Annotated in this window: 51 protein-coding genes and 1 pseudogene (1 of these 52 only partly in view); 24 read left to right on the top strand and 28 right to left on the bottom strand. The window is 64.2% G+C overall.

Going from position 1 to position 56919, the window contains the following annotated elements; translation table 11 throughout:
- The 5 genes from nifJ to VHB27_RS02605 all read right to left on the bottom strand — a co-directional run.
- A protein-coding gene (nifJ, locus tag VHB27_RS02625) for a pyruvate:ferredoxin (flavodoxin) oxidoreductase (RefSeq protein WP_408903961.1) crosses the window boundary here: on the bottom strand, positions 1-3047 show its 5' portion. It extends 556 nt beyond the left edge of the window; 3047 of the gene's 3603 nt are visible here — the first part of the coding sequence; its start codon is at positions 3045-3047; its stop codon lies beyond the left edge, outside the window.
- On the bottom strand, positions 3040-4677 hold the full coding sequence (locus VHB27_RS02620; RefSeq protein WP_325597368.1) for an NAD(P)-binding protein: 1638 nt from the start codon (positions 4675-4677) through the stop codon (positions 3040-3042). Before VHB27_RS02620 ends, nifJ begins: the two co-directional genes overlap by 8 nt.
- Positions 4678-4740: 63 nt before the next feature.
- Complete coding sequence (locus VHB27_RS02615) at positions 4741-4947, bottom strand: YbdD/YjiX family protein (RefSeq protein ID WP_325597367.1); 207 nt, start codon at positions 4945-4947, stop codon at positions 4741-4743.
- On the bottom strand, positions 4940-7033 hold the full coding sequence (locus VHB27_RS02610) for a carbon starvation CstA family protein (protein ID WP_325597366.1): 2094 nt from the start codon (positions 7031-7033) through the stop codon (positions 4940-4942). Before VHB27_RS02610 ends, VHB27_RS02615 begins: the two co-directional genes overlap by 8 nt.
- Before the next feature lie 548 nt (positions 7034-7581).
- On the bottom strand, positions 7582-9345 hold the full coding sequence (locus VHB27_RS02605; protein WP_325597365.1) for a thiamine pyrophosphate-dependent enzyme: 1764 nt from the start codon (positions 9343-9345) through the stop codon (positions 7582-7584).
- A gap of 142 nt (positions 9346-9487) precedes the next feature.
- Here VHB27_RS02605 and VHB27_RS02600 point away from each other — a divergent pair, with 142 nt between their 5' ends.
- Positions 9488-9745: an Lrp/AsnC ligand binding domain-containing protein gene (locus tag VHB27_RS02600; RefSeq protein WP_325597364.1), complete on the top strand. Its 258-nt coding sequence runs from the start codon at positions 9488-9490 to the stop codon at positions 9743-9745.
- Between the two features lie 6 nt (positions 9746-9751).
- Here VHB27_RS02600 and VHB27_RS02595 read toward each other — a convergent pair whose 3' ends face one another.
- Entirely contained in the window at positions 9752-10792 is a 1041-nt protein-coding gene (locus VHB27_RS02595; protein WP_325597363.1) for a 5-methyltetrahydropteroyltriglutamate--homocysteine methyltransferase, read from the bottom strand.
- Positions 10793-10849: 57 nt separating this feature from the next.
- The gene (locus VHB27_RS02590) at positions 10850-11290 is read right to left on the bottom strand and encodes a GNAT family N-acetyltransferase (RefSeq protein WP_325597362.1); all 441 of its coding nucleotides are present in this window, start codon (positions 11288-11290) and stop codon (positions 10850-10852) included.
- 160 nt (positions 11291-11450) lie between these two features.
- Between VHB27_RS02590 and parA the strand changes: the two genes are divergently transcribed.
- The 7 genes from parA (at position 11451) to VHB27_RS02555 (ending at position 20350) form a co-directional block, all read left to right on the top strand.
- Positions 11451-12071 (top strand): ParA family partition ATPase, encoded by a 621-nt coding sequence (gene parA, locus VHB27_RS02585; RefSeq protein WP_325597361.1) that lies wholly within the window; start codon positions 11451-11453, stop codon positions 12069-12071.
- Positions 12068-12523 (top strand): CopD family protein, encoded by a 456-nt coding sequence (locus VHB27_RS02580; protein ID WP_325597360.1) that lies wholly within the window; start codon positions 12068-12070, stop codon positions 12521-12523. Before parA ends, VHB27_RS02580 begins: the two co-directional genes overlap by 4 nt.
- Before the next feature lie 66 nt (positions 12524-12589).
- Complete coding sequence (locus VHB27_RS02575) at positions 12590-14638, top strand: hydantoinase/oxoprolinase family protein (protein ID WP_325597359.1); 2049 nt, start codon at positions 12590-12592, stop codon at positions 14636-14638.
- Positions 14635-16254: a hydantoinase B/oxoprolinase family protein gene (locus VHB27_RS02570; RefSeq protein ID WP_325597358.1), complete on the top strand. Its 1620-nt coding sequence runs from the start codon at positions 14635-14637 to the stop codon at positions 16252-16254. The genes VHB27_RS02575 and VHB27_RS02570 overlap by 4 nt, the downstream gene beginning before the upstream one ends.
- Before the next feature lie 141 nt (positions 16255-16395).
- Positions 16396-16878, top strand: coding sequence for a DUF1499 domain-containing protein (locus VHB27_RS02565; protein WP_325597357.1), 483 nt, complete (start codon positions 16396-16398; stop codon positions 16876-16878).
- Positions 16879-16884: 6 nt separating this feature from the next.
- A complete protein-coding gene (locus VHB27_RS02560) occupies positions 16885-18660 on the top strand; it encodes an ABC transporter ATP-binding protein/permease (RefSeq protein WP_325597356.1) in 1776 nt (591 codons plus the stop codon).
- Position 18661: 1 nt separating this feature from the next.
- Positions 18662-20350, top strand: a complete 1689-nt coding sequence (locus VHB27_RS02555) for a M3 family oligoendopeptidase (RefSeq protein WP_325597355.1) — start codon at positions 18662-18664, stop codon at positions 20348-20350.
- Positions 20351-20355: 5 nt separating this feature from the next.
- Here the strand turns inward: VHB27_RS02555 and VHB27_RS02550 are convergent, their stop codons facing one another.
- A complete protein-coding gene (locus VHB27_RS02550) occupies positions 20356-20913 on the bottom strand; it encodes a VOC family protein (RefSeq protein WP_325597354.1) in 558 nt (185 codons plus the stop codon).
- A 62-nt stretch (positions 20914-20975) separates the two neighbouring features.
- Positions 20976-22595, bottom strand: a complete 1620-nt coding sequence (locus VHB27_RS02545) for a GMC family oxidoreductase (protein ID WP_325597353.1) — start codon at positions 22593-22595, stop codon at positions 20976-20978.
- A 143-nt stretch (positions 22596-22738) separates the two neighbouring features.
- On the opposite strand from VHB27_RS02545, the gene VHB27_RS02540 reads away from it, so the two are divergent.
- Positions 22739-23827 carry an amidohydrolase family protein gene (locus VHB27_RS02540; protein WP_325597352.1) on the top strand — a complete coding sequence of 363 codons (1089 nt, stop codon included), beginning with the start codon at positions 22739-22741 and terminating at the stop codon, positions 23825-23827.
- A 38-nt stretch (positions 23828-23865) separates the two neighbouring features.
- Here the strand turns inward: VHB27_RS02540 and VHB27_RS02535 are convergent, their stop codons facing one another.
- The 12 genes from VHB27_RS02535 to VHB27_RS02480 form a co-directional block, all read right to left on the bottom strand.
- A complete protein-coding gene (locus tag VHB27_RS02535; protein ID WP_325597351.1) occupies positions 23866-24597 on the bottom strand; it encodes an ABC transporter ATP-binding protein in 732 nt (243 codons plus the stop codon).
- On the bottom strand, positions 24587-25309 hold the full coding sequence (locus VHB27_RS02530; RefSeq protein WP_325597350.1) for an ABC transporter ATP-binding protein: 723 nt from the start codon (positions 25307-25309) through the stop codon (positions 24587-24589). Before VHB27_RS02530 ends, VHB27_RS02535 begins: the two co-directional genes overlap by 11 nt.
- Positions 25306-26232 (bottom strand): branched-chain amino acid ABC transporter permease, encoded by a 927-nt coding sequence (locus VHB27_RS02525; protein ID WP_325597349.1) that lies wholly within the window; start codon positions 26230-26232, stop codon positions 25306-25308. Before VHB27_RS02525 ends, VHB27_RS02530 begins: the two co-directional genes overlap by 4 nt.
- Positions 26232-27110 (bottom strand): branched-chain amino acid ABC transporter permease, encoded by an 879-nt coding sequence (locus VHB27_RS02520; RefSeq protein ID WP_325597348.1) that lies wholly within the window; start codon positions 27108-27110, stop codon positions 26232-26234. Before VHB27_RS02520 ends, VHB27_RS02525 begins: the two co-directional genes overlap by 1 nt.
- A gap of 71 nt (positions 27111-27181) precedes the next feature.
- Positions 27182-28510, bottom strand: coding sequence for an aspartate aminotransferase family protein (locus tag VHB27_RS02515; protein WP_325597347.1), 1329 nt, complete (start codon positions 28508-28510; stop codon positions 27182-27184).
- A gap of 52 nt (positions 28511-28562) precedes the next feature.
- Positions 28563-29171 carry a CDP-diacylglycerol--glycerol-3-phosphate 3-phosphatidyltransferase gene (pgsA, locus tag VHB27_RS02510; RefSeq protein WP_325597346.1) on the bottom strand — a complete coding sequence of 203 codons (609 nt, stop codon included), beginning with the start codon at positions 29169-29171 and terminating at the stop codon, positions 28563-28565.
- Positions 29172-29424: 253 nt separating this feature from the next.
- Positions 29425-30507, bottom strand: a complete 1083-nt coding sequence (locus tag VHB27_RS02505; RefSeq protein ID WP_325597345.1) for an LLM class flavin-dependent oxidoreductase — start codon at positions 30505-30507, stop codon at positions 29425-29427.
- A gap of 161 nt (positions 30508-30668) precedes the next feature.
- The gene (locus VHB27_RS02500) at positions 30669-32180 is read right to left on the bottom strand and encodes an ABC transporter ATP-binding protein (protein WP_325597344.1); all 1512 of its coding nucleotides are present in this window, start codon (positions 32178-32180) and stop codon (positions 30669-30671) included.
- Positions 32177-32854, bottom strand: a complete 678-nt coding sequence (locus VHB27_RS02495) for a cysteine hydrolase family protein (protein ID WP_325597343.1) — start codon at positions 32852-32854, stop codon at positions 32177-32179. Before VHB27_RS02495 ends, VHB27_RS02500 begins: the two co-directional genes overlap by 4 nt.
- A gap of 2 nt (positions 32855-32856) precedes the next feature.
- Positions 32857-33771 (bottom strand): ABC transporter permease, encoded by a 915-nt coding sequence (locus VHB27_RS02490; RefSeq protein ID WP_325597342.1) that lies wholly within the window; start codon positions 33769-33771, stop codon positions 32857-32859.
- Positions 33771-34883, bottom strand: coding sequence for an ABC transporter permease (locus tag VHB27_RS02485; protein WP_325597341.1), 1113 nt, complete (start codon positions 34881-34883; stop codon positions 33771-33773). Before VHB27_RS02485 ends, VHB27_RS02490 begins: the two co-directional genes overlap by 1 nt.
- Before the next feature lie 5 nt (positions 34884-34888).
- A complete protein-coding gene (locus VHB27_RS02480) occupies positions 34889-36016 on the bottom strand; it encodes a BMP family ABC transporter substrate-binding protein (RefSeq protein WP_325597340.1) in 1128 nt (375 codons plus the stop codon).
- 451 nt (positions 36017-36467) lie between these two features.
- Between VHB27_RS02480 and VHB27_RS02475 the strand changes: the two genes are divergently transcribed.
- From VHB27_RS02475 to VHB27_RS02465, 3 genes are all read left to right on the top strand, one after another.
- Positions 36468-37289, top strand: coding sequence for a hypothetical protein (locus tag VHB27_RS02475; RefSeq protein WP_325597339.1), 822 nt, complete (start codon positions 36468-36470; stop codon positions 37287-37289).
- A 64-nt stretch (positions 37290-37353) separates the two neighbouring features.
- Positions 37354-38553 carry a urate hydroxylase PuuD gene (locus VHB27_RS02470; protein ID WP_325597338.1) on the top strand — a complete coding sequence of 400 codons (1200 nt, stop codon included), beginning with the start codon at positions 37354-37356 and terminating at the stop codon, positions 38551-38553.
- 105 nt (positions 38554-38658) lie between these two features.
- Complete coding sequence (locus VHB27_RS02465) at positions 38659-39129, top strand: nucleoside deaminase (RefSeq protein WP_325597337.1); 471 nt, start codon at positions 38659-38661, stop codon at positions 39127-39129.
- Between the two features lie 66 nt (positions 39130-39195).
- Here the strand turns inward: VHB27_RS02465 and VHB27_RS02460 are convergent, their stop codons facing one another.
- On the bottom strand, positions 39196-39618 hold the full coding sequence (locus VHB27_RS02460; protein ID WP_325597336.1) for a MaoC/PaaZ C-terminal domain-containing protein: 423 nt from the start codon (positions 39616-39618) through the stop codon (positions 39196-39198).
- 13 nt (positions 39619-39631) lie between these two features.
- Positions 39632-40114: an FAS1-like dehydratase domain-containing protein gene (locus tag VHB27_RS02455; RefSeq protein WP_325597335.1), complete on the bottom strand. Its 483-nt coding sequence runs from the start codon at positions 40112-40114 to the stop codon at positions 39632-39634.
- A gap of 87 nt (positions 40115-40201) precedes the next feature.
- On the opposite strand from VHB27_RS02455, the gene VHB27_RS02450 reads away from it, so the two are divergent.
- Entirely contained in the window at positions 40202-41011 is an 810-nt protein-coding gene (locus tag VHB27_RS02450; RefSeq protein WP_325597334.1) for a metallophosphoesterase, read from the top strand.
- Between the two features lie 187 nt (positions 41012-41198).
- The gene (gene aqpZ, locus VHB27_RS02445; protein ID WP_325597333.1) at positions 41199-41996 is read left to right on the top strand and encodes an aquaporin Z; all 798 of its coding nucleotides are present in this window, start codon (positions 41199-41201) and stop codon (positions 41994-41996) included.
- A gap of 124 nt (positions 41997-42120) precedes the next feature.
- On the opposite strand, the gene VHB27_RS02440 is transcribed toward aqpZ, so the two are convergent.
- Positions 42121-42654, bottom strand: a complete 534-nt coding sequence (locus tag VHB27_RS02440; protein WP_325597332.1) for an ester cyclase — start codon at positions 42652-42654, stop codon at positions 42121-42123.
- A gap of 22 nt (positions 42655-42676) precedes the next feature.
- The gene (locus tag VHB27_RS02435; protein ID WP_325597331.1) at positions 42677-43402 is read right to left on the bottom strand and encodes a maleate cis-trans isomerase family protein; all 726 of its coding nucleotides are present in this window, start codon (positions 43400-43402) and stop codon (positions 42677-42679) included.
- 124 nt (positions 43403-43526) lie between these two features.
- Here VHB27_RS02435 and VHB27_RS02430 point away from each other — a divergent pair, with 124 nt between their 5' ends.
- Complete coding sequence (locus tag VHB27_RS02430; protein WP_408903959.1) at positions 43527-45116, top strand: ABC transporter substrate-binding protein; 1590 nt, start codon at positions 43527-43529, stop codon at positions 45114-45116.
- Positions 45117-45127: 11 nt separating this feature from the next.
- Here the strand turns inward: VHB27_RS02430 and VHB27_RS02425 are convergent, their stop codons facing one another.
- A complete protein-coding gene (locus tag VHB27_RS02425) occupies positions 45128-45769 on the bottom strand; it encodes a 4'-phosphopantetheinyl transferase family protein (protein WP_325597329.1) in 642 nt (213 codons plus the stop codon).
- 321 nt (positions 45770-46090) lie between these two features.
- On the opposite strand from VHB27_RS02425, the gene VHB27_RS02420 reads away from it, so the two are divergent.
- From VHB27_RS02420 to VHB27_RS02405, 4 genes are read left to right on the top strand one after another with little or no spacing between them, the layout of a single operon-like run.
- Complete coding sequence (locus VHB27_RS02420; RefSeq protein WP_325597328.1) at positions 46091-46810, top strand: lysoplasmalogenase; 720 nt, start codon at positions 46091-46093, stop codon at positions 46808-46810.
- Between the two features lie 24 nt (positions 46811-46834).
- Entirely contained in the window at positions 46835-47899 is a 1065-nt protein-coding gene (locus VHB27_RS02415) for a mandelate racemase/muconate lactonizing enzyme family protein (RefSeq protein ID WP_325597327.1), read from the top strand.
- Positions 47796-48761 carry an alpha/beta fold hydrolase gene (locus VHB27_RS02410; RefSeq protein WP_325597326.1) on the top strand — a complete coding sequence of 322 codons (966 nt, stop codon included), beginning with the start codon at positions 47796-47798 and terminating at the stop codon, positions 48759-48761. Before VHB27_RS02415 ends, VHB27_RS02410 begins: the two co-directional genes overlap by 104 nt.
- A 35-nt stretch (positions 48762-48796) precedes the next feature.
- Positions 48797-49150: a nuclear transport factor 2 family protein gene (locus VHB27_RS02405; RefSeq protein ID WP_325597325.1), complete on the top strand. Its 354-nt coding sequence runs from the start codon at positions 48797-48799 to the stop codon at positions 49148-49150.
- 44 nt (positions 49151-49194) lie between these two features.
- On the opposite strand, the gene VHB27_RS02400 is transcribed toward VHB27_RS02405, so the two are convergent.
- Positions 49195-50349, bottom strand: coding sequence for an alpha/beta fold hydrolase (locus VHB27_RS02400; protein ID WP_325597324.1), 1155 nt, complete (start codon positions 50347-50349; stop codon positions 49195-49197).
- Between the two features lie 198 nt (positions 50350-50547).
- On the opposite strand from VHB27_RS02400, the gene VHB27_RS02395 reads away from it, so the two are divergent.
- Positions 50548-50709 carry a hypothetical protein gene (locus tag VHB27_RS02395; RefSeq protein ID WP_325597323.1) on the top strand — a complete coding sequence of 54 codons (162 nt, stop codon included), beginning with the start codon at positions 50548-50550 and terminating at the stop codon, positions 50707-50709.
- 6 nt (positions 50710-50715) lie between these two features.
- Here VHB27_RS02395 and VHB27_RS02390 read toward each other — a convergent pair whose 3' ends face one another.
- Entirely contained in the window at positions 50716-52317 is a 1602-nt protein-coding gene (locus VHB27_RS02390; protein WP_325597322.1) for a GMC family oxidoreductase, read from the bottom strand.
- A gap of 141 nt (positions 52318-52458) precedes the next feature.
- On the opposite strand from VHB27_RS02390, the gene VHB27_RS02385 reads away from it, so the two are divergent.
- The 4 genes and pseudogenes from VHB27_RS02385 to VHB27_RS02370 form a co-directional block, all read left to right on the top strand.
- Complete coding sequence (locus VHB27_RS02385; protein ID WP_325597321.1) at positions 52459-53988, top strand: benzoate-CoA ligase family protein; 1530 nt, start codon at positions 52459-52461, stop codon at positions 53986-53988.
- Positions 53988-54887 (top strand): alpha/beta fold hydrolase, encoded by a 900-nt coding sequence (locus VHB27_RS02380; RefSeq protein ID WP_325597320.1) that lies wholly within the window; start codon positions 53988-53990, stop codon positions 54885-54887. The genes VHB27_RS02385 and VHB27_RS02380 overlap by 1 nt, the downstream gene beginning before the upstream one ends.
- A complete protein-coding gene (boxC, locus tag VHB27_RS02375; protein WP_325597319.1) occupies positions 54884-56527 on the top strand; it encodes a 2,3-epoxybenzoyl-CoA dihydrolase in 1644 nt (547 codons plus the stop codon). The genes VHB27_RS02380 and boxC overlap by 4 nt, the downstream gene beginning before the upstream one ends.
- A 13-nt stretch (positions 56528-56540) precedes the next feature.
- A pseudogene (locus VHB27_RS02370) lies at positions 56541-56919 on the top strand (benzoyl-CoA 2,3-epoxidase subunit BoxB); the annotation flags it as partial.

Below are 56919 nucleotides of genomic sequence, written 5' to 3'. Positions count from 1 at the left end.
CCGGTGTTGGAATAGACCTCCGTGTCGAGCACCAGCACATTCACGTCCCGGCTGCTCGCGAGCACATGGTCAAGCCCGCCGTAACCGATATCGTAGGCCCAGCCGTCGCCGCCCACGATCCAAATGCTCCGCCGCACGAGGTGATCGATGACGGAAAGCAGACTACGGGCCGTCTCGCTGCTCTTGGCCAGTTCCAGCAGTCTCGCCTTGAGATCGGCCACACGGATCCGTTGGGCACGGATCTCGGATTCCTGGATCTGCGGTGCAGTCAGGATCGTCGAGACCAGATCCTCGCCCAGGTCGGACACGAGTGATTTGAGATGCATGGTCGCAAGTTCGAATTGCTTGTCAGCCGCAAGGCGGAATCCGAGCCCGAACTCCGCATCGTCCTCGAACAGCGAATTCGACCAGGCTGGCCCACGGCCTTCGCCATTCTTGCTCCACGGCGTAACGGGAAGATTGGCACCGTAGATCGAAGAGCAGCCAGTCGCGTTGGCGACCATCATCCGATCGCCGAAAAGCTGAGAAAGGAGCCTCAGGTAAGGCGTTTCGCCGCAGCCGGCGCAAGCCCCGGAGAACTCGAACAAAGGCTCCAGGAACTGCACCCCGCGCACATTGGCGAAATCGACGCGCGCGCGATCGTTCACCGGAAGGGTCTCGAAGAAGGCGATATTCGCCCGTTCCGTCTCGATCAGCGGCGCTTTCGCTTCGAGGTTGATCGCCTTGATGCCCGGTTCGGTCGGGCTGTGTGCCGGGCATGCCTCGATGCAAACCCCGCATCCGGTGCAGTCCTCGACATAGAATTGCAGGCTGAAGCGGACATCCGGATAGCCGCGTGCGTTCACTGCCGCGGATTTGAAACTCTCGGGTGCCGTGCCGAGTTGGGCTTCGTCGTAGTACTTCGCGCGTATTACAGCATGCGGGCAGACGAAGCCGCACTGACCACACTGCACGCAGAGATCGGGCCGCCAGACCGGGACCTCGTCGGCGATGTTCCGCTTCTCCCAGGCCGCAGTTCCGGAGGGAAAGGTACCATCCACCGGCATCAGGCTCACCGGAATCGTATCCCCTTCGTCCTCGAACATCCGCGCCGTCACCTGCTGGACGAAATCCGGCGCGCTTGCAGGTACTGGGGGCGGCCGATCGAACATGCTAGTCACTTCGGCCGGAATCCGCACTTCGTGGAGCCTGGCGAGCGTATCTTCGACCGCCTGAAAGTTCCGGCGCACCACCTCCTCGCCCTTCGACCCATAGGTCTTGCGGATAGACGCCTTGATCTGCGCGATCGCCGTATCGCGTGGCAGCACGCCGGAGATTGCAAAGAAGCATGTCTGCAGCACCGTATTGGTGCGGGTCCTGAGACCAACCTCCTCGGCGACCTTGTTCGCGTCCACGACGAAGAACCGAAGCTTCTTGTCGATGATCTGCCTCTGGACAGAACGCGGCAGGTGCTCCCAGACTTCGTCAGGCCCGTAAGGGCTGTTCAGCAGGAAGGTCGCCTCGGGGGCTGCGGTCCGCAGTACGTCCACGCGGCGGAGGAACTGGAACTGATGGCAGCCAAGGAAATTGGCAGAGCCGATCAGATAGGGCGAGCGGATCGGGCGCGGACCGAAGCGCAGATGTGAGACGGTCTGGGCGCCGGACTTGTGCGAATCGTAAACGAAATAGGCTTGGGCATAGAGGCCCGCGTCTTCGGCGATTATCTTGGCACTGTTCTTGTTCGCGCCCACTGTGCCGTCCGCGCCGAGACCGTAGAACACGGCGCGGACAACATCCTCCGGCTCGATCGAATAGCCGGGATCGACCTCGAGATTCGTATGCGAGACATCGTCGATGATGCCGACGGTGAAGCCGTTCCGCGGCGCGGACTTCTTCATCTCGTCGAACACCGCCTTGGCCATCGCCGGGTTGAAATCCTTGGAGGAAAGTCCGTAGCGGCCGCCGATCACCTTCGGCATCGCGGATCGCCGGCCGTCCGAGAACGCCTGGGCGAGGGCCTCGACGACGTCAAGATACAGTGGCTCGCCAGGGGATCCCGGCTCCTTCGTGCGGTCAAGAACTGCGACCGCCCGGCACGTCCCAGGCAACGCCTCCAGCAAATGCGCAGCCGAGAATGGACGGAACAGGCGCACCTGCAGCACGCCGACTTTCTCGCCGCCCCGCCGCAAGGCCGCCGCAGTCTCACGCGCGACCTCAGCGCCCGAACCCATCAGGATGACGACGCGCTCCGCATCGGTCGGCCCTTCGTAATCGAAGAGGCGATATTGTCGGCCGGTCAGCGTCGCGAACTGGTCCATCGCCGCTTGTACGATGTCCGGCGTCTTCGTATAGAAAGGATTCACCGTCTCCCGCGCCTGGAAGAACGTATCCGGGTTCTGTGCCGTGCCGCGGATGAACGGGTGTTCGGGATTGAGCGCACGCGCGCGATGCGCACGCACCAATTCCTCATCGATCATGGAACGAATCTCGGAATCGCTAAGCAGGTCGAGCGTATTGATCTCGTGCGAGGTGCGGAACCCGTCGAAGAAATGCAGGAAGGGGACGCGTGCGCGAAGCGTTGCGGCCTCTGCAATCAGCGCCGCGTCGTGGGCCTCCTGCACGGAACCGGAAGAGAGGAGCGCGAAGCCCGTCGCACGCGTCGCCATTACGTCCGAGTGGTCGCCGAAGATCGAGAGAGCCTGCGTCGCGACCGAGCGGGCGGCGACGTGGAAAACGGTGGAGGTGAGCTCGCCCGCAATCTTGAACATGTTGGGGATCATCAACAGCAGGCCTTGGGACGCCGTGAAGGTCGTCGTCAGCGCGCCTGCCTGAAGCGAACCGTGCACGGCACCCGCAGCCCCGCCCTCGCTCTGCATCTCCTGAACGACGGGCAGGTTGCCCCAGATGTTCTTGATACCGTTCGCAGCCCATTCGTCGGCGAGTTCCGCCATGGTCGAAGAGGGCGTAATCGGGAAGATCGCACAGACTTCGTTGATTCGATATGCGACGTGAGCAACGGCCGTGTTGCCGTCCAAGGTGGCGACTTGCCTGTTGGTCATCTCACACATTCCTCACAGGTTCGGACACCATCTCGATTGCATGACAGGGGCACTGCTCGAAGCAAACCGCACAGCCCGTGCATTTGTCGTAGTCGTAGCGATAGCGGAGGCCCGGTCCGAGCTTGGTGATCGCCGCCTCCGGGCAGGCCGCGTAGCAGTTGTCGCACTCGAAGCAGTTGCCGCAGGAAAGGCAGCGCCTGGCCTCGTAGAGCGCCTCCCTTTCCGTGAAACCGCCGACGACCTCCTCGAACCCGCTCAGCCGGGCAGCGAGCGCGATACTTTTCTGCAGGCTGGGATCGGCATCGCTGTAAACCGGCAAATGCAGCATGTCGAACGAGACAAGCGGATGCTTTGCCGCCGGCTCGAAGCGCTGTCCGCGCAACCAGGCGTCAATATGCCGTGCCGCCCGCTTGCCATGGCCGACCGAGACAGTAACCGATTTCTCGCCCGGCACCATGTCCCCACCCGCGAAAATTCCAGGATGGCCCGTCATCATGTCCGGTCCCACTTCCACCGCATCGTCGGCCGTGAAGGCGATCCCGGGTACTTTGCGCAGGAAACGGCTGTCGGGCGATTGGCCCAGCGCGAGCACGACCGCATCAGCCGTCAGCGTCTCGAACTTGCCGGTCGGATGGGGCTTTCCGGCGGCATCGAGTTCCATCATCTCCACCGTCAGCTCAGGGCCCACGATCTCCTTGATCGTGGTCAGCCATTTGATCTTGATGCCTTCCTCGATCGCCTCGTCGGCCTCGAATTCATGAGCGGGCATATGCGCACGGTCACGCCGATAGACGATCAGCGCTTCATCCGCGCCGAGCCGCCTCAGGGTGCGTGCGGCATCCATGGCCGTGTTGCCTCCGCCGTAGACAATGACGCGCCGTCCAAGCAGCGGCTTTTCGCCCGAACGTACACCGTGGAGGAGAGAGACCGCATCGAGTACACGCACCGCATCGCGGGCCGGGATGTCCACATGCCGACCGACGCCGGCGCCGATTGCGATGAAGACGGCATCAAAATTCCCTGCCTTCTTCTCGGCAAGCAAGTCCTCGACCTTATGGTTGACGATGATCTTCACGCCCATCGCCTCGATGCGGCCGATCTCGCGCATGAGATCCGCGCGAGGCAACCGGTAGGCCGGGATGCCGAAATGCATCATGCCGCCGGCAAGCGGCCCGGCCTCATGGATTTCCACTGCATGGCCGAGACGTGCGAGGTGGTAGGCGGCAGAGAGTCCGCTCGGCCCGGCGCCGATGACGAGAATACGCTTACCGCTCGGCGGCATCGTTTTGAAGGTCCAGCCCTCCGCTGCGGCGAGATCGCCAAGGAAGCGCTCCACCGCATGGATGCTGACCGATGCATCGAGTTGCCCGCGATTGCAGGCCGTCTCGCATGGATGATAGCAGACCCTGCCGTGCACCGCCGGCATCGGATTGTCCGCAACCAATGTCTCCCAGGCCTCGCGATAGCGGCCGGCCTGCGCCAGGTCGAGCCAGGCCTGGATGTTCTCGCCGGCAGGACAGGCACCGTTGCAGGGAGGGAGAAGATCGACGTAGAGCGGCCGGCGTGTCCGGATCGGCCCGGTCCCTCGTTCGTGCGTCAGGTCGACGACGGGTGTCATGTCCTGCGGCTTGGTGCTCATGGGTGGCAGCTCCGTCGGTTTCAGGGGTACCAGCGCCCGAAGGCACAGGGCAGACCGCTTGGCTCAGCAGCAGCCGCCCTTGAACTTGCCCTTCTCGGGCTGGTAGCGCCTTCTCTGGTTTTCCCAATAGAACTCCTCGTAAGTCATGATCGGTTCTTCCGGGTGCGTGGTTCGGCGATGCTCGACATAAGTCTCATAGTCCGGAATACCGACCATGAGATGCGCTGTCCGGGCGGCGCATCGGCAGAAGTGATGGAACCGATCAATCATCGCCGCTTCCCGCCATCGCTTCGGCTCCACCGCCGATCTCCGTGGCAGTGCTTTTCGGCGTATGCATCGCCCTGGGGATTTCGATGATGGCATAAATGATCAAGATGATAACAAGCGCCACCGCGAGGGCTGCCAGGCCTGCATCGACATAGTCGTTGAAGATCACCCGGTTCATCTGAGCCAGCGTCTGCGCCGGCGCCAGCACTGTCTTGGTCGCGACCGCGCTGCTGAACTTCGCGGCATGGCTAAGAAAGCCGACCGCGGGATCCGGGCTGAACACCTTCTCCAAGCCGGCGGTCACGGTGCAGACCACCAGCCAAACTGTTGGCACGACAGTGATCCAAGCGAACCGCTCACGCTTCATCTTGAAGAGGACCACGGTGCACAGAATGAGCGCGATCGCGGCAAGCATCTGGTTGGTGGCGCCGAAAAGCGGCCACATGGTCCAGATGCCGCCATATGGATCGATTACGCCCTCGTAGAGCAGGTAGCCCCACAATACGCAGGCTATCCCGGAACCTATGACGTTGTTCCGCCACGACTTGGTGTCCTTGAACGCCGGGATCGCGTTGCCGATGTAGTCCTGGATCATGAAGCGGCAGATGCGCGTACCGGAGTCGACCGTCGTCAGGATGAACAGGGCCTCGAAGAGGATGGCGAAGTGGTACCAAATCCCCATCAATGCCTTGCCTCCCAGGAACTGCGAGAAGATGGTGGCCATGCCGACGGCGAGCGTCGGCGCGCCGCCCGTGCGCGAGAGAATGGTCGCCTCGCCGACATCGTGCGCGGTCTGTGTGAGGATATCCGGCGTCACGACGAAGCCCCAGTTCGAGATGACCTGGGCCGCATGATCGGCTGTTGTGCCGATCAGGCCGGCCGAGCTGTTCATCGCAAAATAGACGCCCGGATGAATCACGGAGGCACCGATCATCGCCATAATGGCGACAAAGGACTCCGTCAGCATTCCGCCATAGCCGATGAAAGCGATCTGGTTTTCGTTTTCAATCATCTTGGGTGTGGTACCGGATGAAACCAGCGCGTGCCAGCCTGAGACCGATCCGCAGGCTATGGTGATGAACAGGAAGGGGAACAGGCTACCCGCCCACACGGGTCCGGTGCCGTCGACATATTTCGTGAACGCGGCCATCTGCAGGTCCGGGCGGACGATGAGAATGCCTGCGGCAAGCAGCGCGAGCGCGCCCACCTTCATGAAGGTGGAGAGATAGGTGCGCGGCACCAGCAGGAGCCAAACGGGGATCACCGAGGCAACGAAGCCATAGCCGATGATGATCAGCGCCAGGCTGGGGCCCGAGAGTGTGAAGAAGGCGGCGATCGACGGTGTATCGGCGATGTTCCGACCGAAAATGATGGCTGCCAGGAGCAGGACAGCCCCGAGGACAGAGACCTCCGCAAGGCGGCCCGGCCTGAAGAACCGGTCGTAGAGCCCCATCAGCAGCGCGATCGGAATGGTCGAGAGCACCGCGAAGGTACCCCATGGACTGCCTTTCAGCGCGTTGACCACGACCAGCGCCAGCACGGCGATGATGATGACGCAGATCAGCAACACGCCGATGCCGCCTGCTGCACCGGCGATCGGCCCCATCTCCGATCGGATCATGTCGCCGAGCGACTTGCCGTCGCGGCGCGTCGACAGGAATAGAACGACCATGTCCTGCACGGAACCTGCGAACACCACGCCGGCCAAGATCCACAATGTGCCGGGCAGATAACCCATCTGGGCGGCGAGGACGGGCCCTACGAGCGGGCCGGCGCCGGCGATGGCTGCGAAATGGTGCCCAAATAGTTCGTAGCGATTGGTGGGCACATAATCGAGCCCGTCATTGTGCCGATAGGCAGGGGTCTGCCGTGCAGCATCAACGCCAAGGGCTCTCTTCGCTATGAAGAGGCCATAGAAGCGGTAGGAAATGAAATAAATACAGACCGCCGCTATAAGCAACCAAGCGGCGTTAACGGGCTCGCCATGCTTCAGCGCCACGATCGCCGAAGATATAACGCCGAGCACGATCACGCCCGCCCATAACAAGGTGGTTTTCATACCAGATGGCTTATCGGCAGCTTGGTCCACGGCCCGCCTCTCCCGAAAAAAACAAGGAAAATCTCGCTCGCAGAGGAACGTGGAAGCACCGCCGGCGATTTGCGTTGATGCAGATCAATGGGGCAGCTTTGATTTCGACGAAGCGGCAAAGCCGGTCCAAGCCCTCGAAGGCGGTGAGGGACCGGGTGTCGAAGCTGACCCCGGCGCTGGCCAAGACCCTACGCCGCCGTCGGCGCAGCAGGGTGGCACGCGGCCGCCTCGTGGCTGAGACGTATCTGAAGGTCCAGACCCGTCGGGTCTGAGCGAAACTTACGAGATGACTGCAGCTAGGGTGTTTTTCCGCTCAGCCAGCACCGTTGCCACCATGCCGGTGCGGGTCACGACGGACCGACACAACAGTCATCCGAGAGGATACCTGGCGATTTGGGCCTGCACGTACCGTCCCGGATCAGCCGCCACCTCAATAACAGCCAGAGCCGGATCACCGGGGCATCAAAGGCTGATACCGACCCATGCGCGGCTTCAAGTGAGCCGTTCAGCGGCACGATCCGTACCACGCAGGCGGGAACGCACAGCCGCTATCCTCGCTTCTTCCCCGGCGTGGCGACGCGGTGCTTCGTCGCCGGCGCTCGTTTCGTCTTAGAGATGGGCTTCGGGGGCGTCTTGCCGGCGCGCAGATCGGCGATCGTTGCGCGCGTGGTGATCTGCTCCGGATTCACCCGCAATTCTATCAGCGCCGGTTTCCCGCTCTCCACCGCTCGGCGGAACGCCGGTGTGAATTCGGTCGTTTCGGTTACAACCTCTCCGTGCCCGTTGAACGCCTCGATGAGGCGGGCAAAATCAGGATTGGTCAGCGCAGTGCCGGAGACGCGCCAGGGGTAGGCGCGTTCCTGGTGCATGCGGATGGTGCCGAACATCTGGTTGTTGAACACCATGACGATCGGTGCGACGCCGTGATGGAACGCCGTGGCGATTTCCTGCCCCGTCATCATGAAGCCGCCATCGCCGACCATGCTGATGACCATGCGGTCGGGGAACGCGATCTTGGCACCGATCGCCGCCGGCACGCTGTAGCCCATCGCACCGTTGGTGGGGCCGATATAGCGTTGGCCGTCGGAAAAATTCAGGAACCGCGTGGCCCAGCCGGCGAAGTTCCCGGCATCGGTGGTGACGATCGCATCCGGTGAAAGCAGACCCTCCAGCTCCCGCATCACGGTACCAAGGTTCAGCTTGCCCTGGTAGTTCGGCACCGCCCGCTGCGCCTCTCGCAACGACCGCAGTTCCCGCGTCCATTTCGTCCAAGCCGGTCTGACCGGCTCCAGCCCCGCCGCGGCGATCGCGAATGTATTGAGATCTGAAACGATACCGAGCGCAGTGCGGAAGACACGGCCAATTTCGGAACCATCGGGGAGAACTTGGATGATCGGCACGCTGCCCGCCATGTCCAGCAGCGTATAGCCCTGCGTCACAGCGTCCCCCAGGCGCGAGCCGATCGCCAGCAGTAGATCGGCCTCCTTGATTTTGCCGATCAGGCCGGGATCGGACCCGACGCCAAGGTCGCCCGCGAAGTTGTCGCGCGTGCCGTCGTAATGCGCTTGCCGGCGGAAGCCCACCGTCACCGGTATATCGTTCTCCAACAGCCAGCGATGCAGCGCCGCTCGGCCTTCCGGCGTCCAGCAGGACCCGCCGACGATCGCAACCGGCTTCTTCGCCTTCGCCAGCATCGCACGCATGCGCAGCATGGCGTCGGGATCGGGGAAGGCCTTGCTGACGGTGGCACGCGGCAGGTCGGGGACCTGGATCTGGTCCTTCTGCATCTCCTCCGACAGCGCGATCACCACCGGTCCCGGCCGGCCGGAGGTGGCGACGTCGACGGCGTGCGCGACGACTTCGGGAATACGCTTGGCATGATCGATCTGGGTCACCCATTTCGCCAGCGGCGCGAACATCTGCCGGTAGTCGACTTCCTGGAACGCGTCGCGGCCGGTGTCCTCGTGCGGAATCTGCCCGACGAACAGCAGCATGGGCGTGCTGTCCTGGAAGGCGACATGAACGCCGATCGCACCATGGCACGCGCCGGGACCGCGGGTCACCATGGCGGCCGCCGGCCGGCCGGTCAGCTTGCCGTACGCGTCCGCCATGTTCACCGCCCCCGCCTCGAACCGGCAGGTCACCAGCCGCAGCTTCTCCCGCTGGTCATAGAGGCCGTCTAGCGTGTCGAGGAAGCTTTCGCCCGGCACCTCGAACACCGTGTCGATGCCCTGCGCGACGAGAGCATCCGCTAGGACGCGGCCTCCGTGCCGGGTCGTCGCGCGTGTCCGTTGAGCCTTCGCAAGTTCCATCCGTCTTCCCCTTCGGCCGCCGATTCGCCGCCGGAATCACGATAAGCGACGACGGCGGCGGCGTCACGAGGGCGACCCAAAATGGCCGAGTGGCGAGGACGCACCCAGGCGGGCATAATGGCCGCGAACCAGGAGGACGGCGATGCGGGCAATCTTCGTGCAGATCAAGTGCGAGCTGGGCAAGGCCTATCTGGTCGCACGCGAGGCGGCCGACCGGATTCCCCAGATGTCGGAGCTGTACTCGACCTCGGGGGAATATGACCTGCTGGGAAAGTTCTACCTCGGGCCGGATGAGGATATCGGCCTGTTCGTGACGGAGCAGGTCCAGACCCTGCCTGGCGTGCGGGAGACGTATACGCTGATCACGTTCAACGCGTTCGGCGGCGCGGCAGGGGCGTAGCGCCGTTCACCCCGCCAACTCCCGCCTTACGATCGCGGCCCCGTCGGCCAGCGCGCGCAACTTCCCGAACGCCACGTCCGCCGGCAGATATTTCATCCCGCAATCCGGCGCCGGGACCAGCCGGTCCGCCGGAACGTATCGCAGCCCTGCCCGGATCCGTCCGGCAATCGTCTCCGCCGTCTCCACCGTCGCGTCGCCCAGGTCCAGCACGCCCAACATGATCGTCTTGCCCGAAAGGTCCCGCAGCACGCCCAGGTCCAGCCTGGGCTGCGCCGCCTCGATCGAGATCTGGTCCGCCGCCGTTCCCCCCAACTCTGCCAGGAACGAATACCCACTCGGCTTTTCCGACACGACGGCGGCGTAGCCGAAGCAGACATGCACGACGGTCGGTCCCTCGACCCCTGCGAGCGCGCGGTTGATCGCCCTGATGCCATACCGCTTCGCCGCCTCGGGCGCGGTTCGGACCCAGGGTTCGTCCAATTGCACCACGTCCACGCCCGTCGCCTTCAGCGCCTTCAACTCCGCGTTCACCGCGTCGGCGTAGGCCATCGCGAGCGCTTCCTCGTCCTTGTAGAACTCGTCCTTCACCTGGCGCGACAGGGTGAACGGCCCGGGCAGCGTGATCTTGGTCGCGTGCGAGGCATTGGCGAGCAGGAAGGCGGCATCCCGCGTTTCCACGTCGCGGACCCGGCGGATGGGACCGACGACGCGCGGCACCTTGGTGACCCGGCCAGTGCTGTTGACCAGGTCGCCCGGATTGTCGGCGTCGATGCCATCCAACGCGACGGCGAAGCGGTTGGAGTAGCTTTCCCGCCGAATCTCGCCGTCGGTCACGATGTCGATGCCGGCCTTCTCCATCGCCCGGATCGCCAGGACCGTGGCGTCGTCCTGCGCCTGCTCCAGCAGGTCCGGGACGACGCGCCACATGTCGTGGGCGTGCGCGCGCGGCACGCCGTGATGATGCAACGTCGCCCGGTCCACCAGCCAGTCCGGCTGGGGATAGCTGCCGACGACCGTCGTGGGTAGCAGCATCTGGGGGTAAGGCATGCGAACGTCCTCCGCCGGTCACCTTGCCATCGTGCCGGCGATCGAGGCAATCGGCGCCTATCGCAACTTCTTCTGCATCTGCACGATGCCGCCAAGGCAGACGGGGTCCCAATCTTCCTCGTCATAGCCTGAGTCCATGTAGAACCCGGCAGCTTCCGGCGTCGCGTAGACCACCGCCTGGCAACAGCCGAGGTCACGGACGAAGTCCTCGGCCTGCCGCAGCATCACGCGTCCATGGCCACAGCCCTGGCAGCTCGAATCGATCGCCACGAGACGCAGCGCGGCGGCATGCTCGCCAAGACGGTCGACCTGGATCGCACCGACCGGCAGGCTGCCGACGAACAGCACCAGGGGAAAGGAGTCGGGACTCTGATCAACTTCGGGCCGCGGCAGGTTGAACACGCGACGGCGGATCGCGTGGTAGGCCTGCCAATCCTCGGCCGTTTCCGGTCGGCGCAGGCAATAATCCGAGTGTTTCCGCGCTGCATTCGCAGACATGGGTCCTTGGTTCTCCCCGCGCCATCGCATGATCCGGCGCCCATCCACCCTAGGCTTCGTCGACCCGAAAAGCGAGGATCGCCACACGCTTTTCACATCGGTATGGAAGCTGCATGCAAGTTGTGTTCCTTTATCGCGCCGCAGCAAGGATTCCTGACCGATGCCTTTCGTCATCACTGTCGCGCAACAGAAAGGCGGCACCGGCAAGACGACGCTGGCGGCCAACCTCGCCGCATTGCTGGCGGCCACCCGCAAAGTCGCGCTGCTGGACATCGACCCCCAGCACAGCCTGACGCGCTGGCACGCATTGCGTCCGGCCTCGGCGGCGGCGCTGACGTTTTCCGACGTCTCCGGCTGGCGTCTGGCGGGTGAGCTCGACCGGTTGCGGGCGGCGCATGACGCGGTGGTGATCGACAGCCCGCCGCAGGTGGACACTGATGCGCGGCAAGCGATACGGGCAGCGGATATCGTTCTGATCCCGGTCCAGCCCAGTGCGCCGGACATCTGGGCGGCAGAGGGGACGCTGAAGCTGGCGGCGGCGGAAAAGCGCCGCGCGGCCATCGTGCTGAACCGCGTGCCGGCGTCGGGGAAGCTGAAGGACACGATGACGGCGCAGCTTGCCGAAGCGGCCGCACCCCTGCTGGCGGCGTCGATCGGCAACCGCACCGGCTTCGCCGCCGCCTTCGCTGACGGCCTGGGCGTCACCGAGGCCGCCCCTCGCTCGATCGCGTCGAATGAGCTACGTGCGCTGCTGACCGAGTTGCTGGAGTTGGTTGGATGACGATTTCGATGGCTCTGGAGGTGCTGAAGGTGCTGCACCTGCTGTGCGCGGTGCTGTGGGTGGGCGGTATGTTCTTCGCGTACGTGGTGCTGCGCCCGAGCCTGGCGGCGATCGAGGCAACGCCGCGGATGTTGGTGCATACGCAAGTTTTCCGACGGTTCTTCCTGGTGGTCTGGCATCTGATGCCGCTGCTGCTGATTACCGGCGGGGCAATGCTTTACCTGTGGGGTGGCCTGGCGAACCAGCCCTGGCCGGTCCACGCGATGGTCGGCCTCGGCGTACTGATGGCGGCCGTCTTCCTGGTCATCGTGTTCGGCCCCTACCGGCAGTTCCGGCGCACGACGAACCGCGACCGGATGGCAAGCAGCCTGAATTCGATCCGGCGGCTGATCGGGGTCAACCTGGTGCTGGGGCTGATCACGGTGATCGTCGGAGGGATGATCGGACGTTAGAGGGGCTTTGCCATCCCCGCCGGCCCTGGTTACGGTTCGCGCTTCGCGACACGAGGGCTCGACTGCATGGCATGGCGCATTGGTGTGGACTCCGGCGGCACGTTCACCGATGTCTGCCTGTTCGATGACGAAACGGGTTCCATCGCGGTCTGGAAAGTGCCATCCACACCCAGCGACCCGTCCCAGGGCATCGCCGACGGCGTGGCCCAGGGCGTAGAGCGGGTCGGCGCGACGCCCGCCGGCGTGGGCTATTTCGGCCACGGCACGACCGTCGCCACCAACGCGCTGATCCAGCACCGCGGCGCCCGCACCGGCCTGGTCACCACCGACGGTTTCCGCGACCTGCTGGAGATCGGCCGGCAGAAGCGTCCCGACCTTTATGACATCCAAGTCGACAAGCCCCCGACCCTGGTCAGCCGCGACCTGCGGCTGGAAGTGCCGGAGCGCGTCCGGCACGACGGCTCCGTGGAGGTGCCGCTCGACCGCGACGCCGTCCGCTCCGCTGTCCGCGCGTTGCGCGACGCCGGCGTCGAGGCGGTCGCCGTCTGCTTCCTGTACGGCTTCGTCTCCGAGGCTCATGAAGCCCAGGCTGCCCTTATCCTGGCCGAGGAATTCCCCGACGCCTTCGCGTCCGTCTCGCACCAGGTCGCGCCGGAGTTCCGCGAGTTCGAACGACTGTCGACCGCGGTCGTGAACGCGTATCTGGGACCGGTGATGCAGCGCTATATCCGCCGCCTCGCCGGCCGGCTGGCTGATCTGGGCCTGCGCGCGGCACCGCACCTGACGCAGTCGAATGGCGGCGTGATCAGCTTCGAGCAAGCTGCGAACCTGCCGGTCCGCACCGTCCTGTCCGGTCCGTCCACCGGCGTGGTGGGCGCGCGGGAGGTCTCGCGCCTGGCCGGTTTCCCCGACATCATCACCTTCGACATGGGCGGCACCAGCACCGACGTCGCGCTGCTGTCCGGCGGCGTGTGCCGGCTGTCGTCCGAGGCGACGGTGCACGGTTACCCGATCAAGGCACCGATGCTGGATATCCATACGGTCGGCGCCGGCGGTGGATCGATCGCCTATGTCGACAGCGGCGGCCTGCTGAAGGTCGGCCCACGCAGCGCCGGCGCCGATCCGGGACCGGTCTGCTATGGCCGCGGTACGACGGAGCCGACGGTGACCGACGCCAATGTCGTCCTCGGCGCGCTCAACCCGGATTTCCTGCTGGGCGGACGCATGGCAGTCCGCCGCGACCTCGCCCTGACCGCCATCGGCGACCTCGCCCGCATGCTGGGCCTGGGCGAGATGGAGACGGCGCAAGGCATCATCTCGGTCGTCACCGCGAACATGGCGCGGGCGATCCGGGTGATCTCGGTGCAACGCGGCTATGACCCGCGCGACTACACGCTGGTCGCCTTTGGTGGCGCCGGCCCGCTGCACGCCGCGCGGCTGGCGGCGGAGCTGGAGATCGGCCGGGTGCTGGTGCCGGTGTCTCCCGGCATCCTTTGCGCGATGGGGCTGCTGCTGACCGACTTGCGCACGGATTTCGCGCTGACCCGCCTGACCCTGCTGGACAAGGCGGCGGAACCGGTGCTGGCGGAGGCTTTCGCCACGCTGGAGCGCCGGGCGCAGGCCTGGTTCGAGGCAGAGGGCGTCAAGCCCGAGGATCGGCGGGTCATGCGCACCGTCGACGTGCGCTATGCCGGGCAGAACTACGAATTGCCGATCCCCCTGCCGGCGGACACGGCGGATCCCGTCGCCGCCTTGGCGGACGGTTTCGCGGCGGCGCATCAGCGGCAATACGGGTTCACCGCCGACGACGAGCCGGTGCAACTCGTCACCTTCCGCGTCGAAGCCTCCGCGATCGTCCCCAAGGCTCGGTTCACCCCGTCGGCCGAAGCGGGACCCGACCCGGCGGCGGCGCTGATCGGATACCGCTCCGTCTGGTTGCCGGAGGCCGGCGGCGCGGTGGAGACGCCCATCTATGACCGGACGCGACTGCGCCCCGGCAATTGCGTCCCCGGCCCGGCGATCGTCGAGCAGATGGACGCCACGACGGTCATCCTCCCCGGCTGGACGGCGCGCGTCGAACCCTATCTCAACCTGATCCTGGAGGCCGCGCCATGATCAATCCGATCACCATCGAGGTCATCGGCAGCGCGCTCTCCTCGATCGTCGAGGAAATGGGCGAGGCGCTGGTCCGCGCGTCGTATTCGACGAACATCAAGGAGCGGCGGGACTGTTCCACGGCACTGTTCGATCTTGAGGGCCGGACGCTGTGCCAGGCGGAACACATTCCGATGCACCTGGGCAGTTTCCTGGACCTGATCCCGCACATCATGAAGCGGCATCCGATCCAGGACATGCGTCCGGGCGATGTTTTCGTCGGCAACGATGCGTATGAAGGCGGCGGCACGCATCTGCCCGACATCGTGCTGGCGGAGCCGGTCTTCGTCGGCGGACAGATGGTCGCCTGGGCGGTGAACCTGGCGCACCATGCCGATTTCGCCGATCGGGGCCATGCCCATATCTACCAGGAGGGCTTGCGCATCCCGCCTATACGCCTGTATCGCGAAGGTGTGCTGACCCAGGACGTGATGGACTTGATCCTGCTCAACTGCCAGGTCCCCAGAGAGCGTCTGTCGGACTTCAGGGCGCAGATGGCCGCAAATCGCCTGGGAGTGCAACGACTCCAGGGACTGTGCGCCAAATACGGCCGCGAAACGGTCCTGCAGGCCGGGTCGGCGCTGATGGACTATGCCGAGCGCAAGATGCGCACGGGCATCGTCGCTATACCGGACGGGACATATCGTTTCCGCGATCGTTACGATTGCCCCGAGATCGATGGTGAGTTGGACCTGTCCTGCGAGATCACCGTCTCGGGCGATTCGATGCATCTTCATTTCGAAGCGCCACCCCAGGCTCGCGCCGGGCTCAACATGACCATGACAGCGCTATTGTCGACCGTGTATTACGCGGTGAAGACCGTGGTGGACCCGACTATCCTGCCGAATGCCGGCCTCGCGCGACCGCTGTCCGTCACCGCACCCGCAGGAACCGTGGTGAACTGCGTGCATCCCGCCGCCATCAACGGGCGGTTGTCGCTGTGCCAGCGCGTCGTCGACCTGATCTTCGGCGCATTGGCCATGGCAGTGCCCCGCCAGGTGACGGCGGCGTCGAACGGGGCGTGTTTCTCGATCACCTTCGCGGGCCACCAGCCGGGGGATAACGCGCTTTGGGTCTATCTCGAAACAATCGGCGGGGGATCGGGTGCGCGCTGGAACAAGGACGGGCTGGACGGCGTCCATGTGCATATGACCAACACATCCAACCTGCCGGTCGAGGCTTTGGAGCTGGAATATCCGCTGACCTTGATGCGGTATGAGTTGGTGAACGGATCGGGCGGCGCCGGTCAATATCGTGGCGGCATGGCGATCAGGCGGGTCTATCGTGCGGATCACGATTGCCATGTGCGTGTGGACGGGGCGCGCATCCTGTCGCGCCCCTGGGGACTCGATGGCGGGCTGCCGGGCGGGTACGCGTCGATCACATCGTCGGCCAACCTGAATCACGGCAATGCGATGCTGCGGCGCGGCGACCTGATCGCCGTGGTGACCGGAGGATCGGGCGGCTATGGACCGCCGTCGGAACGGAGCGCGGCGGCCGTGGCTCAGGACCTGCGGGAAGAGCGCATCGACGAGGAGACAGCCGGAACGACTTACGGCAACGCACGGGGAATTTGAAGCAGCAACGGGTATAGAGATGACGAATTGCTCATAATGATGCGCGGTTTGAAAACGAAGCGTAAAAGGCTTGCTCCTGCGGCAAGTTTCACGGCATCAAAGTTGGAATGAGCAATTTCGTCCGCGCATGACCCATTCGTCATGAACCCGCTTGCATGGCTCATCAGCTTCTTTTTGCCCGCCTGCGGCTTCGCCGGCGCACAGGGGCTGCCGGTGCCCCCGCCCATGGATGCGACCGCGATCGTTCGTCCAGCGACGCCCAACACGGCACTGGCAGGGCCGGAGAGCCTGAAGCCGATCCCGGACATCTTCGTTCCACCCTTCCCGGTCTCACCGGACCGGCTTTTCACCCTGATCCGAACAGTCGCCGCCAGCGAGCCGCGCACGTATGAAGCCGCGATCTATCCCGACCGGCGACAGGTGGATTATGTCGTGCGCAGCGCCGTGTTCAATTTTCCCGACCTGGTGATGGTCCAAGTCCTGCCGGAAGGGCAGGACGGCAGCGACCTGATCCTCTGGTCACGTAGCGTCTACGGCCATTCCGACCTCGGCGTGAACCATAAGCGCCTGATCACCTGGCTCGCCGCCTTGCGCGCCAGGCTGTCCCATTTCGGAGAGAAATGATCCCCCATGCGTGGTATTGGACCGTTCCTTAAGGACGCCTGGCAGCTCACCCGCCCGTACTTCGCCTCATCGGAGGAACGGTGGTCGGCGCGCGGCATCCTGGCCGCCATCGTCGCCATGAACCTGATGCTCGTCGGCCTGTCGGTGGTTCTGAGCTTCTGGCGGCGGGAGTTCTATAACGCCCTGCAGGACAAGGACTGGAAGGCGTTCATGGAGCTGCTGTTCGTGTATCGCCACACACCCAGCGGCTTCATGCCCGGATTCTGCGAGGTCGCTGCGATCTTCATCCTGCTGAGCGTCTATTCGGTCTACCTGAACCAGTTGTTGCAGATTCGCTGGCGCCGCTGGCTGACGCGGCAGTTCCTGCACGAATGGCTGGCCGACCGGGCCTATTACAACATCAGCCTGACCGCCGACCGGGAAGCGGTGGGCACCGACAACCCCGACCAGCGCATTTCAGAGGACCTGCGCGATTTCACCCGCATGGCGCTGACCCTGTCGCTGGACCTGCTGTCGAACATCGTGTCCCTGTTCAGCTTCATCGGTATCCTCTGGGGCCTGTCCGGCGCCGTCGAGGCGTTCGGCATCCCGATCCCCGGCTACATGGTCTGGGTGGCACTCGCTTATGCGCTGGTGGGCACGACCCTGACCCATCTGGTCGGCCGCCCGCTGACCATCCTGAACTTCCGCCAGCAGCGGGTAGAGGCCGATTTCCGTTACGCCCTGGTCCGCATCCGCGAGAACATGGAAGGCATCGCCCTGCACCGCGGGGAGCAGGAAGAGATCGTCACGCTGCGACAGCGCTTCGCCGAAGTGATCGCCAACTGGTGGCAGATCATGAACCGGACCAAGCTGCTGAACACGCTGACCAACGGCTATGCCCAGGTCGCTGTCATCTTCCCGGTCGTGGTTGCCGCGCCGCGTTATTTCGCCGGCTCCATGCAGCTGGGCGGGCTGATGCAGACGGTGGGTGCCTTCGGGTCGGTGCAAAGCTCGATGTCCTGGTTCGTCGACTCCTATGCGCAGCTCGCGCAATGGCGCGCCATTGTCGAACGTCTCGCGACCTTCCACCGTGCGATCGTCAAGGCTCGGGCGGAAAACCACGGCGGCTTCCAGGCCTCGGTCTCACCCGACGGCACACTGCGCCTGATCGATGTGACGATGACACTGCCGGACGGCACCAAGCTGCTGGAGGGCGCCGACCTGATGCTGACGCCCGGCCATTCGGTGGTGATCACGGGTCGTACAGGCTCCGGCAAGTCGACCTTGTTCCGCGTGATGGCCGGCATCTGGCCGTTCGGGCATGGCACAGTGGAAATTCCGGAAAACTCTTTCTTCCTGCCCCAGCGCCCGTACATCCCGCTCGGTTCCCTGCGGCACGTGATCACCTATCCGCATGCCGTCGAGGCGTTCACACATGAGGAGATCGTCCAGGCCCTGGTCGACGCCGGCCTGCCCAAGCTGTGCGAACGGGTGGGCGACGACGACAACTGGCCGATGCGCCTGTCGGGGGGTGAACAGCAACGCATTGCGGTGGCCCGAGCGCTGCTGGCGAAGCCGGACTGGATCTTCCTGGATGAGGCGACCGCCAGCCTCGATCCGAAGGCGGAGGAGGACGTTTACCGCATCCTGAGGACGCGCCTACCGAACGCGACCCTGGTCTCGATTGCTCATCGCCCCTCGGTCGCGGCGTTCCACGATGAACGCCTGGTCTTCCAGCGGGATGAGGGTAAGACCGGCACCCTGGTGACCAGCACGCCCGTTCCGGCAGCGGGAGAGTGACGTGACACAGTCGGAATCGCCGCCGCGCTTTGCGGACATCGCCGAACCGAAGCCGACGGCGGAGGGGTTGGCAGCGGCATATGCCAAGGTGAGCGCCGACCTGGACCGCGGCGACGTGCGTTCAGCGGTGGCGGCTTGGGAGCATTTGCGGCGCGCCTACGGCACCTGGTCGTCGCTGGTGCATCTGCGGTTCGCACAGAATACCGCCGATCCGGCCGCGAAAGCGGATCGCGACTACGCGGACATCCTGGCACCCGAGGCGACCGACCTGGAGAATGCTGTGAAGCGGCGCCTGCTGGCCGAACCCGACCAGCCAGGTCTTGCGCCTTTGGTCGGCGCGCACGCGCTACGGCTTTGGGAGTCCGACATCACCACGTTCGATCCGGCCATCAAACCCGACCTCGAGGAAGAGGCCCGACTCTCCGCGCGGTACACCGAACTCCTGGCATCGGCGAAGCTGTCGATCGAGGGGAAGACCGTGAACCTGGCGGGACTTGGCCCCTTTGCTGAACATCCGGATCGCGGCATCCGGCACGAGGCCGCGCGGGTCGGCTGGACGTTCTTCGAGACCCATGCGGCGGAGCTGGACGAAATCTATGACAAGCTCGTCGCCTTGCGGGACGGCATGGCGCGGAAGCTGGGCTATCCGAACTTCATTCCCCTAGGCTATCGGCTGCTGCGGCGCGTGGATTACGGCCCCGACGACGTCGCCCGCTACCGTCAGGAAGTGCTGCACCACGTCGTCCCCCTGGTCGGCCGGCTGCTGGAGGCGCGGCGGGCGGCCAATGGTTGGGACCGGCTGCGCTTCTGGGATGAGAACCTGATCGACCCGGCCGGCAATCCCAAGCCGATCGGCGATCACGACGTGCTGGTGGCGGCCGCGCAAGCCATGTTCGCGGGCATGGACAGTCGGCTCGCGGACTTCTACCGGTCGATGATCGATGGCGGCTTCACCGACTTGAAGAACCGGCCTGACAAGGCGGGGGGCGGGTTCTGCACGTCCTTCCCCAGCGTTGGGATGCCGTTCATCTTCGCTAATTTCAACGGCACCCATCACGACATCGGCGTGTTCACCCACGAGATGGGGCATGCGTTCCAGAACTGGGAAAGCCGCCATCAGCCGAACATCGATTACCTCTGGCCGACGATGGAGGCCGCGGAAATCAACTCGATGGGGCTGGAGTTCCTGACCTATCCGGGGATCGGCAAGCTGGTGGGCGAGGACGCAGCGGACCGTTTCCGCCGCATGCACCTGATCGGGGCGCTGGCATTCCTGCCCTATGGCGTGTGCGTCGATCATTTCCAGCACGAGGTCTATGCCAATCCCGGGGCATCGCCGGCCGAACGGCATGTGATCTGGCAGCGTTTGGAACGGAAGTACATGCCGTGGTCCGATTACGGCGACATCGCGTTCCTGAACAAAGGCGGCCGCTGGCAGGCGAAGCCGCATATCTACGGCTCGCCGTTCTACTACATCGACTACACCCTGGCGCAGTGCTGCGCGATGCAGTTCTGGGTGAAGTCGCGGCAGGATTATCGCGCGGCACTGGACGCCTATATCGCGCTGTGTGCCCGCGGCGGGTCCGCACCATTCCAGGACCTGGTGCGCGCGGCGGGTCTAGTGTCGCCATTCACCGAGGGGGCACTGGCGGACGTGGTTCGGGAGGCGGAAGCGTTTTTGGGCGGGTAAGCCCGCTACACCGTCTCACGCTGCCGCAGGTCGTTGTTCGTCCGATGGTCACCGGCCATCCAACGCGCCAACTCACTGTGGGCGTCGGCGCGGCGGATGGCATCAATGTCGCCAGCGTGCGGCGGGTCGACCGTGAATTCCGTGATCAGGCCGTCCGGGGACTCGCAGTACATCGACCGGCAATAGCCATGGTCGGTCTCGCGCACCGCCAGGCCCGCCGCCTTCACGCGGCCCAGGAGTTCATCATAGGTCCCGGCATCGACCTTGAAGGCGATGTGGTCAAAGCTGCGGATTTCCGCCGGTTTTTCGGCCTGGGTCTTGCGATAGACCTCGTCGTCGGCGAACGAGAAGAACGCCAGCGCGCCGCCGTCAGCCAGGGAGTAGAATGTGTGGCAGAACGCCACCTCCCGCCCGACCCAGGCATTGAAGTGCTTCTCGCACCAGGTTGCAGTCAGTGGGATGCCCAGGACATCTTCGAAGAACTGGCGATTCTTCTCCTGGTCGCGCACCACATAGGCGTGGTGGTGCAGCCGCTCCGGCCCTTTCGACAGCAGTCGGGTCATCATCGTCCTCCCTGATGTTCTTCGCCCCAGACTGCGCCTGCACGGGCGGCCTTGTCGAGCGCTTACGCCGCGGCGCGGGCGTCCTCCTGGATCATGTCGGAGGCCTTCTCGGCGATCATGATCGTCGGGGCGTTGGTGTTGCCAGCGGGGATCGTCGGCATCACCGAGGCGTCCACCACCCGCAGCCCGGGGATGCCGCGCACTTTCAGCCGCGGATCGACCACGGCCGCCGGGCCCTGGCCCATGCCGCAGGTCCCGACCGGATGCAAGTTGGATACGCCGCGTTCGCGTATGTCCGCCGCGATTTCCTCATCGGTCTGGACCGTCTTGCCGGGCGAGGTCTCCTCGACCAGCAGCGTCCGCATCGCGTCCTGCCGCACGATGTCGCGTGCGATGCGGACGCCGGCGATCATGGCACGCATATCGTTCTCGCTGCGCATGAAGTTGAAGCGGATTTCCGGTGGCGCGAACGGATCGGCGCTACGCAGTCGCACCGTTCCGCGCCCGTCCGGCGTCAGATGCACCGGACTGAGGGAAATGCCGGGGAACGGGTAGGAGACGATGCCCTGGGCGTTCCGTTCGACGACCGACCAGTTGGAGATGTTGATCTGCATGTCCGGCCGCTCGAGCCGCTTGTCGGTGCGGACCAGCGCGCCGACATACATGCCGTTGCCGGACATTGGTCCCGAGCGGAAGAAGACGTATCGGGCGCCGGCCGTCATACGCTCGATGAAGCTGTACGACAGGCCGTTCAGAGACAGATTGCGGGAGATACGATAGGTGCAATACGTATTGAAATGATCCTGCAGGTTCGAACCGACGCCCGGCAGGTCCTTGACGACCTCGATCCCCATGTCGCGCAGATGCTGCGCCGGACCGACGCCCGACAATTGCAGCAATTGCGGGGAACCGTAGGCGCCTCCCGAAACAACCACCTCCCGGCCGGCGTATGCCACTTGCTTCTGTCCCTTCACCATGAATTCGACGCCGTGTGCCCGCCCGTCCTTGAACAGGATACGGCTGGCATGGGCATGGGTCTGGACCGTCAAGTTGGGACGCTTCTTCGCGATGGTCAGATAGGCGGCCGCGGTGCTCCAGCGGCGCTTGTCTTTCGTCGTTGTCTGGTAATAGCCGCAACCTTCCTGTTTGGCGCCATTGAAATCCGGGTTGAACGGGATACCCGCCTGCTGGCATGCCTTCACGAGGACGCGGGCGATTTCCCAGTCATAGGGCTGGTTGGAGACTCGTAACGGGCCGCCGACGCCATGGAATTCGTCGGCACCGCGTTCGTTGTCCTCCGCCTTGCGGAAATAGGGCAGGACGGATTCGTAATCCCAGCCCTCATTGCCGAGCTGGCGCCATTGATCGTAATCGGCGGCGTTCCCGCGCATGTAGATCATGCCGTTGATCGAGCTGGTGCCGCCCAGCACCTTGCCGCGCGGCTGGTACATGGTGCGGTTATTCAGTTCCTTCTCCGGCTCGCTCTCAAAACGCCAGTTCAGCACCGGATGCGCGAAGGTCTTGGCATAGCCCATCGGGACGTGGATCCACCAGTTGGTGTCCGGCCCCCCGGCCTCCAGCAACAAAACTTTGTAGCGGCCGGATTCGGTGAGCCGCGCGGCCAGGACGCAGCCCGCCGATCCCGCGCCGGTGACGATGAAGTCGTATGTTGCCTCGGTCATTTCCCGCCCCGTGTTTCATTGGGCGCAGCATGGCGCGCTTGACGGCCGCCGACAACCGCCAGTTGGCCTAAGCGACGGAGATGTGGGACACTTCGGCAGATCCAGCCAAGGATCGGACGAACGAATCGGGGAGAGATCCAAGGATGAATAGGCGCAATTTCCTGGGAAAAGCCGCCGTCACAGGCGGTATGGCGTTTTGCAGCTGCAATCTGTTCGGCACCCGCGTTGCCAAGGCGGCCCCGGCGCGGCTGCCGGTCGTCGTGAACGGCAAACGAGTCAAGACGATCGACGTCCATTCCCATTGCATGTTCCACGAGGCCAACAACCTGCTTGGCCCACAGGCAGCGGCCCAGTTGGAGCCGAACATCAACGGCACCAAAGAGGTCTTCATCGCGGTCGAAGAGCGGCTGAAGGCAATGGATTCCCAGGCCGTCGACATGGAAGTCCTGTCTGTCAATCCGTTCTGGTTCACCGCCGATCGCGATGTGGCCGCGAAGATCTGCGACATCAACAATCAGAAGATGGCCGAGATCACCCATGCCCATCCCGATCGCTTCGCCGCTTTCGCCTCCCTGGCGTTGCAGGATCCGCAACTCGCGGCGCAGCAGTTGGAAAAGGCGATGAAGACGATGGGCATGAAAGGCGCGGCGATCGGTGACGTCGTTGGCGACGACGAGTTCTCCAACCCGAAATTCGATCCGGTCTGGCAGAAGGCCGAAGAGCTGGGGGCCGTCCTGTTCATCCATCCCCAGGGCGTGCCGGCACTGTCCAAGCGGTTGCAAGGCAATGGCTGGTTGACCAACACGGTCGCCTATCCGCTGGGGACGACGATCGCGCTGCAGCACCTGATCTTCGACGGCACGCTCGACAAGTTCCCCGGATTGAAGGTGTTGGGCGCACATGGCGGCGGGTATCTTCCGTCCTATGCGCCGCGCGACGATCACGCCTGCAGCGTTGCGCCGGTGTTCTGCAATCCCAATATCAAGTTGAAAAAGAAACCGACGGAATACCTGCGGCAGATTTATGTCGACGCCCTGGTCTTCACTCCCGAGGCCCTGCGGCACCTCGCCGCGCAAGTCGGCCCCAGTCAGATCATGCTCGGGAGCGACTATCCGTATCCGTGGGAGTTGCATCCCGTGGACGCGATCATGGCGACGACGTCTTTGTCGGAGAAGGATCGAGCAGCCATCCTTGGGGGGAATGCCGCGCGAGTGATGGGGATCAAGGGGTGATGTCGACCTGAGGGTTTCCGTCGTGACCGGGAATTCCTCTATTCTCCCAAGTAGAACTGCCGGATCAGCTCGTTATTGTTCAGCTCCTCGGCCGAATTCCCCTCGAAGGCGATATTCCCATGCACGATCACGTAGCCCCGATCGGCAATCCGGATCGCCTGGGTGAAATTCTGTTCCGTCATCAAAACGGCAAGTTGGAACCGATCCTTCAGCTCCTTGATCTTGTCGATCGTCCGCGCCACTAGCAGCGGCGCCAGGCCGACCGAAGGCTCATCGATCAGCAGCAGCTTCGGCGCCGACATCAGCGCGCGTCCCAGCGCGAGCATCTGCTGTTCACCCCCGCTCATGGAGCCCGCCAGTTGGTGCCGCCGCTCCGCCAGCCGCGGAAACGCCTCGAAGCAGAACTCCAGGTTCTGCTTGATCAAAGGCCGAGCGGATTTGCGGAAGGCGCCCATCAGGAGGTTTTCGGCAACGGTCAGGCGGGGGAACAGCCGTCGCCCCTCCGGCACGAAACCGATGCCCAGATCGACGATCGCCTCCGTGGCCATGCCGCACAGCTCATGCGCCTGCCCGTCGATCGTCGCGACGATCGATCCAGCGGTGGGACGTACCATGCCCATCACGCATTTCATGAGCGTGGACTTGCCGTTGCCGTTGGTGCCCAGCAGCGTGATCGTTTCACCCTCACCGACCGACAGCGATACGTTGTGCAGGATGCGCACAGCGCCATAACCGGCATCGAGCCCGGTGATCGTAAGGTTAGCTGCCAAGATACGCCGCCACGACGTCGGGCTGGCGGATCACTTCCCGCGGGTCGCCATCAGCGATCTTGCGCCCTGCCGTCAGCACCACCAGCCGCTGGGAAAACGCCAGCACTGCCCGCATGATGTGCTCGATCATGATGATCGTGATGCCCTGCTCGTTCAGGCGCATCAACAGCGCCAGGATATCGTCCACCTCCTGATGCGATAGCCCGGCCATCGCCTCATCGGCGATCAGCAGGCGCGGTTCCGAGGCCATGGCGCGGGCGAGTTCCAACTTGCGCATCTCGATCTGCGTCAGGTCGCCGGGCCTTTTCGCGGATTTGTCGGCGAGCCCCACCATGTCCAGCAATTCATGGCATCGCTGCCTGGGATCGGGAACCCCATGCGCGCGGCCCACATACATGATCGGCACCAGCACGTTCTCGGCCAAGGTCAGTGTGTGGAAGGGCCGCGGCAACTGGAAGCTGCGCGCCATCCCCAGCCGGGTACGCTGATGCGCCTTCAGGCCATTCAGCGCATGGCCGTCGAATTCCACCTGCCCCGAATCGTTGCGCAGCGTGCCGCAGAGGCAGTTGACCAGCGTGCTCTTGCCCGATCCGTTCGGCCCGATCAGTCCCAGACGCTCGCCCCGATCGATAGAGAGGTCGATGTTGGCCAGGGCAACGAAGCCGCCGAAGCGCTTGCCCAGGCCTGTGGCATTCAGGATCGTGTCCGTCATCGCCGGAACCACCCGACGATGCCGCGCGGCGCGGCGATGACGAACAGCACCAGCAGCAGGCCCACGATCAGCAGCGACAACGCCGAGGAGATCGTCACGGTCGCAACCTGTTGCATCGTCCCCAGCAACACCGCACCGATGACCGGCCCCGCCCAGGTCGACGTCCCGCCGATCAGCGGCATCGCGATGGTGTTGACGGCGTAGCTCAGGCTGAAGCCGGAAGCCGGGTCCAGGTAGGTAACGTAATAGGGCAACGGTGCCCCCGCCATGCCCATGAACGCGCCCGACAATACGGTCGCCAGCAGCTTGAGCCGCAACGTCGGCACGCCGGACGCCTCGGCCGCGCCTTCATCGTCGCGGATCGTCGCGAAGCCATAGCCGAGCTGGGAAAACTGGATGGCGCGAGCGGTGGCAACGGCGATCACGGACAGCAGCAGCATGACCAGGAACAGATAGCGGATATAGTCCCCGCCAAGGATCGGCGACGCCGAGGGGCGCAGGACATAGGCGCCCCGGGACCCGCCGACATAGTTCCAGTTGGTGATCAGCGTCTGCATCACCACCGCCATGGCCAGCGTGGCGATGGAGAAGAACGTGCCGCGCAGGCGCAGGGTCAGGTATCCCATCCCCAGGCCGATGACGCCGGAGACCACGCCGCCGACCAGCATCATCAGCGGCAGCGGCATCGGAAGCGCCTTGTGCAGCGCGACAGTGGAATAGGCGCCCAGTGCGAAGAACGCAGCGGTGCCGAAGTTCACGTAGCCGGTGTAGCCGCCGAGGATGTTCCATGCGGTCGCCAGCACGACATATTGCAGCACGACGTAGCCGGCGAAATACAGGTAGTCGTTGTCCACCAGGAAGACGCCCCCGAACACCGCGGCCGCGACGACCAGCAGGATCAGGATGAAGCGCAGGTTCGCCATCAGCGCCGCCCGAAGAGGCCGGCCGGGCGGATCGCCAGCGTCAGCAGCAGGAACCCGAATGCCACCGCCGGTGACCAGGACGGCCCGTAATAGGTGGCGGTGAAGCTCTCCACGATGCCCAGCGCCATCGCGGCCGACACCGTGCCCGCAAAGCTGCCCAGGCCGCCCATCACGCAGATGGCGAAGATCCGGCCGATATAATCGCGGCCGACCGAAGGCTCGACCGGCTGGATGATGATCAGAATGGCTCCGGCGATCGAGGCGCTGGCGATCGACAGCCCGAACGCGACGCGCTTGATACGGCTGGGATTGGCGGCCATCAGCCGGAGTGCCTGCGGATCCTGCGCCACCGCTTGGATCGCGCGCCCCACGAAAGTGTGGGACATGAACACCTGCAGCGTCGCGACCAGCAGCAGTGACACCAGACACGGCACCAGCAGCCGCAGCGGCAGGTCAATCACGCCCCAATGCAGGCTCGGTCCCACATATGGCGCCTCGACCAGTCGATAGTCGACGCCGAATGTCAGCGACAGCGTCACCTCAGTGATGAACAGGATGCCGAAGAAGAAGGCCAGGCCGCGGATCGCGGCATCGCCTCGTCGCTCGAACGACACGTCGTAGATGGTGTAGATCGCTGCGCCCAGCAGGTAGAACGCGGGCAGCAGGATCACGCTTGCCAGGATCGGGTCGAGCCCGAACACCGAATTGGCGATATAGGCGGTATAAGATCCCAGGATGATGAACGCCGGATGCGCGATGTTCACGATGTCGAGCATGCCGAAGGAGATCGACACCCCGATCGTCACAGCCGCGTAGAAGCCCCCCAGCAGCACCCCCGATACGAGGGCGTTTCCCCACAGATCGAAAGACAGGTCCATCGGTTCGCTTTTGACGTTTCCGAGTCCCTATCTGACAAAGCCGGATCGACTTGGCTAGGGGGCGGTTCCTGTCAAAGCCCCCTCACTGCCGCGTCGACCGCGTCCCCCAACCGCTCGACGATCGTATCGATGTCGGCAGCCTGGACGATGTAGGGGGGTGCCAAGATGATATGGTCGCCGTTCTTGCCGTCCAGCGTTCCGCCCATCGGATAGGCGGCGAGGCCTCGCGCCATCGCTTCGGCCTTCACCCGCTGATTGAAGTTCACCGAGGGATCGAACATGGATTTCGTTGCGCGGTCGGTGACGAACTCCAACGCCCAGAACAGGCCCCGGCCGCGGATGTCGCCGACATGGCGATGGTTGCCGAAACGGTCGTTCAATGCCGTTTCCAGCCGCTCACCCATGCGCGCGACGTTCTCCACCAGGCCGTCCTCGCGGATGATGCGCTGCACCTCCAGCGCGGCGGCGCAGGCGACGGGGTGGGCCTGATAGGTCTGGCCATGCAGGAAGCCACCGCTGCCGTTGGCCAGCGCCTTGACGATCCGGTCGTGGATCAGGATGCCGCCGATCGGCTGGTAGCCGCTGCCAAGGCCCTTGGCGATGACCTGGATGTCGGGGGTCACGCCCTCCTGTTCCCATGCATGCATGGTGCCGGTGCGGCCCATGCCGCACATCACCTCGTCCAGGATCAGCAGTGCGCCGTAGCGGTCGCAGACCTCCCGGACGCGCCGGAAATAGCCGGGCAGGGCGGCGACGCAGCCGGTCGTGGCGCCGACCACCGGTTCGGCGAGGAAGGCGGTCACCGTGTCCGGGCCGACGCGCTGGAACTCCCGATCCAACTCATCGATCAACCGGTCCAGGTATTGGGCGTCGGTTTCCCCGTCCTGCTTGAACCGGTAGGGGAAGCAAGGGGATACTAGGCTGTGCGCCGGCGACAGGATCGGCTCGTAATACGCTCGCCGCATCATGTTGCCCCCGGCGGCCAGCGCCCCCAGTGTGGTGCCATGATAGGATTGGCGGCGAGCGATGGTACGAACGCGCCGGGGCTGCCCGATCTCCAGGAAATACTGCCGGGCGAGCTTGATCGCGGCCTCGTTCCCCTCTGACCCCGAGGAACAGAACCACGCGCGCGTCAGCCCGCCCGGTTCGTCGTGTAGGATGATCTCGGCAAGGTCCTCGGCCGGCTGGTTGGAGAAGGTTCCGGTATGGGCATACGCCATGGCGGCGGCCTGGGCGCCGATCGCCTCGGCGATACGGCGGTTGCCGTGACCCAGACAGGCGACGGCGGCGCCGCCCGAGGCGTCGATGACGGCCCGCCCGTCCGCGGTGTGAAGATAGATGCCGTCACCGGAGACGGCGACCGGCGGAATTGCGCCGGAGCGATGGAGGACGCGGCTCATGAATCAGGTTCCGAAGCAGGGACGACCGACCATACGCGGTTGAACGCCGCAATCAACGCCGGTTCGTATACGTCGCGGACGGCCGCCCGAGGTCGCGGGAGGTATGGGACCAGCCCTCACGCAGATAGGTCCATCCCGTCACGACTGTCAGGCATGCCGACACCCACAGCAATCCCTGCCCCAGTGTCATCAGCGGCAGCGCATCCAGGCCCAATAGCGGAATCTTTGGCGTTCCTGCGAGCATCAACGCGAGGGCGGTCATCTGGAAGCCGGTCTTCCATTTCGCCAGATAGGTGACGGGAAGCCCGATACGGGCCTTGGCCAGGTATTCCCGCAACCCGCTGACCAGTATCTCCCGCAGGATGATGACCATCGCGGGATACAAGGTGTAGTGGGAGATGCGCATATCGCCCACCAGGCTCATGATCACCGCGGCGACCAGCAGCTTGTCGGCAATCGGGTCGAGCATCTTGCCGAGTTCGGACTCGATCCGCCGGGTCCGAGCCAGCTTGCCGTCGAAGTAGTCGGTGATCGCAGCGGCGCAGAAGACCAACGACGCCAGGATGTCACAGGTCTGGGCCCCTATCTCCACCAGCAGGACAATCACCGGGATTGCGGCGATGCGCGACAGGGTCAGGGCGTTCGGCAGGCCTATCGCCATGGGTGTGCGCCCCCCCAACGAGGCTTGGGACGGTTCTGGAGCCAGGTTTCCCGGGCCAAATATCCGAGCGAGCCGCGTCGCCCGGAGCAGGTCGCGTTCATTGCCTCGATCGCCTGTCAGCGGTGTTGCCGGTGGCAGTCCATGGGAGTAGTGGTCCGGAGCCCCTTGTGGTCCGTTGTCTGCGCCATGGTCAAGGCAAAGGGTCGCGCACTGGCGGCAGCCGCCGCCAGCCAGTGAAGCCGTTACGGGCGAATCATGGCGTCAAGTGCCTGATCCGCGGCGCGACCTCCTCCTTCAGCAGGCGCAGGGACGTGTGCCAAGCCTCCGGCTGCTCCGAATAGTCGAAGCCGAAGACCAGCAGGCCGCCGAAGCCGCCGACGTCGTTGTAAACCCGCTCCAGCTTCTCGGCCACCGTGGCAGGCGATCCGATCAGCCAGTTGTGCCGGGCGCAGTACTCGGGCGTCACGTCGGAATCCGGTACCGATGGATTGTGCTTCAGGTAATCCAGGAAGCCGAAATTCCCCAGGAGCGGCAGGAAGTATTCCCGCATCATGCGCCCCATCATGCCGCCGACCGACAGCCGCCAGGCTTCCTCGTCAGTGGGGGCGACGAATACCTCCCGCACCATGCGCCAGTCGCGCCGGCTGGGCGTCCGGCCGGAGCGGCGGGCGCCTTCCTCCACCGCTGCCCAATGGGTGGCGACATAGGCGGGGTTCAAGTTGAGCGACAGCGGCAGGAACCCGTGCTCCCCGGCCATTTTCAGCGTGTCGGAGTTCTTCGACAGTCCGGCCACGCCGATCGGCGGGTGGGGTTTCTGCAACGGCTTGATGTGCGGCTTGAGGAAACCGTACATCGTCTCAGGCTTCGTCACCTTCCAGAACTGACCTTGAAAGTCGAAGGCCGGCTCGTCACTCCACAGCCGCAGGATGATGTCGAGCGCCTCCCGCGTCATCTGCCGGTTCGTCCCCGATGTCCCGTCGACATGGAACATCGCCCAGTCGCTCGGCAGGCCCGAGGCGGCGATGCCAAACATCAACCGTCCTTCCGACAGGTGATCCAGCATTGCAACGCGGTTCGCGAGCTCCGCCGGATGGTGGTAGGGCAACAGAAAGCCACCCGGACCGATGCGCAGCCGTTTCGTCTGCAACAGCGCCTGCGCGATCAGCAGATCAGGCGCCGGATGCGGTTCCCAGGGCGCAGTGTGGTGTTCCCCGATCCAGGCTTCCGCGTAGCCCAACTCGTCCAGCCAACGGAGGGTCTGCAAATCCCAGTCGTGGCCGGCCTTCAGGCTCCGCTCCGGCGGGTGCGAGGGCATCGCGAAATAGCCGAGTTCCATGGCCTGCCTCCTCCCGTTCGTTGCACATCGGGGTGCATTATGCGGAGAGGCTGCGCGGTTCCGATGGCTCCGTCAACTTCGGTTTTCGGCGACAGCAGGCGCACGCTGGTCGCGGAGCCAGCCCCGATCGTCCACCCCCAATCGCGTCGGGCCGTGAAGACCTAATGGTGCCCCAGCATATGCTTCCCGATTTCCTGCGGATCGGCGCCCTCGGCGGGCATCTCATGCACCACCTGTCCCTCGTGCATGACCACGATCCGGTCAGCCAGCTCCAGGATCTCATCCAGATCCTCGGAAATCAGCAGCACCGCCGTTCCCGCGTTCCGTGCCGCCATGATCCGAGCGCGGGTTTCCGCGACGGCTTTGACGTCCAGGCCGAAGCACGGGTTGGCGACGACCAGCAGCCTCACGTCGCCGTCCAGCTCCCGCGCCAGCACGCAGCGCTGCACGTTGCCGCCCGATAGCACAGCGATCGGTGCCTCGGGCGACGGCGTGCGGATGCCGTAGGCTGCGATCATCGCGCGCGCCCGATCGGCCATGCCGGCGCGATCGAGCCAGAAGCGGCGCTGCTTGCCGGCGCCGGTGTCGAAAGCGCGCAAGTTCAGGTTGTCGATCACCGTCATCGGCGGGACGCAGCCGTTGCGCAACGGCTCTTCCGGCAGGACCCGTACGTCGCGCGCCTGAGACTCCGCGCGGCTGGCCGCATAGGGTGCCTGGTCCACCAGGATCTCGCCACCGGCGATGGGACGCTGGCCGCCCAGGACCTCGACAAGGTCCTTTTGCCCGTTCCCCGAAACACCTGCGATGCCGACGATTTCATGCGCACGCACCGTCAGCTTCTCGATCGACAAGCCTTTGCGGCCGCCTTCCGCTTCGGTTGTCAGGCCTGACAGCGCCAACCGGACGTCCTCGGCCGGCGCGCCGATCCGTTCGGCGCTTTTCGGCGCGTGCGGCTCGCCGATCATCATCGCCGTCATGTCGTCGGGGGTCAGGTCCCGCACCCGACCAGCGCCGGCCAGGCGGCCGCGGCGCAGCACGGTGACCTCATCGACGAAGGCGAAGACCTCCTTCAACCGATGCGTGATGATGACGATGGTCAGCGCGCCGGAATGCGCGAGGTCGCGCACCAGCCCCAGCATCTCGGCCGCTTCCTGCGGCGTCAGGACCGAGGTCGGTTCGTCCAGCACCAGGAATTTCCGATGCAGGTAGAGCTGCTTCACAATCTCGGTCTTCTGCCGCTCCCCCGCGGCGAGGCTGCCGACCTCGGCTTCCAGCGGCACCTTGAACGGCATGCGCTCCATGAAGGCGTGCAGCCGGTCGAGCTCGTCGCGCCAGTTGATCAGCGCAGGGACATTGGCGCGCGACATCACTAGGTTTTCCGCGACCGTCATCGACGGCACCAGGGTGAAGTGCTGATACACCATGCCCAGGCCCAGCGCGTCGGCGTCGGCCGGGCGCTCGATCGCAACCTCGCGACCGTCGACGATGAAGCCGCCGTCATCGGCGCGGTAGTAGCCCAGCAGGCATTTCACCAGCGTCGATTTGCCGGCGCCGTTTTCGCCCAGCAAGCCGTGGACCGTCGCGGGCTCGACTTTCATCGAGACTTCGGTCAGCGCATGGAATGCGCCGAATTGCTTGCCGATGCCGACGGCCTCGATGCCGATTGCAGTCACGGCAATTCCTTCAGGAACGTCGCACTGTCGCTGACCGCACCGAACACGCCGCCCTGCATCTTGATCATGTGCAGTGCGGCGGCGTGATTGCCGGCATCGGTGGCGCCGCAGCAATCCGACAGCAGCAGGCATTCGAAGCCACGATCGTTGGCGTCGCGCATCGTGGTGTGGACGCACACATCGGTGGTGATGCCGGACAGGACGATGTTGACGATCCCGCGCGTGCGCAGGACCAGCTCCAGGTCGGTGGCGTAGAAACTACCCTTGCCGGGCTTGTCGATCACGATCTCGCCCGGCAGGGGCGCGAGTTCGGGGATGATCTCCCACCCCGGTTCGCCGCGGGTCAGGATGCGCCCGCACGGGCCGGGATCGCCGATGCCGGCGCCGATCCGGCGTGACCGCCAGCGCTTGTTGGCCGGCAGGTCGGACAGGTCCGGGCGATGGCCTTCGCGGGTATGGATGATCGTGTAGCCGCGCGACCGCAGCGCTGCCAGCACCGAGCCGATCGGACCGATCGGCGCCCTGGTCAGCGACAGGTCGTAGCCCATCTTGTCGACATAGCCGCCGACACCGCAGAAATCGGTCTGCATGTCGATGACGATCAGGGCCGTGTTATCCGGCCGCAGCGCGGCGTCATAAGGCCAGGGATAAGGGTCCGCAGAAATGGTTGGCATGGTCAGCGTCCGATCGAAAGTTGCCCGGGCATGCCGCGCAGCGACCGGCCGCCCTGGGCGGTGATGATCAGTACCACAAGCGTCACGACATACGGTGCCGCATAGAACAGGTAATAGCCCCAGGTGATGCCGACGGTCTGCAGCGACGGTCCCAACGCACCGGCCGCGCCAAACAGCAACGAGGCATAGATGCAGTTGATCGGGTTCCAGCGCGCGAACACGACCAGCGCCACGGCCATCAACCCCTGGCCGGAGGACAGGCCCTCGTTCCAGCTTCCCGGATAATACAGCGACAGGAACGCGCCGCCGATCCCGGCCAAGGCACTGCCCGTCGCGGTCGCGAAGAAGCGCGTGCGATCGATCGGCAATCCCAGCGCCAACGCCGCGTCCTGGCTGTCGCCGACGATGCGCACGCGCAGACCGACACGGGTGGCGTTGAAGCACCAATGCAGGGCAATGGCGGCGGCGATGCCCAGCAGGAACAGCGGACAGACGGACAACGCGTTGCGCACCTGCGCGTTGTCCGACCAGAAGCCGAACGGAATGCCGGGCAGCAGAGGTGCGCTGGGCTGAATGTAGGGCTTACCGAAAAAGAACGCGATACCGGTGCCCGCGACCATGATCGCGATGCCCATCGCCACGTCATTGACCCGCTTCAGCGAGCAGATCGCCCCATGCAGCGCACCAAGCACCAGTCCCACGAAGGCTGCCGCCACCACGCCCGCCCACGGACTTCCCGTTTCATAGGAGGTTGCATAGGCAACCATCGCGCCAAGCACCAGGACACCTTCGTTGCCGAGATTGATGCGGCCGGCCTTCTCCGTCAGGCACTCGCCCAGGGACACGAACAGGAACGGCGTGCTGACCCGGAGCGAACCTGCCATCATCGCCAGCAAGACGGTGCCGACCGATTCCATCAGCCGTTCCCGCGCGGCTGGAACCAACGGAAGCGTCCGTACAGGGTGTCGCTGGTCAGGATGGCGACGAAGATCAATCCCTGCAGCACCTGGATCGTGGCATCGGGCAGATCCAACCGGCGCTGCAACAACCCGTCGGCCGCGCCCAGACCGCCCAGCAGCAGCGCCATCGGCATCACCACCAGCGGATTGAAGCGCGCGAGGAACGCAATCAAGATTCCCGTATAGCCGTATCCCGCGTTCAGCGAGGCATTGGCGCGCCCATACTCCGCAGCCACCTGAATTGCGCCGGCCAGGCCGGCGCAGCCGCCGCCGATCGCGCAGGCCAGCATGATCAGCTTCGTCACCGGAAGCCCCTGCAACTGTGCCGCTCGGACATTCCCGCCGGTTACGCGGGAGGCGAAACCGATGCTGGTGCGATAGATCAGCACCCAACACAGGATGCAGGCCAGGATGCCGACGGGCAGGCCGGGATGCAGGCCCAGCCACGGTACCGTGTCCAGCATGTTCTTATCGCCGATCCCGTAGGTCGACGGCTTGTTCAGGCTGGCGGGATCGCGCAGCACGCCTTCGACCAGGTGGTTGAACAGCGCGAGTCCGATATAGGACAGCACCAGGCTGGCGATCACCTCGTTGACGTTCAGTTTCGCCCGTAACCAACCACTGAGGCCGATCCAAACCGCGCCCATGGCCGTCCCTGCCCCCGCCATCGCCGTCCAGACGATCACCGGACTGGTATTGACCAGCGGCAGCGCGGCGACGGTGGCGGCGAGGCCGCCCAACACCACCGCCGCCTCGCCGCCGATGATCACCAGCCCCAACTGGCCCGGCAGCGCCACGCACAGCGCCGTCAGCAGCAACGGCGCCGCGCGCTCCACCGTGTTCTGGATCGAGAACCATGTGCCGAACGCCCCGCGCCAGACAAGCGCGATGAAATCCAACGGCGAGGCGCCAAGGAACAGCAAGAAGGCCGAAAACAGCGCTGCCGCCACGATCAGGGCGATGGCCGGCGCCAACACCGCCTCGGTCGACCGGCGGAGCGGGTACCAGCGATCGGCGGTCGTGACCGGCGCGGCTGGCGTGGTCGCCGAGGGGATGACGGTGCTGCTCACGTCCGTTACGCGATCGCGCCGACGACGCCCTCCACGAGGTAGTTGCAGGACTCCAGTTCGATCGCCGTTTCCGGATAGGCCTTGCCGGCCGGTACCACGACGTTGCCTTTGTTGTCCTTCAACGGTCCCTTGAAGACCGAGAAGCCGCCTTTCATGATCTCGGCCTTCACCGTATCGACGTTTTTGCGGCCGGCGGCGGATAGCGCGGGACCATACGGGGACATTTTTACGAACCCTTCGGCAAGGCCGCCGCGCACGAAATTGGGCAACGGTTTGCCGGCCTTCATCTCATCGACGAACTGGCGATAGACGGTGATCCAGTTCCACTCGGCCCCGGTCAGATAACCCTTGGGCGCCAGCTTGCTCTGGTCGGCGTGATAGCCGCAGACATAGATGCCACGGCGCTCCGACGTTTCCATGATGACCTTTGGTCCGTCGACATGGCAGGTGATCACGTCAATGCCTTGTCCAATCAGGCTGTTGGTGGCTTCGGCCTCCTTGACGGGCATCGACCACTCGCCGGTGAAAATGACGGATGTGGTGATGGTCGGATCGACGGAACGGGCACCGAGCGTGAAGCTGTTGATGTTGATCAGGACCTGCGGGATGGGCTTGGCGGCGACGAATCCGATCTTCTTCGATTTGGTCGCATGGGCCGCAGCGATGCCGTTGAGGTATTGGCACATGCCGATATAGCCAAAATACGACCCGGTGTTCATCGGGTCCTTGTCTTTCTTCCAAAGGCCGCCGCAATGGCGGAATTGGATGTTCTTGTACTTGGCCGCTGTCTTCAGCATGTACGGATCGAAATAGCCGAAGCTGGTGGGGAACAGCAGGGTCGCGCCGTCCAGCTCGATCATGCTCTCCATCGTCTTGGAGACGTCGTCGGTTTCCGGGACCTTCTCTTCTTCGACGACCTTCACGCCCGGCATTTTCTTCACCAGCGCCGCAGCCTGGGCATGCGCCTGGTTGTATCCGTAATCGTCCTTCGCGCCGACATAGATGAAGCCGACAACGAGGTCTTTCGCTGCTTGAGCCTTCTCGGGCACGCCCAGGGTCGCGGCGGCAGACAGGACAGCCGCACCTTGCAACAGCGTGCGGCGTGAGAACGAAGCGGATTTGCCGTCGGCCATGTGATCCCCCCTAGGAGCGGCCAACTGCCGCCCGTGCATGCAATATCGAGACTTATGCAGGCGTTGTGCCAGGCTGCGAGATGCACAGCATTTGGTAGAATTGCATACAATATGCTCACGAAACCGGCATTAGATGTATTTCCGGGCGCGACGCGCCGCGAAACGCGCCGGATAGCCGTGGGGCACACCGATCAGTGTTTCTGATGAGCGATCCCGGACCGGGCCGGACGTGTCCGCCAATGTGACCGAACTGTTGCAGAAAATCACCAGCGTACCGGCTCAACGTCGATGATTGTCCGGTACGGTTCGAAGCTGGCACATTGCTTGCTGTTAATCATATCGGGAAGCGTAGCCGTTCCTTCCTGGCAACAGTGCCGACCAGGCTGAAGAAAAGGGGCTCGATATGAAACTAAAAAGACTTCTCCTGGCGGCGGCACTGGCCGTCGGCGCTGTGACCGGCGCGCATGCCCAGGGCTTCAGCGATACCTCGATGGGCGTGCGAGACGGCCCGTGGATCTCCAATCCGGGTGGCGGCAAGGGCAGTCGGGACGTCAACAAAATCATCGTCAACGTCGCCCATTTCGATGTTTGGGACTACGGCACGAACTTCTTCAACGTTGATGCCCTGTTCTCCAATGCCAATGAACCGGCAAACAACTCGAACGGCGGGTCCACTGAGTTCTACGCCGTGTATCGCGGACAATTCAGTCCCGACAAGATCTTCGGCATCAACACGCATTTCGGTCCGATCAAGGCGATCAACTTCGAGATCGGCGGCGATGCCGAATCCGAGAATACCGCATTCGCCCCTGACAAGAAGCTGCTGGTCGTTGGCCCCAACTTCAACTTCGACCTGCCAGCCGGCGGCTTCCTGGACATTGGCGTGCATTTTTCGAAGGAGTGGAACAACAACGGATTTTCAAGCTGTCCCAGTACCTGCGGCAAAGGTGGCGCGATCAGCTTCGACCCGGCCCCTGAATTCGAGTTCGTGTGGCTGCAGCCCCTGCCGTTCACCAACCTGCCGCTCGATTTTCGCGGGTTCATGAACATCGTGATGCCCAAAGGCACCGATGGCTTCGGCAACCACACCTACACGGAAATCCTGGCACGGCCGCAACTTCAGCTCGATTTCGGGTCCTTGATCGGCGTCAAGCCGCGTAAGATCTACACGTATCTGGCCGTCGAATTCTGGCTCCATAAATTCGGCAACGGCAGCGAAGTGTCCGGATCGACGGAAGTATCGCCGGTCTTTGGGATCGAGTATCACTTCTGAAGCGGCTGGCGCGGTGGCGTCGACACCACCGCGCCTTTCGGTTCGCGTGACGTGGAAGGTTGCGATGCTCGCTACGCTGTTCGACTGGGTGGCCCTGGTGATTCGCTGGACCCATGTCATCGCGGGTATCGCCTGGATCGGCTCGTCTTTCTATTTCATCGCACTCGACGCCGGGCTGAAGGCCAATCCCCGTCTCGACCCCCGGGTCAAGGGGGAGGCTTGGCAAGTCCATGGCGGCGGCTTCTATCAGATCCAGAAATTCAGCGTGGCGCCGGAATTCATGCCGGAGCACCTGACCTGGTTCAAATGGGAAGCCTACAGCACCTGGATCTTTGGCTTCGCGCTGCTGGTCCTGACCTATTACCTGCACCCGAGCGTGTACCTGATCGATCCGCAGGTGATGAAGATCGACGTGGCGGACGCCGTGCCTGGTGCGGCGGCGTCGCTGCTGGGTGGATGGTTCATCTATGATCTGCTCTGCCGGTCCTGGATAGGCCAGGAGACCAAGCGCCTGGCGATCGCCGGCTTCATCCTGCTGATGGCCGCGACATTCGCCTATACACATATCTTTAGCGGCCGCGGCGCCTTCATCCAAGTCGGCGCCTTGGTCGGGACGATCATGGTCGGCAACGTCCTGGTCATCATCATCCCCAACCAGCGCAAGACAGTCGCTGCGTTGCTGGCCGGACAGGCGCCTGACCCGATCTGGGGAGAGCAGGCGAAGCAGCGGTCGGTCCACAACAACTACCTGACGTTGCCGGTGGTGTTCACCATGCTGAGCAACCACTATGCCTTCACCTTCTCCAATCCAAAGACGAGTTGGCTGGTCCTGGGCTGCATCTTCATCGCCAGCTTCCTGGTGCGGCATTGGTTCAACACCTTGCACACCGGCGCGAAGCCGGATTGGCGGCTTTGGCCTGCCGCGGCGGTGCCGGTGGTCGGGGCGATCGTGCTCAGCCTGCTAGGCCAAGCCTCGTTCACGATCGCGGACAATGCCGCACCGGTCCAGTTTGCCGAAGTACAGCAAATCGTCGACCAACGGTGCCATGTCTGTCACGCCACCAAGCCACAATTCCCTGGCTTCGCCGAGGCCCCGAAGGGCATCATGTTCGACACGCCAACCGAGATCCAGAAGCTAGCGCCGCAGATCATGGCACAGGCGGTCAAGACCCATACCATGCCGCTAGGGAACGTCACGCAAATCACCGATACCGAGCGGGCAGCATTGGGGGCGTGGATCGTGGCGGGGGCAAAGCTCAATTGATTGTGATCCTTGCACAGAAAATGAGCGGTCGACCTGCCGAAATCTTGACCATTGTCGTGACAGCCTCATTGACCCCATCCGCCACAAGATCAGGACCGTTCCATCATGGGACATGAAGCCCATATGCGCCGCGCCATCGCGCTATCGCTGGAGATGATGCGCTCGAACCGCGGCGGTCCGTTCGGCGCGGTGGTCGTCAAGGACGATACGATCATCGCCGAGGGCTTCAACCAGGTCACCTCGACCAACGACCCGACCGCGCACGCCGAGGTCGTCGCGATCCGCCGCGCGTGCCAGGTGCTGGGGACGTTCGATCTGACGGGATGCGAGATCTATACGTCATGCGAGCCCTGCCCGATGTGCCTGTCTTCGATTTATTGGGCACGGCTAGGGAGGATTTATTACGCGAACGACCGGGTCGCAGCGGCGAAAATCGGTTTCCGAGACGATTTCCTTTACAAGGAGGTCAGCCTGCCCCTGGACCAGCGCGCGATCCCGATCAGCCCGCTGCTGCGGGATGAGGGATGGGCCGCGTTCCAGGAGTGGATGGATAAGCCGGACAAAGTCGAATACTAGGGCCGGACCATCCCGCCTTGGCGGATGAAGTTGGCCCGGACAAGCCGGGCCATGGCGTGGATGGGCTTAGGGATCGATGCGGGCGGACGCCGAACCGCTCATTACTTCCTTGCCGTCTTGGTTCACCGTCGAGATCGTCAGGTCGACGATGCGTTGGCCGTTTTCCTCACGCAGCCCCGCGACTGTGGCGGTCGCCTTCAGCGTATCGCCGGGCCACACCTGATTGGTGAACCGCACGCCGAACTTAGCCAGCCGTCCGTCGCCGACATAGTTCGTCAGCATCTTGCCGGTCAGTCCCATCGTCAGCATCCCATGTGCGAAAACACTGGGATAGCCGGCAATTTGGGTCGTGTAGACTTCATCGGTGTGCAACGGGTTGTAGTCGCCGGACGCGCCGGCATATTGGACGATCTGGGTGCGGGAAAGATTCTCGACCACCGTTTCGCTGTGCGTGTCGCCGACTTTCAGGGCGGATGCCTTCAATGCCATTGCCGTTGCCTCCTCAGCCCTGGTCCACCGGACGTTCGGTCGTCACGCCGACGCCACGGGCGGTGATGACCAGTTCGCCGTTCTGGTCGCGGTATTCAGTGATGCGCTCCCGGAAGGTCAGCTTGCCGGCGCGCTTGCTCTCTTTCTCCCACACCTTGCCAGGTTTGGTCTCGACGGTCAGGACATCGCCGGGCCTCAAGTGGCGGTGGTATTCAAAATGCTGCTCAGCGTGCAGGCCGCCCGACGATGCCGGCTTACCTTCGATGCCGCTCGGCCCCTTGGCGGAGCCGAACCATTTCTGACCGGGCTTCGGACGGAGGTGGTAGTCGGGATCGAACTGGGCCACGGCCTGCGGGAAGGTGGGGGGAGCGATAATACCGCCGGCCTCGGTGCCTTTCGCCGCCTCGGCGTCGTGATACACAGGGTTGGTATCGCCGACGGACCGCGCGAACATCATGATATGGCTGGCTTCGACGGGAAATGTGATCTTGGCCAAGAGTCCCCTCCGTTTGGTTCTGTCCTGGCACGTTAGCAGGCTTGCGGCCAGAGGGAACAGGCGGATGGGCAACGGGCGCGTGGTCGCATGAAGCGCACGCTGCGCCGCCCCGCCATGCGGTCCGCGCTGGATGCCGCGGCGATCCCAACCTATGCCGGCCCACGCCCGGTGGCGGAGCGGGCGGATGCGCTGCACATCATCCAGGCGCCAGGGCGCTTGCCGCGCGGCCGACGCGTCTATGCAATCGGCGACGTGCACGGGCATCTGGAGCGGTTGCGGACGGTGCACCGGATGATCGCCGATGATTTGACGGTCCGACCCGTCCCGAACGCGGTGCTGGTCCATCTGGGCGACTACATCGACCAAGGGCCGGACAGCGCGGGGGTATTGAGGCACCTGGCGGGCCTGCGGCTGCCGGGCGTTCAGGTGGTCAATCTCATGGGCGATCATGAACGCATGCTGCTGGACGCGATTGACGGGGATCGGGCAGCCGCGACGGACTGGCTATGGGCCGGCGGCCGGGGGGCGCTGGCAAGCTGGGGCCTGCCGCAGGACCTGCCGCGCGAGGTCTGGGCGGAGGCCTTTCCGCCCGAGCAAATCGACTTCCTGCGGGGGCTGGTGCTGATGCATCAGGAGGGGGATTACCTGTTCGTCCATGCGGGTGTTCGGCCCGGCGTCGCGCTACGCGATCAGGCGCGCGAGGATCTGCTGATGATCCGCCAGCCCTTCCTGGCGTCGGAGGCCGCATTCGGCGCGGTGGTGGTGCATGGGCACTCCTCCAATCCGGCAGTGCCAATCCTGGGGAACCGGATCGGGCTGGACACCGGGGCAGGGATCGGAGGCCGACTGACATGCGGGGTGCTCGAGGAGGACGGGATCGCACTGATGGTAGGGTAGCGAGCGTCTCCGACGATCGCAGCCAGGCGGTTCGGTGCATACCGGCCTACGACATTTGGCCGCTTCCCACCGAGTTGGACGTTGGTTTTATCCGCAAATGCAGCCGATAGGCACCTTTTAGGAATACGTCGAGGCAAACGGGCGGCGTTCGCCTCCGACCATCATCACAACGACTCCGGTCTATTCCATGGCTGGACTTGCTGCCAGGGGTGGGTTCTGTTGCTCGATTCCGATAATATCGTATGGCCGGCGCAGTGATATTGGCCGATTCAAGGAGGAGAAAGCGATGGATATGTCACGACGTCTCGGGGCCGAATTCTTCGGCACCTTCTGGCTCGTCTTCTGCGGCTGCGGTGCGGCCGTCCTGGCCGCGGCCTTTCCGACCCTAGGCATTGGGTTCGTCGGTGTCGCGTTTGCCTTTGGCCTGACCGTGCTGACGATGGCCTATGCCGTCGGCCACGTCTCCGGCGGCCATTTCAATCCAGCTGTCACCTTCGGGCTTTGGGTGGCCGGCCGCTGCGCCAATAGGCACCTCATTCCCTACATCATTGCACAGGTCATCGGTGCGATCTGTGCCTCGGCGGTGCTATGGGTGATCGCCTCAGGTAAGGCGGGCTGGGTGCCGGGCGGCTTCGCCTCGAACGGGTTTGGCGACCTGAGTCCCGGTAAATACGATCTCGCTTCCTGCGCGATCACCGAGGTCATCATGACGTTCTTCTTCGTGTTCATCATTGTTGGCACGACGTCGAAGGGTGCGGCGGTCGGCTTCGCGGGGATTCCGATCGGACTGGCGCTGACATTGATCCACCTCGTTTCCATTCCGGTTACGAACACATCGGTGAACCCTGCGCGCAGCACCGGCCCGGCATTGTTCGCGGGCGGTCCATACCTGGATCAACTCTGGCTGTTCTGGCTGGCACCCCTGCTCGGCGCCGCTGCGGCCGGCCTGGTGGCCCGGCTGATGTGGGAGAAGGAAGCGGTGTAATCGCTCGCCGGATGGCCGGGATGACGAATCGGTCCGTCATCCCGGACTTCCCGCCACTCGAGTCCTCCACCGGCACCAAGTGCCGGATAGCCAGACTTTTCGGCATTCGCCTAGAGTCGAGGGACTATACCCGCTGCCATTTGTTCCCCATGAGCGCATTGCTCGGCAGGGTCTTGTCCAGAATCTTTTGAGCCGCCTCCGCACCCGTGACCGGCAGGCCGGAGGCATCCAGCAGTCCAAGCTGCACAAGCACGGAGGCCTGGTCCCAATAGATGTGCTCATGCACAAGCTTGTCGCCCTCGAATCGCACGATCGCCACCATTGCGATCTCCACCGGCCGTCCGGTCGGTGGAATCCTCGGCACCATCCAATCGATCTCCGTCGTATGGGTAAAGCGCAGGACGAACTCATCAACAATCGAACTCTCACCGACGGTGCGGCTAACTGGTATCATGCGGAAATCCGGTGGATTGCTGCCGATGAAATGATGCTGATAAAAATGCTTCAGTTCGTTATGCCCCACGCCGCCTGTCATCGTCGGAACGTGATTGACGTATGGTGCGGGGACCATGGTCGCCATCGTGGCCTCCACGTCCCGTGTCTCGAACTCGCAGCGGCAATGCGCTTCCCACAGAGCCACCAGATTCCGCTCAGCCATCGTCCAACTCCTCCTGTCGCGGTCATATCTGACGCAACAATATCCCATATCCCGGGACGGGCCTTCGCACCCCGGCGACCCGGAGTGCATGCCACATCATCGCAGAGGCGGCCGAGAAGACCGGTTTGCCAAGATCGTCCTCCAGCGCCTGCAGCATCCCCAGCGTCGGCATACCGGTCCCGCTGAGGAATACGGCCTGCGCTTCCGGCCGATCGGCCTGCCGCCCAACGGCGTAGGCGCGCGCGGTCGTTTCCTCGTAAATGTTCCGCACGTTCTCCAGCCGTCCCACGCCAACCACGTCGAAGCCATGCCGCGCCAGATGCGCTCGACCCTGCTCCGTCAACGTGGCGTCATACGGCGTGGCATAGGCGATCCGCTGCACGTTCAGGCATGTCAGGGCCGCCAGCACGCTGCCGAACGCGGTCACGAATCGCGTGCCCGTCGCGCGTTCCACCCGCTGGACCAGCGACGCCTCGGCCTCCCGTCCCAGCGTATAGCTGGTCGCGGTGTGCGCCATGACGATGACCTGAGGTGAGACCATCGCCAGCAGCCGCGCCGCTTCGTCCAGGCTGGCGATCTGGGTTCGGTTACGCTCCTCCTGGCCCTTATGGGTCCCGGCGGGCCCGCTGGCTGTCAGGCGGGTGAAATGCACCGAGACGCCTGGCGGCGCCAGTTCCGTCATCTCCGGTTCAACCGTCGGATTGCCCGGCGGCACCAGGAACCCGATCCGTGCCCTCCACCCCTCCATGACCTGTCTTCTCCGATAATCGGGGATGCTGCCTGCTCCTCCATGTCTCCGCAACCCGACGACAAGCGCTGGCACGGTCGTTGCCTGTGGCGGACCCGATATTGGGTGACCGGAGGCATGACGTATGCACAGACGGCAGTTGATACGTACCGTCACGGCAGCGGCTATCGCGGCGGGTCTGGCACGTCCGTCCGTGCTGAGAGCCGCCTCCGCCACCACGCTGACATTCGTACCCTATGCGGACCTGGCGCTGGTGGACCCACTGGCGAGCGCCTTGGTCACGCGCAACCACGTGCTGATGGTATGGGACACGCTGTTCGCCCTGGATGAAAGCTGGACGCCGCGACATCAGATGCTGGCCGGTCACACCGTCGAGTCCGATGGACTGACCTGGACACTCACGTTGCGGGACGGGCTGTGGTTCCATGACGGCACACCGGTGCTGGGGCGCGACGTAGTCGCCAGCCTCCGGCGCTGGGCCACGCGAGATCCGTTCGGCCAGGCCTTGATGGCGGCCACTGACGAACTCAGCGCGAAAGACGACAAGACCGTCATTTTTCGCCTGAAACATCCGTTCCCGCTTCTGCCGGCAGCGCTCGCCAAGCCGACCAACCTGGTGCCCGCCATCATGCCGGAGCGCCTGGCCAACCGACCCACCGAGAAGCTGTTGAACGAGGTCGTCGGCAGCGGGCCGTTCCGCTTCCTGCCGGACGAGCGCGTGTCCGGCGCGCGCAACGTCTATGCCAAATTCGACAAGTACGTCCCCCGAGACGGTGTCCCGAGCTTCTGCGCAGGCCCACGGATTGCCCATTTCGATCGGGTGGTCTGGCAAACGACTCCCGATCCCGCGACCCAGGCCGCAGCCCTACGGGAAGGTGAGGTGGACTGGGTCGAGCAGCCCCAGATGGATCTCGTTCCGTCCTTGAAGTCCGACCAGGGCCTGAAGGTCGAGGTGCTGGAAACCGCCGGCTTGATCGGCATGTTGCGGATGAACCAGCTTTATCCCCCCTTCGACAATCCGGCGATCCGCCGCGCTGTGCTGCGTGCGGTGAACCAGCGGGAGTTCATGACGGCAGTGGCCGGCGAATCCGATGGCGCGACGATCAACGACCATGTCGGCTTCTTTGCTCCGACCTCGGCGTATGCCAGCAACGCCGGCATGGACACGTTTTCGGCCAATCCCGATCTGGAGTCCTTGAAGAAGGACATCATAGCCGCCGGCTACAAGGGCGAGAAGGTCGTATTCATGGGGTCCGGCGACGTGCCGCGCATCACCGCCATCTGTCTGGTCGGGGCCGACCTGCTGCGCCGCCTGGGGATGAACGTCGAATATGCGACGTTGGACTGGGGCACCATCGTGCAACGGGCGTTTCGGCAGAATCCGATCGACCAGGGCGGTTGGAGTATCCTTGGCACTTTTACCGGTGGCCTCGATTGGGACAATCCGGCCTGCAGCTCCGCGTTGCGCGGCGACGGCAAGACGGCCAATGACGGTTGGGCCAGGTCGCCGAAGCTCGAATCGCTTCGCGACGCCTGGTTGCGCGCGCCCGACGCCACCACGCAGAAGGCCCTGGCAGCCGAGATTCAGCGCCAAGCCTTCACGGATGTCCCAATGGTGCCCTTGGGCCTTTACGACCAACCGGCGGCATTCCGAGCGGACCTGACCGGGATGCAGAAGGGGCTCAATTTGTTCACGGGGGTTCGGCGGGTCTGATCATTTCCCGTTCACGGAGGTAGATACGCCACCGCGACCACCCGAGGCCATTCCACGAACGCGATCTCCACGCGCCGGCCTTGACGCGTTTCCGCTTGTAGCCGCGGCAGATCGACGTCCACGTCCTGGAAATCGAGGAACACGCCGTCGAGCGGATGGCATGCCTTGTAAACGGCCTCCTTGATCGCGAAGAGGAGCCGTGTTTCGGACAGAGCGCGCCCGTAACGCCGCCGTTCCGACGGCGTCGCCACCATCTCGGCCAGACCGGTGGGCAGTGGTTCCGCCGGTTCGACATCGATCCCGATCCCCGCAAGCATGCGGTCGGACGCGATCGCCGCGATTGCGACCTGGCTGTCATGTGCCAGGGACCCGACGATGCCCGCCGGCCAGATCGGCGCCCGCGACGGCCCACGACGCAGCACCGCGCCGGGAAGTCCCCGCTCGGCCAGCAATGCTCGCGCGACCAACCGGGCGGCGGCGCTCTGACGCCGCACTTTGATGACGCTGGACGAGAATGCTTCGGCTTCGGCGGGCAGCAGCGTATTCTCGTCGCCCGGCGTGATGATCCGATATCCGATGGAGACCCCCGGACGCGCCAGGCGTGCAATCGCGTCGTCCAGGTTTGACGCCCGGTGGGACGAGGCAGGCGGCAAGGCATTTCCCCGTTTGTTGGCCGGGCGCCTGTTCAGGAAGGCCCCAGGGTGTCTAGACGGCGCGGCGGCCGGATCCTTCCCCCAACTTTCATCGGGTTATGGTCACAAGATCGTGATGCCCCGTGCGGGTCCGTAAGCCAAATTGCTTATGTTGTCTACAATTTCTGGTTGCTACCGTAATGTGGATTGCTATAAATTAAAGATCCGTTCGAGACAACGCGGCTTCGTTGTCCATTGTGAAATCGTGATAATACGCAGCTTTTTGATGCCGCCCGGTTCCCTTTGGGCGGAAGCCCTCGGAGTATCGTCGCCGACACCGGGATGTTTGTGGCCATGACCGCCTGTTATGATCGGCTGGAGGCCATTGCGATCCTGTCGCTACGATGGTCGATATTCTACGTCGGCTCCGCCGTGTTTTGCGTCCTGCTGGCCGAATATGGATCGCGGGATGCGTTTCAACTCGCCAGAGGTATCCCGATCGCATTGCTGATTGCGGCCGTCGGGATCGGCGCGGGCCTCGCCTCCTCGGTAGCCGGGCGGCTGCGCGTGGTCGGGCTTATGCTGTTGCTGGCCGGCGGGATCGTGCTCGAATCGAATTTCGCTGCTGGTGTCGTCATCTGCACGGCCGCCCAGGCCTGCTACGCCAGCAGCCTTTGGCCTGTCTTCACACGGCCGCTCCGGTTGGCGCCATGGCTCGCTGGTGCGCTGTGCATCAACGCCGCGATCATGGCGTTCGTCATTCCGGGAATCGATCCGGGGCTTCGACCGGTTATCCTGCTCTACGCTCTGGTGGAAACCATCGTGCTGGCGGCGACTCTGTCGGCCTGGCAAGCGGATCCCAGATCGCCGGCGACGCTGCGGATGCTCATTGGTGTCCTGCTGTTCGTCCTGTCCGACTGTCTCTTGGCGATCGATCGCTGGTACATGCAACTCGCCTCGCCGCAGCTCTGGGTCCAGACAACCTACTTCGCCGCCCAGTTCCTGATCGCGTCCAGCATTCCGCTGCTTGTTGGCAGAGGACATTCCCATGTCCCGCCGTGACGGGGTATCGGCGAGTGGTATCGGATGAAAATTGACCGCGTTGATCTGTATCACCTGGCAATTCCGTTCCGATTCGTCCTTCCGCAGTGGTCGAACAACATCGTGCTGCGACTGATGCTGGAGGACGGGACGATCGGCTTTGGCGAGTGCCAAGCATTGGACGACAAGTCCATCCTCGACGCATTCGATCCGGCCTGCCTGGCGCCGCTGCATTTCGACGATCCGGAGGACTTCACGACTTTCATGCGGGCAGGGGCCATCGCCATTGACGGCAATGCCCTGCGCTGCCTGATCGAGCTGGCACTGGTCGACGCCTATGGCCGGGCCTTCGGTCTGACGGTCTACGAGATTTTCAACAGGCCAGCCGGACCATACTGCCCGTATGGCGGCGTGACGGACAGCGCGACGCTTGACGTTGCGCGCCTGTTTGACGCGGGCTTCACCCGCCTGAAGCTCAAGCTGGATTCCAGCGGCGCCGACCGCGACGCCTTGCGGGCCTGCCGCGCCGTGTTTGGGCCGGAGGTTCGGGTCGGTATCGGAACTACTGCCATCTGGACCGCGGACCAGGCGATCGCCGCCATCCGTGGCTGGACGCCATTTGGGATCGATTATGTCGAACAGCCTGTGCCGCGCGATGATCATGCGGGCCTGGCACGCGTCGCGGCGCAGGCAGGCGCCGACATCATACTGGACGAAACGGTATGTTCACTGCAGGAAGCGCGGGACGCCATTCATCAACACCTGGGTCACGGCATCAACGTGCGTTTAAGCAAAGTCGGCGGCTTCGTACCGGCGTTGGCGATTTCCGACCTAGTGCAACGGCACGGTCTTCGCCATCACATCGGCGCGTCGATGGGCGAGACCGGTATTCTCGCCGCGGCCGGACGGCATCTGGCCGCGATGACGGCGCCGCGAACTCTTGAAGGTTCCTACGGCGATCTCCTGTTGAAGGAGGATGTGACCGTCCCCTCTGTCCGCTTCGGCCATGGCGGGATCGGGGAGCCGATCGAAGGACCGGGTCTGGGCATCACCGTCGCACGAGAGCGGATCGACCGCCACAAGATCGAGCAGCGAACCTTTGTCCTTTGAAGTCCCTTTCACCACGGCGCGTGAGGCGGTTCTGGTAGTCGGTCGCCAGCGCTTGCACCTTCGTGTGTGGCAGCCGCCGAAGCCACGCGACACAATCCTGATGCTGCACGGACTGGAAAGCCATGGGGGATGGTTCGCGCCGCTGGGCCCGCGCCTGGCCAGGTCCGGGCATCGCGTCGTGGCGATCGACCGTTTTGGCTCTGGGCTAAGCGACGGGCGCCGCGGCGACCTGCCGGACTGGCGGCTGTTGACCCTCGCCTTGCAAGGAGCGATCCAGGCATTCGCGGAGGGCAAGGAGATCTACTGTCTCGGCTATTCCTGGGGCGCGCGCTGGGCATTGGCGCATGCCGTCGCGCATCCGCGCGATCTCTCCGGATTGATCTTGATGGCGCCCGCCTTTTTCGTCCAACGCTCTTACTCCAGGGCCGCTCGGCTCTTTGCCTTGGCGACAAAGGAACTTCCTCTGCTACTGCGGATGCCGGTGGCAGAAGACACACTGCTGACCAACCGGCCGGAGGGGCTGGCGCAGATTGCCCGCGACACGCTACGCCTGAACAGCGTCACGACGCGCCTGCTGTTTCAATCCGGACGGATGGAGCGTATCTACACCGTACCGGGCAAGCCACTGCAGATGCCCGTACTGCATCTTGTCGCGGGCGCGGATCGCATCAGCGACAATACCCGTAACAGCACTCTGCTGCGCCGTCGGGTCGGCGCCGACCATTATACTGAAACAATCTATCCGGCAGCGGACCACGCGCTGATGTACGCGCCCGACGATTGCGACGTGGCAGGGGACATCAACCGCTGGATCCAAGCGATCTGCGACCGTGCTCAGCCTTGGTCGATTCGGCTGTTCTGATCTATACCTATGGTCAGATAATCGGGAGGTCACAGATGGAACGAGCCACCGTCGCGCTGTATCAGGCTATGCTGGCACACGACATCGCAGCTCTGTCCGGTTTGTTGTCGGACGATTGCGTCTATATTCATTCGACCGGATTGGCGGAAACCAAGACTCAGTTCCTCGACGGAGTCCGTAATGGACTTTATGAGTATGAGCGAGTTGTGCCGGTATCGCAGCGGATTGTCCTGAGTGGTGACATGGCGGTGGTCTATGCGATCCTGGACTTCATCGGCGGACCGCGCGGCGTGCCGCATCCGCCGACACAACTGATCACGACGTTGGTATGGACGCGGCATGGGGATCGATGGCAGTTGATTTTGCGCCAGGCGACACGGGTTCCATGACCGCTGCACCAGGCAACCATCAGTCGCGGTCACTCGGCTTTCATCTAATTCGCCTGCTGCTCCTTCAGAAAGCGGAGCAGCAGGGCGACGGTTGCCTCCGGATTCTCTTGCTGCGGCCAGTGACCGGAGCCATCGACCAGCTCGCAAATCGTCATCCGGGTGCAAGCGACAGTACGCATCCGTTCCAATGCGCCAGGCGTCTGATGCACGCCCCAATCCCGCTTTCCGGACAGGAACAGGCTCGGCACGTCGATCGTTCGGCCGGTGAACAGTTCCATCTCACCGGCGTAACGGCCTGTCGTAGTCACACGATACCATTGCAGACCGCCCTGGAAGCCGTTGCGGCGGTATTCCTGGGTGTAAACCGCCAGAGCGGCATCTGGCAGCCAAGCGTTCGCTGCGATCTCCGCAGCGGTCGGCATCTCAGGCGCGACCGTTTCCGGCATCGTGCGATCTCGGTCCATGATGTAGTAGGTCGGGATTTCCGCCAACGCTTCGGCCGTCCAGCCGGCGATCGGATGGGGGTCGTTGCGGGTCCAGTCACCACTTTTGTAATGGTAATAGGCTCGCAGGAAGTCGTGTAGTCCCTGTGGCGCATTCATCAACTCCTCGTTCGCCTGCCGACGGGCGAAGTAGTGGTGATAATGCTTACGCGGCCGTTGCAGCCGAGCGAGGGCGACATTGATATTCTCGGGTGGAACTGATGGGGGGATGTTCAGCGTATCGAACGGAACGCTGGGCGGTCCCGGAAACGGCGCGCTCATCAGCGCGACGGAGCGAAAAATGTCCGGTCGGATCAGCGTCGACCACGCCGCGACCGGGGAACCGAAGTCGTGGCCGATCACAGCGGCGACCGACCGATAGCCCAGGGCAAAGACCAGCCCGACAGCATCGCGCGCCAGGTTGACCGGCCGCCAGGGCGCCAAGTCCGAGTCGTAGTCCGCGACCCAGCCGGTGGTGCGGCCATAGCCGCGAAGATCGGGCGCGACAACGTAGTACCCGGCATCGGCCAGGGCCGGCATGACCCGCCGCCAGGAGTAGGCGATCTCGGGGAAGCCGTGCAGCAGTAACAGGCAAGGGCGGCCATGTGTGCCGGCCTCCAGGAAATGGACGGTCAATCCGTTCACGTTCTGAACAAATCGAGACCGAATGCCATCGGGCAGCAAGGCGGGGTCGAGCGGGGCGTGGGGTGTGGCCATGATGGACGTCTCCCAGGACGATCTGCTTGTCAGCCAGTAGCGTACGCGGCCGGGCGCGGGTCCGAAAGGGGCGCACACTTATGACGTGTCGACAGGAGCATTATTGCACCGCACATCGAAACTTGATTACAGTCACAAGGTCGCCCTTAGTCTCGCGGGCGGCGGACTTCCGCGACGTTGTTTGACGGAGGCTGACCCATGGGCGAAGACGATAAAAGAAAAGGAATACCCGGCCACAAGACGCCGGACGCCAGCAAAACGAATCAGGACGATGGCTATGAAGACGAGGAGAAATTGCTCGCCGGCCATCACGACGTGAACATGCCGGCGCTGCTGACAAGGGATGTGAAAGGCGGCTGACAGGGACTACCTCGCGTTGTCCTCCAGCACCATGGCGGCCGCCTTTTCTCCGATCATGATCGATGGCGCATTGGTGTTGCCCGACGTCAGCGTCGGCATGATCGAGGCATCCGCCACCCGCAGCCCGGTTAGGCCATGCACGCGCAGGCGCGCATCGACTACGGCCATCGGATCCTGTCCCATTTTGCAGGTCCCCACAGGGTGATAGGTCGTCTCGGCGGCGCGTTTCACCCAGTCGAGGATTTCGTCGTCCCGCGTCAGGTCCTCGCCAGGCGCAAGTTCCTTCAACTGGAATGGCCCCATCGCCGGGGCGCGCATGATCGACTGGGCGATCCGGATCGCCCGGACCGTCAGCTCCGCATCGATCGGCGACGACAGGAAGTTGAAGTTGATTGCCGGCGCGCGGCGTGGATCGTTGGCGGTGATGTGGATGTGCCCCCGGCTCTCAGGCCGCATCGGGTGGGCGTAGCAGGTCATCCCCGACTGCTTCGACAGGATCGGTCCTTTCGGCGTCAACTCGGTCAGCATCGGCACCCAGCCGAGAAGCAGGTCGGGTGCCTCCAGCCCGTCGCGGGAGCGGACGAAGGCCCGCAGCGGCGCCGCCACCATACCCAGCATCCCCTTGCCGGTCAGGGCATAGTTCAGCGCCTGTCCGACCAGTCCGATGCCGCGTCCGGTATCGTTGTAGCTCGTGCCGCGCTTGCCGATTTCCCATCGCGTGCGCGGCGCGAAGTGGTCACGCAGGTTCTCGCCGACACCGGGCAGATCGTGGACCACCGGAATGCCCAGCGAGCGCAGCCGCTCCGCCTGGCCGATGCCGGACAGTTCGAGCAATTGCGGCGAGTTCACCGATCCGGCACTGACCACGACTTCCCGCGCGCAGCTTGCAGAGTGGACGGTGTCGCCGACGCGATAGCGGACGCCGGTACAACGCGTGCCATCGAAGATCAGCGCCTCGGTCAACGCCTCAGCCTGGATGTGCAGGTTCTGCCGCCCGCGGATCGGCTCCAGGTAGCAGCGCGCCGTGCTCATGCGCTTGCCGTTGGCGATGCTGGCCTGGCTCATGGCGATGCCGTCCTGGGCCGCGCCGTTGTAGTCCGGGTTGTGGCGGATGCCGACCTGGCCCGCGGCCTCGATCAGCGCCGCCAGAAGCGGTGTCGGCTGGGGGTCTGTGATGCGCAGCGGGCCTTCGCGGCCGCGATAGGCGTCGTCGCCTCCTCCCTCATATCGTTCCATCCGCTTGAAGAGGGGCAGAACGTCGGCATAGCTCCAACCGGAGTTGCCCATCTGCGCCCAAGTGTCGAAATCCTGCGCCTGGCCGCGCACGAAAGCCATGCCGTTGATGGCGCTGGACCCACCCAGCATCTTGCCGCGCGGGACGGGCAGGCGGCGGCCATTCGTGTGGGGCTCGGGTTCGGCGGTATAGAGCCAGTTGGCCTTCGGGTTGTTGATCAATCGCGCGAAACCGATGGGGATCCGAGACCAGGGGTGGGAGGCGGGACCGGCCTCCAGAAGCAACACCTTGTCGCGCGGGTCGGCCGATAGCCGATGGGCCACCGCCGCGCCGGCCGATCCCGCACCGACGACGATGTAGTCGTAACTCTGCATCCTCTCGTTTCCCCTTCGCCGCCCTCTGACGGACTGGTTTCTGTTTAGGATCGTTGACGCGAACGCACCAGACTCGGCAGCCTGTGACACAGCGGGATTGGACCGGTGTAAGATCGGCCGAACGCCTGAGGGATGATGGGGATGGAAACCGGGAACGCGGTCGATTGGTTCGTGGACCGGCATGCACGGCAGGGCGCCGGGGATCGCCTGGCGTTCCAGGATCCATGGCGCACCCTGACATATGCGGGGCTGGAGGACGCGACCCGCCGCTTCGCCGGCGCCCTGGCCACCGCCGGGATCGAGCGGGAACGGCGGCTGGTCCTGCTGCTGCAGGACACGATCGACTTCCCCGTTGCCTTCTGGGGCGCATTGCGGGCGGGCGTGATCCCGGTGCCGATCAACACGCTGCTGACGCCCGATACGGTGCGCTATATCCTGTCGGACAGCCGAGCGGTGGGGGCCGTGGTGTCGGAACCGCTGGTGAAGGGACTGGGCGAGGTGCTTGCCGGGCTGCGGCACATCATCGTCTCGCGTCCCGCGGGCGACTCGGGTTCCGGCTTGTCCGCCTTCCTGGCGCGTGGCGATCCGGCCACCCCAACCGTCGACGCGATGGGGGATGAGGTCGCGTTCTGGCTGTATTCATCCGGATCGACGGGTGCGCCGAAGGGCGTCAAGCATCTCCATGCCAGCCTCCGCGTCACCGCTCAGACCTATGGTGCCGGGGTCCTCGGCATTCAGGCGGATGACGTGATGTTCTCGGCGGCGAAGGCGTTTCATGCATATGGGCTGGGCAACAGCCTGACCTTCCCGCAATCGGTCGGTGCCTCCAGCGTGTTCCTGCCGGACCGGCCGACGCCGGAGGCGGTCTTGGGCGTGATGGAGCGTGCCAATCCGACGCTGTTCGGCGGCGTGCCGACGCTGTACGCCGCGCTGCTGGCTAACCCGTTCATCCGACCAGGCGCCGGGTCGTCACGCCTGCGCTGCTGCATCTCGGCCGGCGAGGCACTGCCCGAGGATATCGGCCTGCGCTGGAAGTCTTTGGTGGGTGCCGACATCCTGGACGGCATCGGCTCGACCGAGATGCTGCATATTTTCATCAGCAACCGCCATGACGACGTGCGCTACGGCTCCTCCGGCAAGCCCGTGCCGGGATATGAGGCGATGATCCTGGGCGAGCATGATCGTCCGGTGCCGAACGGGGAGCCTGGGGAACTGGTCGTGCGCGGCGAGAGTGCGGCCGAGGGCTACTGGAACCAGCGCGACAAGACCCGCCGGACCTTCCGTGGCTCCTGGACCTATACCGGCGACACCTATATCCGCGATGCGGAGGGCTATTACCGCTTCCAGGGTCGCAGCGACGAAATGCTGAAGGTCGGCGGCGTCTGGGTCTCACCCTTCGAGGTCGAGGAGGCGCTGATCGCCCACCCGGCGGTGCTGGAAGCGGCGGTGATCGGCCGGCAGGATCGCGACGGGCTGGTCAAGCCCAAGGCGTTCGTAATCCTGACGGAAACGGCACAGGACCAGGACGTTTCAGAGCTGCTGCCGGCGCTGCAACGGCACGTGAAGGATCGGATCGGCGTGTGGAAATACCCGCGATGGATCGAGGTGGTGGATCAGTTGCCAAAGACGGCGACCGGCAAGATCCAGCGCTTCCGTCTGCGGGAGGTCTGATGCGCACCGGCTGGCTGACCCTGCCCGAAGGCCGGATCGAGACCGCCTGGTGGGGCCCTGGCCCCGAGGCGGCACCGACCATCGTGCTGCTGCATGAGGGCCTAGGTTGCGTTGCCTTGTGGCGGGACGTGCCGGAACACCTGGCGGCGCGCACCGGGCTGGGGGTGTTCGCCTATTCGCGCCACGGCTACGGCCAATCCGACCCGGTGACACTGCCGAGGCCGATGACCTACATGCATAACGAGGCACAGGTCGTGCTGCCGCTTGTGCTCGCCCAAGCTGGGGTACGGGATGCGGTATTGGTCGGTCATTCCGACGGCGGGTCGATCGCGGCGATCTATGCAGGGACGGCGGGCAGGCGCTCCACTTCCCCTGCCGTGTCGTGGCCAGGCTTGTCTCGGCCACCGACGACGTCCGATGCTGCGGGGCGAAGGCGTGGTTGGTTGGCCTCCGCCCGCCATGACGGGTCGCCCAATCTCCGCATCCTGATCACCATCGCCGCCCATTTCTTCGTCGAGGACCTCAACATCGCCAGTATCCGTGCGATCAAGGCCGCCTATGAGACCGGTGATCTTCGGGATCGCCTTAGCCGTTATCACCGTGACCCCGATATCGCCTTCTACGGCTGGAACGGCGCCTGGCTCGACCCCCGCTTCCGCGGCTTCGACATCACCGGTTACTTGCCCACCGTCGCCGTCCCGACCCTCGGCCTGCAAGGCGCCGATGATCCGTACGGGTCGGACCAGCAGCTCCATGCCATGCGCGCCCACATCACCGCGCCGGTCGAAACCGTCTTGATTCCGGCCGCACGCCATTCCCTGCATCTGGAAGCGAAGGAGGCGACGCTGGAAACTATCACCCGCTTCATCGCCGCTACTGTCAGGCACCCCGTCCCATGATCGACTTCCAGACCGACCCGGACCGCTACCGCCATTGGCGCCTGTCCTTCGATGGGCCCGTCGCCACGCTGACCATGGATGTCGACCCGGCCGGCGGGTTGATGGACGGCTATGAGCTGAAGCTGAACTCCTACGACCTCAGCGTGGATATCGAACTGGCAGACGCCATCCAGCGCCTTCGGTTCGAGCATCCGGAGATTCGCTGCGTCGTCCTGCGCTCCGCCAAGGAGAATGTGTTCTGCGCGGGAGCCAATATCCGGATGCTGGCCGGCGCGTCACATGGGCACAAGGTGAATTTCTGCAAGTTCACCAACGAAACCAGGCTGGCGATGGAGGATGCCTCGGAGAATTCCGGCCAGATCTATATGGCCGCGATCAGCGGGACCGCGGCCGGGGGCGGATATGAGCTGGCCGAATCCACCGAGTACATCATGTTGATCGACGACCGCCGCTCCACTGTTTCCCTGCCGGAACTGCCGCTGCTCGCGGTGCTGCCCGGAACCGGCGGGCTGACGCGGCTGACCGACAAGCGAAAAGTGCGGCGCGACCTCGCGGACGTGTTCTGTACGACCGAGGAAGGCGTCCGCGGCCGGCGTGCCGTCGACTGGCGCCTGGTGGATGAAGTCGTGCCACCGTCGGCCTGGGAAGCGAAAGTCGCCGAGCGCGCATCGGGACTCGCAGACCGCTCTGCGCGCCATGGCGAGACCGGGATCGTGCTGGCGCCGTTGGCCCGCGCGATCGAGCCGGATCGGATTGTCTATCCGCATCTCCGTATCGAAATCGACCGCGAGGGCCGACTAGCCAACATCACCTTATCCGGGCCCGATGACTTGCCGAGCGATGTACGGGGTATCCATGAGGCGGGGGCAGGATTCTGGCCTCTGGCGTTGGCGCGGGAACTCGATGACGCGCTGCTGCATCTGCGGTTGAACGAACCCGCGATTGGCTTGCTGGTGTTCCGCACCGTGGGCGACCCAGCGCAGGTGCTGGCCGCCGACGGGCTGCTGGAGCAATATCAATCCGATTGGCTGGTGAACGAAATCCGCCTGTATTGGAAGCGCACGCTGAAGCGGGTCGACATGATGGCGCGCAGCATGATCACGCTGATCGAGCCGGGAAGCTGCTTCGCCGGCACGCTGCTGGAGCTGGCATTCGCCGCCGATCGCGCCATCATGTTCAGCGGCGACAGTCTCGGCGACAACCGGGGACCAGCGACGCTGCACCTGTCGGCGCTGAACTTCGGCGTCTATCCGATGGGGAACGGCCTGACCCGCCTCGCCAACCGTTTTCTGGGCGAACCGACCTCCCTCGACCGTTCGGCCGAACGGGTCGGTGAAACACTGCTGGCTGACGACGCCGAGGAACTCGGCCTGATCACCTTCGCCTATGATGCAATCGACTGGGATGACGAGGTCCGGCTGATTCTGGAGGAGCGTGCCTCATTCTCGGCCGACGCGCTGACGGGCCTGGAGGCCAATCTCCGCTTCGCTGGCCCCGAGACGATGGAAACGCGCATCTTCGGCCGTCTGACCGCCTGGCAGAACTGGATCTTCCAGCGCCCCAACGCCGTGGGCGAGGCCGGATCGCTGAAACGTTACGGCTCCGGCGTACGGCCGGACTACAATCCGGAGCGCGTGTAAAAGGGAGGCACCCATGCCCGACGGCGGACAGATCGACTACGACGGCCTGATCCCGAACAATGTCGGCCTCTCGACCGACCTGCGGGTGCGGAAGGCGCTGGAGACCTGGCATCCCGGCTATATCGACTGGTGGAAGTCGATGGGACCGGCGGTGTTTTCCAATGATCCGGTCTATCTGCGCACTGCGGTCGGCGTCGGCAGCGAGGGTTGGGCAAAGTTCGGCTTCGTCCGCATGCCCGAATATAAATGGGGAATTCTCCTGGCCCCTGCCGTGGAGGACCGTACGATCCCGTTCGGCGCCCATAAAGGTGAACCGGTGTGGCAGGACGTTCCCGGTGAATATCGCGCCATGCTGCGCCGGCTGCTGGTGATCCAGGGTGACACAGAACCCG

Source organism: Rhodopila sp. (genome assembly GCF_035548235.1).
In the GTDB taxonomy this organism is placed as follows: Bacteria; Pseudomonadota; Alphaproteobacteria; order Acetobacterales; family Acetobacteraceae; genus Rhodopila.
Note: the sequence above shows the minus strand (reverse complement) of the source record. Positions and strands in the feature narration are given on the sequence as shown.

What these genes read in the sequence shown, in the direction of transcription:
- VHB27_RS02620 (WP_325597368.1), bottom strand. Translation starts at nt 4,677, where the DNA reads ATGAGCACCAAGCCGCAGGACATGACACCCGTCGTCGACCTGACGCAC.
- VHB27_RS02615 (WP_325597367.1), bottom strand. Translation starts at nt 4,947, where the DNA reads ATGATTGATCGGTTCCATCACTTCTGCCGATGCGCCGCCCGGACAGCG.
- VHB27_RS02605 (WP_325597365.1), bottom strand. Translation starts at nt 9,345, where the DNA reads ATGGAACTTGCGAAGGCTCAACGGACACGCGCGACGACCCGGCACGGA.
- VHB27_RS02600 (WP_325597364.1), top strand. Translation starts at nt 9,488, where the DNA reads ATGCGGGCAATCTTCGTGCAGATCAAGTGCGAGCTGGGCAAGGCCTAT.
- VHB27_RS02595 (WP_325597363.1), bottom strand. Translation starts at nt 10,792, where the DNA reads ATGCCTTACCCCCAGATGCTGCTACCCACGACGGTCGTCGGCAGCTAT.
- VHB27_RS02590 (WP_325597362.1), bottom strand. Translation starts at nt 11,290, where the DNA reads ATGTCTGCGAATGCAGCGCGGAAACACTCGGATTATTGCCTGCGCCGA.
- parA (WP_325597361.1), top strand. Translation starts at nt 11,451, where the DNA reads ATGCCTTTCGTCATCACTGTCGCGCAACAGAAAGGCGGCACCGGCAAG.
- VHB27_RS02580 (WP_325597360.1), top strand. Translation starts at nt 12,068, where the DNA reads ATGACGATTTCGATGGCTCTGGAGGTGCTGAAGGTGCTGCACCTGCTG.
- VHB27_RS02575 (WP_325597359.1), top strand. Translation starts at nt 12,590, where the DNA reads ATGGCATGGCGCATTGGTGTGGACTCCGGCGGCACGTTCACCGATGTC.
- VHB27_RS02570 (WP_325597358.1), top strand. Translation starts at nt 14,635, where the DNA reads ATGATCAATCCGATCACCATCGAGGTCATCGGCAGCGCGCTCTCCTCG.
- VHB27_RS02565 (WP_325597357.1), top strand. Translation starts at nt 16,396, where the DNA reads ATGAACCCGCTTGCATGGCTCATCAGCTTCTTTTTGCCCGCCTGCGGC.
- VHB27_RS02560 (WP_325597356.1), top strand. Translation starts at nt 16,885, where the DNA reads ATGCGTGGTATTGGACCGTTCCTTAAGGACGCCTGGCAGCTCACCCGC.
- VHB27_RS02550 (WP_325597354.1), bottom strand. Translation starts at nt 20,913, where the DNA reads ATGACCCGACTGCTGTCGAAAGGGCCGGAGCGGCTGCACCACCACGCC.
- VHB27_RS02545 (WP_325597353.1), bottom strand. Translation starts at nt 22,595, where the DNA reads ATGACCGAGGCAACATACGACTTCATCGTCACCGGCGCGGGATCGGCG.
- VHB27_RS02540 (WP_325597352.1), top strand. Translation starts at nt 22,739, where the DNA reads ATGAATAGGCGCAATTTCCTGGGAAAAGCCGCCGTCACAGGCGGTATG.
- VHB27_RS02530 (WP_325597350.1), bottom strand. Translation starts at nt 25,309, where the DNA reads ATGACGGACACGATCCTGAATGCCACAGGCCTGGGCAAGCGCTTCGGC.
- VHB27_RS02525 (WP_325597349.1), bottom strand. Translation starts at nt 26,232, where the DNA reads ATGGCGAACCTGCGCTTCATCCTGATCCTGCTGGTCGTCGCGGCCGCG.
- VHB27_RS02520 (WP_325597348.1), bottom strand. Translation starts at nt 27,110, where the DNA reads ATGGACCTGTCTTTCGATCTGTGGGGAAACGCCCTCGTATCGGGGGTG.
- VHB27_RS02515 (WP_325597347.1), bottom strand. Translation starts at nt 28,510, where the DNA reads ATGAGCCGCGTCCTCCATCGCTCCGGCGCAATTCCGCCGGTCGCCGTC.
- pgsA (WP_325597346.1), bottom strand. Translation starts at nt 29,171, where the DNA reads ATGGCGATAGGCCTGCCGAACGCCCTGACCCTGTCGCGCATCGCCGCA.
- VHB27_RS02505 (WP_325597345.1), bottom strand. Translation starts at nt 30,507, where the DNA reads ATGGAACTCGGCTATTTCGCGATGCCCTCGCACCCGCCGGAGCGGAGC.
- VHB27_RS02495 (WP_325597343.1), bottom strand. Translation starts at nt 32,854, where the DNA reads ATGCCAACCATTTCTGCGGACCCTTATCCCTGGCCTTATGACGCCGCG.
- VHB27_RS02490 (WP_325597342.1), bottom strand. Translation starts at nt 33,771, where the DNA reads ATGGAATCGGTCGGCACCGTCTTGCTGGCGATGATGGCAGGTTCGCTC.
- VHB27_RS02480 (WP_325597340.1), bottom strand. Translation starts at nt 36,016, where the DNA reads ATGGCCGACGGCAAATCCGCTTCGTTCTCACGCCGCACGCTGTTGCAA.
- VHB27_RS02470 (WP_325597338.1), top strand. Translation starts at nt 37,354, where the DNA reads ATGCTCGCTACGCTGTTCGACTGGGTGGCCCTGGTGATTCGCTGGACC.
- VHB27_RS02465 (WP_325597337.1), top strand. Translation starts at nt 38,659, where the DNA reads ATGGGACATGAAGCCCATATGCGCCGCGCCATCGCGCTATCGCTGGAG.
- VHB27_RS02460 (WP_325597336.1), bottom strand. Translation starts at nt 39,618, where the DNA reads ATGGCATTGAAGGCATCCGCCCTGAAAGTCGGCGACACGCACAGCGAA.
- VHB27_RS02450 (WP_325597334.1), top strand. Translation starts at nt 40,202, where the DNA reads ATGAAGCGCACGCTGCGCCGCCCCGCCATGCGGTCCGCGCTGGATGCC.
- aqpZ (WP_325597333.1), top strand. Translation starts at nt 41,199, where the DNA reads ATGGCTGGACTTGCTGCCAGGGGTGGGTTCTGTTGCTCGATTCCGATA.
- VHB27_RS02440 (WP_325597332.1), bottom strand. Translation starts at nt 42,654, where the DNA reads ATGGCTGAGCGGAATCTGGTGGCTCTGTGGGAAGCGCATTGCCGCTGC.
- VHB27_RS02435 (WP_325597331.1), bottom strand. Translation starts at nt 43,402, where the DNA reads ATGGAGGGGTGGAGGGCACGGATCGGGTTCCTGGTGCCGCCGGGCAAT.
- VHB27_RS02430 (WP_408903959.1), top strand. Translation starts at nt 43,527, where the DNA reads ATGCACAGACGGCAGTTGATACGTACCGTCACGGCAGCGGCTATCGCG.
- VHB27_RS02420 (WP_325597328.1), top strand. Translation starts at nt 46,091, where the DNA reads ATGTTTGTGGCCATGACCGCCTGTTATGATCGGCTGGAGGCCATTGCG.
- VHB27_RS02415 (WP_325597327.1), top strand. Translation starts at nt 46,835, where the DNA reads ATGAAAATTGACCGCGTTGATCTGTATCACCTGGCAATTCCGTTCCGA.
- VHB27_RS02410 (WP_325597326.1), top strand. Translation starts at nt 47,796, where the DNA reads ATGGCGGGATCGGGGAGCCGATCGAAGGACCGGGTCTGGGCATCACCG.
- VHB27_RS02405 (WP_325597325.1), top strand. Translation starts at nt 48,797, where the DNA reads ATGGAACGAGCCACCGTCGCGCTGTATCAGGCTATGCTGGCACACGAC.
- VHB27_RS02400 (WP_325597324.1), bottom strand. Translation starts at nt 50,349, where the DNA reads ATGGCCACACCCCACGCCCCGCTCGACCCCGCCTTGCTGCCCGATGGC.
- VHB27_RS02395 (WP_325597323.1), top strand. Translation starts at nt 50,548, where the DNA reads ATGGGCGAAGACGATAAAAGAAAAGGAATACCCGGCCACAAGACGCCG.
- VHB27_RS02390 (WP_325597322.1), bottom strand. Translation starts at nt 52,317, where the DNA reads ATGCAGAGTTACGACTACATCGTCGTCGGTGCGGGATCGGCCGGCGCG.
- VHB27_RS02385 (WP_325597321.1), top strand. Translation starts at nt 52,459, where the DNA reads ATGGAAACCGGGAACGCGGTCGATTGGTTCGTGGACCGGCATGCACGG.
- VHB27_RS02380 (WP_325597320.1), top strand. Translation starts at nt 53,988, where the DNA reads ATGCGCACCGGCTGGCTGACCCTGCCCGAAGGCCGGATCGAGACCGCC.
- boxC (WP_325597319.1), top strand. Translation starts at nt 54,884, where the DNA reads ATGATCGACTTCCAGACCGACCCGGACCGCTACCGCCATTGGCGCCTG.